We start from the raw sequence: 55,154 nt of genomic DNA on the forward strand, positions 1-55,154 counted from the left end.
GTGCCGGCAGGAGCGCCAGCGACAGGAGGCCCGCCGAGAAGACCGCAAGGCCGACGGCGGCGAGGCGGCCGGGCTCGCGCAGATGGTCCGACACGCGGCCCGACACGAAGGCGGCGAGCGCGGTGGCGATCGGCCAGGGGGTCATGAGAAGGCCCGTCTCCGAGGCGCTGCGTCCCAGCGTGTCGTGCAGGAAGAAGGGCAGCGCCACGAAGGCCAGCATCTGCGCGGAAAAGGACAGGACGGAGGTCAGGGCCGAAAGGGCGAAGATCGGCCGTGCCAGGAGATCCACCGGCAGGATGGGCGCCGACAGGCGCAGCTGCGAGCGCACGAAGACCGTGCCGATCGCAAGCCCCGCCGCGATCTGGCCGAGTGCCAGCACCAGCCCTTCGGAATGGCCGAGCGCGTTGACGCCCGAGATCACGAGGCCGAAGGTCGCCGCGCTCAAGGCCGCGCTCTTGAAGTCGAAGCGCTCGCCCGAGGCGGGCGTGACGGGCAGCGTGCGCGCGCCGACGAGAAGGGCGAGAAGGTCCACCGGCACGTTGACGAGAAACAGCGCCTGCCAGGGCGCGACGGCGAGGATCAGCCCGGCGATGGTCGGCCCCGTGGCGGCGGACACGCCGACGATGACGGCAACGTTGCCGACCGCCCGGCCGAGCTGGGCGCGCGGAAAGATGAAGCGCACGAGCGCGATGTTGACGCTCATGATGCCGGCGGCGCCGAGGCCCTGGACAGCGCGGGCGAAGATCAGCATTCCCAGCGAATCGGCGACCGCGCAAAGGCCGGAGGCGAGCGTGAACAGCGCCAGCCCGCAGAGATAGACGCGCTTGTAGCCGACCACCTCGCCGAGCTTGGCGAGCGGCAGCAGCATCATGGTGACGGCGAGCTGATAGGCGTTCACCACCCAGATCGCGTCCACCGGCCGAATGCCGAGGCTCTGCGTGATGGGCGGCAGGGCGATGTTGGCGATCGCGCCGTCGAGCACGGCGACGAAAAGCGTCAGCGCGACGGTCGCGAAGGCGAGCGTGCGCTGGGGTTGGGCAAGTCCGTCGAGAGGCTGCATGAAAACAATCCGAGGAGGCGTCCGGCCGGTCGCGGGTGTCGCGGCCGGGAGCCTGCTCGAGATAAGCCAGCATTAATGGTTTCGCCAGCTTTTACCGGTCGCGCCAGCCTTTCCCCGACCTTCAGTCGCGGGCGATGGTCTGGATGACGTCGAAGCCTTCGAATTCGGGATGGCCGAGATAAAGCGGCTTGGTGCCGCCGGCGCCCCGATGCGAGGCGCGGAAGGCTTCCGAGCGCGTCCAGGCCTCGAAATCCTCGCGGCTCGCCCAGATCGTGTGCGAGGAATAAAGGTGATGGTCCTCGCGCTCCGGGCCTTTCAGGAGATGGAATTCCTCGAAGCCGGAAACGGTGGTGAGATGCGATTCGCGGCTCTTCCAGAGCGTTTCGAAATCCTCCGCCGCCTCCTTGATGACCTTGAAGCGGTTCATGGCGATGAACATGGAAGGGCCTCCGGCTTTCTGGTTGCGCTGGGAACATAGGGAAGGGCGCGGGGAAGCCCAAGGGCGGGCCTCGCGCGATCGTGAGGCGAATCAAGTCTTCCGTAACCCTACGCAAACCTTTCCATGTCCTCTATGAAGCCAATCCATGGCGCTCCGCTTAGGCCCTGCCGCTCTCCTGCGCGGGGCCGGCGAACGGGCGAACTCTCCCGCTCGCGCGGACGAACACTGACAAAAAAGGGAACAGCCTCTTGCGCGTCCTCCAGACCCTGAAAGCCGCGGCGCTTGGCGCCGCCGTCCTCCTTGCGGCTTCGCCCGCCTTCGCCCAGAGCTGCGGCAACGGCCCGGCCGGCTTCCCCTCCTGGCTCGAGAGCTTCAAGCGGCAGGCCGCCTCGCAGGGCATTTCGCAGAACACGCTTCAGACCGCGCTCGGCGGCGTGACCTACGACAGCAAGGTCATCGGCCTCGACCGCAACCAGAAGAGCTTCAAGCTCTCGCTCGACGCCTTCATGGAGCGCCGCGCGCCGGCCTCCTTCGTTAAGAAGGGCAAGAGCATCATCGCGCAGAACCGCGATCTCCTGAACCGGATCGAGCAGCGCTTCGGCGTCCAGAAGGAAATCCTCGTCGCCATCTGGGGCATGGAAACCGGCTTCGGCGCCAATTCCGGCAACATGAACATCTTCCGTTCGCTGGCGACCCTGTCCTACGACTGCCGCCGCTCGGACTTCTTCACCGAGGAGCTGCTCGCCGCTCTGCAGATCGTCGACCGGGGCGACAAGCAGGCCAGCGACATGAAGGGCGCCTGGGCCGGCGAGATCGGCCAGACGCAGTTCCTGGCCAAGAACTACCTGCGCTATGCCGTGGATTTCGACGGCGACGGCCGCCGCGACCTGATCCGCTCCAAGGCCGACGTGCTCGCCTCCACCGCCAACTTCCTGAAGCAGCACGGCTGGATCGCGGGCGCGGGCTACAATCCGGGTGAGCCGAACTTCGCGCGCCTGGAAGACTGGAACCGCGCCAGCGTCTACCAGCAGGGCCTCGCCCTTTTCGCTTCCAAGCTCGCCAACTGACGGCAGGGCTCGGGCTCGCATGGGCGAGACGGGCTGGACCTTGAGACGGGCGGTGGCGCGGGACGCCGCCGCTCTTTTTCACATCCGCACCAGCGTTCGCGAGAACGCGATGTCGCTGGCGGACCTTGCGGCGATCGGCCTGACGGAAACGACGGTGGCGGCGATGCTGTCCGCCTCCCGCCCCTGCGCCTGGGTCGCCTCCGTGGATGACCGCGTGGTCGGCTTCTCGATGATCGACGAGGAGGAGGGCAGTCTTTTCGCGGCTTTCGTTCTGCCTGCCTTTGAGGGACGGGGCATCGGCCGAGCCCTGATCGCGCGCGCCGAGGCGGCCTTGTTCAGCCAGTTCGATCGGATCTGGCTGGAGACCGACCGGAATAGCCGGGCGGCCGAATTGTATCGGCGTCTCGGCTGGCGCGAGACGAGCGCCTCGGGCCAGGATATCCACATGGAAAAGTCTCGTCCGACCGACTACTCCCCGTCGAGTTCGGGATAGGGGCGGAAGATGCCGCTTTCGTTGAAGGGGATGCGGCGGGGGCTCGCGAGATAGCGGGCGACGGCCGGCATTTCGGCCACGCGATCGTGGATCGCGAGGGCGGCCGGGCTGTTCGCCTCGATCCGCGCCATGCGCCGGGGGAAGGCGTAGCGCAGCCCTTCCACCACCTGAAACAGGCCGAGATCGACATAGGTCATGTGCTCGCCCACCAGCCAGCCCGAAAGGGACGGGTTGGCCTTGGCGACGCGCTCGTACCAACCGAGGAACTTGGTCATGCGCTGATGGCGGAACTCGCCGGCCCGACGCAGCGCCTCGGGTTTCTGATCTTCGTAATAAAGGCTGGTGCCCACGGGATGATGCGTGTCGTGCGCCTCGGCCACGAAATCGGCCGTGGTCTCGGCCACCGCGCGCGCGAAGAGCCGGTCGGTCTCGCCCGCCGGCGCGAGCCCCAAACGTTCGCCGCAATAGGCGCTGATCGCCGCGGCCTGGGACAAGACGAGCGCCCCATGCACAAGAAAGGGCGGGGCGAAGGGCGGTCGGTCGGCCTGGTCCATCAGCCGCATCATCGCCTCCGCGCCGCCGCCCTCGCTCGCCGGCAGGCGCGCCACGTCGCGATAGGGCGCCTCGGCGGCTTCGAGCACGAGCCGCGGAAACTCGCCGCGTCCCTGGATTTCTGGCCAATAGTAGAGGTCGAAACGATCGTTCATCGGGGCTCGGCGGGTTGCGCTGCGGGGCCGCGCCAAGGCGGCGGGAAGGCTTCTGAAACCCGTGACAATGCTCGGAAGTTCCCACACCTTCCGTTAAGGTAAGATCGGGTTTGCGTATAACTTGAAGGTGTTATGCTGCACTGCCCATAATGCCGTCATCGCCGCGTAACGAACAAATGTTCACCATCGCAGTGCTGGACAAACCCGCTCCGGCTGTGATTGAAGACGCGCTTTCCGCTGGTCGGTTCTTAGGCCAAGCTCAAGGAGGTTCAACCTTTGACGATGTCCTTCCGCTCCTTTCTCGGCGCCGCGTCCCTCGCCACGCTCATGGCGGTCTCTGCCGCCGACGCCGCCACGCTGAACCTGCACAATGGCGGCGACGTTACCTCGCTCGACCCGCAGCGCCTGTCGGGCGACTGGGAGAACCGGGTGGCCGGCGACATTTTCGAGGGACTGGTGACGGAGGATGCCAAGGCCCATCCGATCCCCGGCATGGCGGAAAGCTGGACCATCTCGCCGGACGGCCTCGTCTACACGTTCAAGCTGCGCGACGGCGTGAAGTGGTCTGACGGCGAGCCGGTGAAGGCCTCGGACTTCGTCTTCGCCTTCCGTCGCCTGATGGACCCCAAGCAGGCCGCGCAGTACGCCTATCTCCAGTACCCGATGAAGAACGCCGAGGCGATCAACAAGGGCAAGCTGGCCGATATGGACCAGCTCGGCATCAAGGCGATCGACGACAAGACCGTCGAGATCACGCTGGAGAACCCGACGCCCTTCTATCTCGGCGCGCTCACCCACTACACCGCCTATCCGCTGCCCGAGCATGTCGTGAAGGCCAAGGGCGACGCCTGGGTCCAGATCGGCAACATCGCGACCAACGGCCCCTACAAGCCGGTGGAATGGGTGCCGGGCAGCCATGTCCTGACCGAGAAGAATCCCAACTGGTACGACACCGCCTCGCTGAAGATCGACGGCACCAAGTTCTTCACGCTGGAGGACATTCCGGCCGCGCTGCGCCGCTACCGCTCCGGTGAGTTCGACATGCTCACCCAGTTCCCGGCCGACCAGTACAAGTGGCTGCAGGAGAACATGCCGGGCCAGGCGCACGTGACGCCCTTCGCCGGCCTCTATTACTACGTGCTGAACAGCTCCAAGCCGCCGCTCGACAACGCCAATGTGCGCAAGGCCCTGTCCATGGCCGTGGTGCGCGAGGCGATCGGCCCGCAGATTCTGGGCACCGGCGAGCTTCCCGCTTATAGCTGGGTGCCGCCCGGCATCGCCAATTACGAAGGCGGCCCGGCCTATGTCGATTGGAAGGACCTGCCGCAGGGCCAGAAGATCGCCGAAGCCAAGAAGCTTCTGGAGGCCGAGGGCTATTCCGCCTCCAAGCCGCTGAAGCTGCAGCTTCGCTACAACACGGACGAGAACCACAAGCGCGTCGCCGTCGCCATCGCTTCCATGTGGAAGCCGCTCGGCGTCGAGGTCGAGCTCGTCAACAGCGAGGTCAAGGTCCACTACGCCGACCTGCGGGCCGGCGAGTTCCAGGTCGGCCGCGCCGGCTGGCTGGCCGACTACGACGATCCGACGAACTTCCTCGACCTGCTCAAGGGCGGGATCGAGATGAACTACGGCCGCTGGACGAACGCGGAGTACGACAAGCTTCTGACGGAAGCGCAGACGACGCAGGACCTGAAGGCGCGCGCCGGCCTCCTGAAGCAGGCCGAGACGATCGCCCTCAACGATTCGGCGGCGGTGCCGATCTACTATTACGTGACCAAGAACGTCGTCTCGCCGAAGATCACCGGCTTCGAGGACAATGTGAAGGACATTCACCGCACGCGCTGGTTGGCCAAGGCCGAGTAACGCGGAGCGGGTGATGCGGCCGGGGAGGGCGGAGCGCCGCCCACCCTTCGCCGCCCGCCCGTCGGCTCTGGCCTGCGCCGGGCATCCGGCGCCGGCCTTTCTCCCGGGTTCAGGCCGGACCTCGGCCCGCCCCCGCAGGTGGCGGCAGGCCGAAGCCGCCACGACGCCCCGCGGCTCGATGCTCGATCGCCGCCGTCCCTTGGGGCTTTGGTCCGACGTACCGCCGGCCATGGGCCGAAACGCCCCGCGCGCAACTTTCGAAATCCACGCATCCGGCCGCCCGGGGATCGCCCCCGCGCCTTTCGCCGATGCCCCTTTGGACTCCAAGCGATGCTGTCCTTCGCCCTTCGCCGTCTCTTGACGGCGATCCCGGTGGTGCTGTTCGCAGTCACCGCCTGCTTCTTCATTCTCCGGCTGGCGCCGGGTGGCCCGTTCGATCAGGAGCGCGCCCTGCCGCCGGAAATCCTCGCCAATCTGCGGGCCCACTACAATCTCGACCTGCCGCTGGTGCAGCAGTACCTGCTCTATCTCGGCCGGCTTCTGCAGGGCGATCTCGGCCCGTCCTTCGTGACCAAGGATTTCACGGTCGGGCAGCAGATCGCCATCGGCCTGCCCTATACGCTGATTCTCGGCGGTTCGGCCTTCGTGGTCGCGGTCGTGGTGGGGCTGGCGGCCGGCATCTACGGCGCGCTCTACCAAAACCGGGGTGCGGACTATCTGATCGCGGGCGTCATCATGATCGGCGTCGTGGTGCCGAACTTCCTGGTCGCGCCCATTCTGCAGCTCGTCTTCGGCGTCCGGCTCGGCTGGTTGCCGGTGGGCGGCTGGGGCGACGGGTCCTGGCCGCATCTGGTGCTGCCGGTCTTCGTGCTCGCCTTTCCCCATGCCGGGCGCATCTCGCGCCTCATGCGCGGCTCGATGATCGAGGTCTTGAACTCCAACTACATCCGCACGGCCCGCGCCAAGGGCGTAGGCTCGCGGCTCGTGGTGATGCGGCATGCGCTCAAGCCCGCGCTGACGCCGGTCGTCTCCTATCTCGGCCCCGCCGCCGGCTATCTCCTCACCGGCTCGATCGTCGTGGAGCAGATCTTCGGCATTCCCGGCCTTGGCCGCTACTTCATCCAGGCCGCCCTCAACCGCGACTACGGCATGGTTCTGGGGACGGTCGTCTTCTACATGGTGCTGATCGTGATCCTCAATCTTCTCGTCGATCTCGCCTATGCCTGGCTCGACCCGAGGGTGCGCGCGCGATGACCCTTTACGTCGACAAGCGCGAGGCGCTCGAACCCTTCGTCTTCCACGAGGCGGAGGCCTTTCACGGCAAGCCCCGTTCGCTGACGCGCGACGCGCTGCGGCGCTTCGGCTCCAACAAGGCGGCGATGGTGTCGCTGGCGGTCTTCCTCTTCATCGTGCTGGCTGCCGTGGTCGGCCCTTGGCTCGTCCCGTTCGACTACGAGACGCCGGACTGGGCCGCGTTCCGCGCCCCGCCCTCGATCGAGACCGGGCACTATTTCGGCACCGATCAGAACGGGCGCGATCTCCTCGCCCGCACGCTCTACGGCACGCGCGTCTCGCTGCTCGTGGCCCTCATCGCCACCGCCGTCTCGGTGCTGGTCGGCATTCTCTACGGCGCGGTGTCGGGCTTCGTCGGCGGGCGCGTCGACGCGGCCATGATGCGCTTCGTCGATGTCATGTACGCGCTGCCCTACATTCTGTTCGTCATCCTCCTGATGGTGATCTTCGGGCGCAACGTCTACCTCCTCTTCGCCGCGATCGGCCTTCTGGAATGGCTGACCATGGCGCGCATCGTGCGCGGCCAGACCTTGTCGCTGAAGGAGCGCGAGTTCGTGGAGGCGGCGCGCGCCTCGGGCGTCTCGACCTTCACGATCATCCGCCGGCATATCGTGCCCAATCTGGTCGGCCCGGTGGTGATCTTCGCGACGCTGACCATTCCCGAGATCATCGCGACGGAAAGCTTCCTGTCCTACCTCGGCTTTGGCGTGCAGGAGCCGCTGACCTCGCTGGGAACGCTGATCTCGGAAGGCGCGGACACGTTGGAGATCATGCCCTGGCTGCTGCTCTTTCCCGGCGGCGTTCTCGTGTCGCTTCTCCTGTCGCTCGCCTTTATCGGCGACGGCCTGCGCGATGCCTTCGACCCGAAGGACCGGTGATCCCATGACCCCAGACAACAAGACGGCGCCGGTCCTGGCCCTTTCCAACTATTCCATCCGCTTCTCGACGCCCGACGGCGACGTCCAGGCGGTGAGCGATCTCAGCTTCGAGGTCCATCCCGGCGAGACGCTGGCGATCGTCGGTGAATCGGGCTCGGGCAAGTCGCAGACCTTCAACGGCGTCTTCGGCCTCCTGGCCAAGAACGGGCGGACCGAAGGCCAGGCGAAGCTCGACGGAACGGACCTTCTGAAGCTCTCGCTGCGCGATCTCGACCGGGTGCGTGGGCGCGACATGGCCATGGTGTTTCAGGACCCCATGACCGCGCTCAACCCGACGCTGAAGATCAAGCGCCAGCTGGCCGAAACGCTGGAGGTCCACAAGGGCGTCCGGCGGCGCGAGGCGGAGGCCGAGGCGCTGGCCATGCTGAAGCGCGTCGGCATTCCCGACGCCGAGCGGCGCATCGAGCAATATCCGCACGAGCTTTCGGGCGGCATGCGCCAGCGCGTGGTGATCGCCATGGCGCTTCTCTGCCGGCCCAAGGTCATCGTCGCCGACGAGCCGACCACGGCGCTGGACGTGACGATCCAGGCGCAGATCCTGGAGCTCTTCGCCGAACTCACCGGCGACAAGACGGCGCTTGTGCTCATCACCCACGATCTCGGCGTGGTGGCCGGCGTCGCCGATCGCATCGCGGTCATGTATGCCGGACGCATCGTGGAGGAGGGGCGCGTGGACGATGTCTTCGCCGCGCCCGCCCATCCCTACACGGCGGCGCTGCTGGGCTCGATTCCGCGCGTCGACCGGGACGCAGCCGGTGTCGAGCCTATCCCCGGCCGTCCGCCCAATCTCATCCGTCCGCCGTCTGGCTGCGCCTTCCACACGCGCTGCGGCTTCGCGGTGGAGCGCTGCACGGTGGAGCGCCCGCCGCTTGATGCGGTGGCTCGCGAGGGCACGGGCCCGCGCCGGGCCGCCTGCTGGCGCGCCTTCGTGGACGCGGCCAAGGGAACCGCCAAGACGGAGTTCGCCCATGTCTGAGATCGAGGCTGACATCAAGGCCGAGAGCGGCAGCGGCGCGGGCGCCCCGCTTCTCGACGTGCGCCACCTTTCCACCGAGTTCCGGCTGAAGGGCAAGGGCTTCTTTCCCAAGGTCCAGACCCTGAAGGCGGTGCGCGACGTGTCCTTCACGGTGCGCGAGGGTGAAACGCTCGGCATCGTCGGCGAGTCGGGCTGCGGCAAGTCCACGCTCGGCCGCTCCATCCTGCGCCTCATCGAGCCGACCGAGGGACAGGTCGTCTGGCAGGGGCGCAATCTCGCCGAGCTTTCCGCCGCCGACATGCGCGCGGCGCGGCGCGATCTCTCGATCATCTTTCAGGACCCGATCGCCTCGCTCGACCCGCGCATGACGGTGGGCGACATCATCTCCGAGCCCTTGCGCGTCGCCGAGCCGGGCCTGTCCCGGCGCGAGCGCCGGGCGCGGGTGGAAAAGGTCATGGAAGAGGTCGGCCTCGTCGCCGACATGATCAACCGCTATCCGCACGAGTTCTCCGGCGGGCAGGCGCAGCGCATCGGCATCGCGCGGGCCATCATCACCGAGCCCAAGCTCATCGTCTGCGACGAGCCGGTCTCGGCGCTCGACGTGTCGATCCAGGCGCAGATCGTCAATCTCCTGGCCGATCTTCGCCGCCGACGCGGTCTGACCCTGCTCTTCATCAGCCACGACCTTTCCGTCGTGCGCCTCGTGTCGGACCGCATCCTGGTTCTCTATCTCGGCCGTGTGGTGGAGGAGGGGACGCGCGCGGAAGTCTTCGAGAACCCCGCGCACCCCTATGCCCGCGCGCTCCTCTCGGCCGCGCCGATCCCCGACCCCGCCATCGCGCGCACGCGCCGGCGCACGGTGCTGCAGGGCGATCCGCCCTCGCCGGTGAATCCGCCGTCCGGCTGCGCCTTTCGCACCCGCTGCCCGATCGCGGAACCCGTCTGCGCCCAGGTCCCGCCCGAGCTCACCCCCGTCTCCGCCACGCACCGCGCCGCCTGTCATTTCGCCGGCGACGAGGCGGCGCGGCGCATGAAAGATAGGCAAGCCCCGCCGCTGGCGGCCTTGGCGGGGTGAGCCGATCGTTGCCGAAGATTGCGCCCTCCGCTAACATTTTCTGGTAGCGGAGAGCGATCATGGGCAAGAACACCTCGGTAATCATGGGGGACCACTTCTCGGATTTCGTAGCCGAGCAGGTGCGAACCGGGCGTTACGGCTCGACCAGCGAGGTCGTGCGCGCCGGTCTCCGTCTTCTGGAAGAGCACGAGGCGCGTCGAGCAGCGCTACGCGTCGCTATCGCGGAAGGCGAGGCGAGCGGTGCGGCCGAACCGTTCGATCCCGACGCGTTCCTGGACGCGATGACGCGCAAGCATGGGATCTGACATCCGCCTCACGCCCAAGGCACGCGCAGATCTCGAAGATATCTTCCTTTACACGGCCCGCGAATGGTCGCCCGAGCGGGCTCGGACCTATGTGCGCCTCCTCAGCGAGGCCATGGAACGTGTCGCGCTTGAACCCAACCGTGCCAAACGCCTCGATGACATTCGTGAGGGATACGCCCAATATCGTGCCGGTTCGCATCTTCTCGTTTTTCGTCCGACGAAAGCGGGGATCGAGATCGTCCGGATTCTCCATATGCGCATGGACATCACGCGCCATGTCTGACGAAAGCCCGGGTAAGAACCTTCGGTCAGTCGCGGCTGAGGCCGCGAGCCCGTCGTCTCGTCCTCGTCACAGACAAGTGCTACCTCCCAGGCCCTTTGGATCGGGAGGCGGGGCGCATGGATGGGGAGAGAATGGATGCCAAGGCGGTGGCCGCGCATTGGGAGAGCAATGCGGCGGCCTGGACGGCCCTGTCTCGCGCCGGGCATGACCGTTACCGCGACGCGCTGAACACGCCGTCCTTTCTCGCCTTGCTGCCCCCGGTCGAGGGGCTGAAAGGGCTGGACCTCGGCTGCGGGGAGGGCACCAACACGCGAGCCGTCGCGCGGCTGGGCGCTGACATGACCGGGCTCGACATCGCGCCGACCTTTCTGCGGCACGCCCGCGAAACGGAAGCCGCGGACCCGCTCGGCATCCGCTATGTCCTGGGCGACGGGCTGATCCTGCCGTTCGAAGACGGGAGCTTCGACTTCGTCACGGCCTTCATGTCGATGATGGACATGGCCGATCAGGCCGAGGTGCTGAAGGAGGTGGCCCGTGTCCTGAAGCCGGGTGGCTTCCTGCAGTTCTCGATCCTGCATCCCTGCTTCGTGCCGCCAAAGCGCCGCAACATCCGCAACGAACGCGGCGAGGCGGTTGCGGTCGAACTCGCGGATTACTTCAATGAAACGGGCGGGCGCGTCGAGCGCTGGCTCTTCTCGGGCGTCTCCGACGAGGCGCGCGCGGGGCTCGAACCCTTCTCCATTCCCCGCTTTCACCGAACGCTTTCGTCCTGGGTGGCGATGCTGGTGGGGGCGGGGCTCTCCATCCAGGCCTTCGGGGAGCCCATGGCGTCGGAGCAGGTCGCTTGCGCCGAACCGATCGTGGCCGACACCCGCGTGGCGCCGATCTTCCTGCATGTCCGCGCCGGGCACGGCTGAGGGCTCCCGCTTCGATCAATGCGTTTAGATACGAAAAAGGCCGGCGCCCCGAAGGGTGCCGGCCTTTCGCTTGGGATGGGATCGGCCGCGTGTCAGGCCGCCATCATCGCCGGTTCAGGCGTCTTGGCGCCGGTCATCAGCGCCACGGCGTCGGACATGGTGATGGTCTTGGGGTCCACGACGCAGAGGCGCTTGGACAGGCGGTGGATGTGGATGCGGTCGGCGATCTCGAAGACATGCGGCATGTTGTGCGAGATCAGGACGATCGGCAGGCCGCGCGAGCGCACCTCGAGGATGAGGTCGAGAACCTTTCGCGATTCCTTGACGCCGAGCGCGGCGGTGGGCTCGTCGAGGATCAGAACCTTGGAGCCGAAGGCGGCGGCGCGCGCCACCGCCACGCCCTGGCGCTGGCCGCCGGACAGCGTTTCCACCGCCTGGTCGATGTTCTGGATCGTCATCAGGCCAAGCTCGGTGAGCTTTTCGCGAGCGATCTTGCGCATCTTCGGCTTGTCGAGCATCCGGAACCAGTCCCCCATCGGGCCGGTTCGGCGGATCTCGCGGCCGAGGAACATGTTGTCGGCGATCGAAAGGGCCGGCGACAGCGCGAGCTGCTGGTAGACCGTCTCGATGCCGGCGTCGCGCGCCGACTGCGGATTGGCGAAGGAGACAGGCTTGCCGTCGAGCAGGATCTCGCCCGCATCCGGGTTCACCGCGCCCGACAGGGCCTTGATCAGGGTCGACTTGCCAGCGCCGTTGTCGCCGATCACGGCGAGGATTTCGCCGGGATAGAGGTCGAAGTCGGCGTTGTCGATGGCGACGACGCGGCCGTAGCTCTTGCGCAGGTTGCGGGCGCGAAGGACGGGTTGGGTGCCGAGATGGGACATGTCAGGCCGATACCTTCCGGATCCACTGGTCGGCCGCGACGGCCAGGATGATGAGGGCGCCGACGGTGAGGCGCGTCCATTGCGGGTCGGTGCCGTAGATGCGCAGGCCCATGGCGAAGACGCCGACGATCAGGGCGCCGACCAGCGTGCCGATCACCGAGCCGCGTCCGCCGAAGAGCGAGGTGCCGCCGATGACGACCGCCGTGATGGCCTGGATGTTGGCCTCATAGCCCGATGTCGGGGAGACCGAGCCGATGCGCCCGATCAGGGCCCAGCCGGCAAAGGCGCAGATCAGACCCGACACGGCGTAGACCGAGATCAGAACGCGGCTGGAACTGATGCCCGACAGGCGCGCCGCGTCCTCGTCGTCGCCGATGGCGTAGACATGCCGGCCCCAGGCCGTGTTGTTGAGAATGTAGTAGAACAGCGCCACGAGAAGCAGCACCGAGACCACGGCATAGGTGAACACCGCGCCGCCGATCTGGAACGTGTTGCCGAGGAACTGAAGGAGGGGCGCCGCCGCCTCCACGTCCTGCGCGCGGATCGTGGCGTTCTGCGTGTAGATGAAGTTGACCGCCTCGAAGACGAACCACATGCCCAGCGTCACGATGAAGGGCGGCAGCTTGACCTTGGCGACGAGCACGCCGTTCACCGCGCCGCAGAACGTGCCGACGGCAAAGCCGATCAGCAGCGCCAGCGGGGCCGGCACGCCGTTCACCACCGCCAGATTGCCCATGATCACCGAGGAGAGGACCATGATCGCGCCGACAGAAAGGTCGATGCCGGCGGTGAGGATGATGAGGGTCTGCGCCACGCCGACGATGCCGACGATCGCCACCTGCTGAAGGATCAGCGTCATGGTGAAGGCGTTGAAGAAGCGGCCGCCGATCAGCGAGCCGAAAATGCCGATGCCGACCAGAAGGACGATCACCGGAACCATGGTCGGATTGCCATGGAGGAAATGCTGGAGATGCTGGAGCGGGGTGCGACCGTGGCCGGAAAACTCGGCGACGCGCGTGTCGCTCTTGTCGAGCTGCTGCTCGAAGTCGCTGCCCTTGCGGGTGGATGTTTCGCTCATGCGCCGGAGCCTCCTGAGGGGGTGAGGTCGTTCGTGCGGGGCTGCCGCCCCGATCCCCGCCCGGGAACGGCGTTCCCGGACCCTTGCCCGTTTTTTGGGACTTTCCCCGATCCGGCAGGGCCGGGGGCCCTGCCGGATCGGGGACACATCGCAAAATGGCATGGGGTCCAGGGGACATCATGTCCCCTGGTGGGGTGCAGGGGCTAAGCCCCTGCGTTGCGGCCGATCAGCCCCAGCAGGCCTTGGAGGCGGCGGCGGAGTCCATCGACTTCACGCCGTCGACCGGCTTGTCGGTGACGAGGTCGACGCCCGTGTTGGTGATGTCGAGACCGGCCGAGGCTTCCGGCTTCTTGCCCGATTCCACGAAGGTCTTGACCGCTTCCACGCCCATCGCCGCCATTTTCAGCGGGTACTGCATGGAGGTCGCGCCGATCACGCCGGCCTTGACGTTGGCGATGCCGGGGCAGCCGCCGTCGACGGAGACGATCGTCACCTTGTCGGCGACGCCGAGGCTCTTCAGCGCTTCGTAGGCGCCGGCGGCGGCCGGCTCGTTGATCGTGTAGACGAGGTTGATCGAAGGATCCTTCTGGAGAAGGTTCTCCATGGCCTGACGGCCGCCTTCCTCGTTGCCGTTGGTCACGTCATGGCCGACGATGCGCTTGTCGCTTTCGTCGCCGACGATCGCCTTGTCCTTCACGTCGATGCCGAAGCCCTGCATGAAGCCCTGGTCGCGCAGGACGGCGACGGAGGGCTGCTGCGGGGTGAGGTCGAGGAAGGCGATCTTGGCGTTGGCGGCTTCAGTGCCCATCTTGGCCTTGGCCCACTGGCCGATCAGCACGCCGGCTTCGTAATTGTCGGTCGCGAAGGTGGCGTCGGCCGAGGCCAGCGGCTCCAGCGGCGTGTCGAGCGCGATCACGATGAGGCCGGCGTCGCGCGCCTTCTTCACGGTCGGCACGATGCCCTTGGTGTCGGAGGCCGCAATCAGAATGCCCTTGGCGCCGCCGGCGATGCAGCTCTCGATCGCCTGGACCTGGCTGTCGGAATCGCCGTCCACGCGGCCGGCATAGGACTGGAGGTTGATGCCCAGTTCCTTGGCCTTGGCCTCGGCGCCTTCCTTCATCTTCACGAAGAACGGGTTGGTGTCGGTCTTGGTGATGAGGCAGACCGTCGTGGCGCCCTGGGCCGAAGCCGTGCCGGACAGCGCGAGAAGGCCGAAGGCGCCCACGGCGGCGGACGCGAAGAGATGACGCAGATTCACCAGAAATCCTCCCGAAACAGACCGGTCCCGCTCGGGCGACACGGCCCGATCCCAGCCTCCACGCCGGGATCGAATGACCCAAGCTGACACGATCCCAAGTTGCCTGTCAATCAATAACTCACATGGATTTATTTATTGACACCTCGGTAAGGTCTCCGTCATGGTCGCGTCACGAACCGCGTAAGAGACTGTTTGACAACTCGGCGGCGGAGAAGCGCCGAGAGGCCGACCTGGCCGTGTTGTCACACAGTCTCTAGGGGCAGGGCGGACGTCGACGGGGAGGGTCGGCCTTTGGGTGTGGATGCGGCGACGACATCGGTCGCGGACGGCCGCTCGGTCGAGCGGGACGAATCGCTTCGCGGATCGAACCAGGCGGGACTGCGCGCCCACAACGAGCGGGCCGTGCTTTCGCTCATCCGTCGGCACGGGGAACTGGCGAAATCCGAGATCGCGCGCCTGTCGCGCCTGTCGCCGCAGACGGCCTCCGTCATCATGCGCTCGCTGGAGGCGGACGGGCTGGTTCTGGCGGGCGAGCCGCGACGCGGCCGCGTCGGCCAGCCATCGGTTCCCATGCGGCTCAACCCGGACGGCGCCTTCGCGCTCGGCCTCAAGCTCGGCCGGCGCACCAGCGAGATGGTGCTGATGGATTTCGTCGGGCGCGTGCGCGAGAGCCGGGCCATCCTTTATCGCTTCCCCCGCCGAACCGAGGTCATGCGCTTCGTGGAGACGGCGAGCGTCGAGCTGCGCCAGTCGCTCTCGCCCGCGCATCGCCGGCGCATCGTGGGTCTTGGCGTCGGCATGCCCTTCGAGATCTGGTCCTGGGGCGAGGCCAACGGCGCGCCGCCGGGCGAGATGGAGGATTGGCGCAGCGTCGATTTCGGCGCCGAGCTGGAGCAGGCGACGGGCGAATCCGTCTTCATCGCCAACGACGTGACCGCCGCCTGCGGCGCCGAACAGGCCTTCGGCACGGATGTCTCGGCCAATTTCGTCTACTTCTTCGTGGGCGCCTTTGTCGGCGGGGGCATCGTGATGGACGGCGCGCTGGTGCCGGGGCGGCTCGGCAATGCCGGCGCGCTCGGCTCCATGCCGGTGCCGACGCGCATCGGCGAGCGGCGCCAGCTTGTCCATGTCGCCTCGATCCATGTGCTGGAGCGCATGGTCGAGGCCTCGGGCCGTTCGGCCGTCGAGCTCTGGCGACGCGACGCGGACTGGACCGATCTCGGGCCTCTCCTGGACGAATGGATCGGCATTGCCGCCGAGGGGCTCGCCCATGCCATCGCTGCCTCGATCGCGGTCTATGATTTCGAGCGCGCGGTGATCGACGGCAGCTTTCCCGCCGCCGTGCGCGCCCGGCTGGTGGACGCCACGCGCCAGGCGCTAAGCGATTTCGACTTCCAGGGCCTGCAGCCGATCGCTGTCACGGAAGGCTCGATCGGCCGCTCGGCGCGCGAGGTCGGCTCGGCCAGCCTGCCCTTCTTCGCCAAGTTTCTGCTCGACCACCGGGTGCTTCTGGCCGAGCGATAGGCATCGCTCTCAATCGGCCGCCGGCCGCACCTTGAGAAGCGAGCCCTGCACCGATTCGATCACGACCGGAGCTCCGACGGGCAGGTCCGGCCCTTCGGCGCTCCACCAGCCGTCGTCCACCGCAACGCGCCCGCGCCCGCCCTCGATCGCCTCGCTCACCTTCGCCCGGCGTCCGACGAGGCGGAGCCCCGGCTCGTTGAGCGGCGCTGCGTCCGCCCGGCGGGCGCGCTGGCCGTAGAACCTATGGCCGATCAGGGCCGCGACGCCGGACACCACGGCGAAGCCGACGAGCTGGCTCTGCCAGCTGAGATCGGGAAGCCAGAGCGCGTTGGCGCCGACCACGATCGCGCCGATCCCGAGAAACAGGAGATAGACGCCCGGCAGCAGAAGCTCGCCTAGGAGCAGCAGCACGCCAAGCAGCCACCAGCCATAGCCTGATACGAGGCCTGCCATGGCGCTCAGGCCTCGGGCCGGGGAAACACGACGCCGCGCCCGGCGGTGGACGAGGGGGACGATGATTGCCCCGCCGGGGAGGCGGCCGGCCGGGATTGGCCCGCCAGGGAGGCGGGGGAGGGCTTGGCGGAGGCGGCTCTCGCCGCGCCGCCGGGCTCCGGGCGGTTCTCGGGAAAGCTCGCGCGCGCCAGTTCCACGATGCCGCCGAGCGAGCCGATGAGCGAGGAGGCTTCGAGCGGCATGAGGATGACGCGCTGGTTGGGAGCGGACGCCAGCTTCGACAGGGCTTCGGTGTAGCGCTGGGCGATGAAGTAGTTGATCGCCTGCACGTCCCCGGCCGCGATCGCCTCGGACACCATCTGCGTCGCCTTGGCCTCGGCCTCGGCCAGACGCTCGCGCGCCTCCGCCTCGCGATAGGCCGCCTCGCGCTTGCCCTCCGCCTCCAGGATCTGCGCCTGCTTCTCGCCCTCGGCGCGCAGGATCTTGGCCGCCCGCGCGCCCTCGGCCTCCAGGATTTCGGCACGCTTCTCGCGCTCGGCCATCATCTGCCGGCCCATGGATTCCACCAGCTTGGCCGGCGGGTTGATATCCTTGATCTCGATGCGGGTGATCTTGATGCCCCAGGCGTGGGCCGCCTGATCCACCACGCGCAGGATGCGCTCGGAAATGGCGTCGCGGTTCGACAAGAGATCGTCGAGATCCATCGAGCCCATGACCGAGCGCAGGTTGGTCATCACCAGATTAAGGACGGCGTTCTGCAGGTTCGCCACCTCGTAGGCCGCCGAGGCGGCGTCGAGGATCTGATAGAAGGCGACGCCGTCGGCGGCGACGGAGGCGTTGTCGCGGGTGATGACCTCCTGCGTGGGGACGTCGAGCACCTGCTCCATCATGTTGATCCGCCGGCCGATGCGCTCGACGAAGGGCACGATGAGGTTGAGCCCGGGCGTCAGCGTGCGCACGTAGCGGCCGAAATTCTCGACCGTGTAGTTGTAGCCCTGCGGCACGATCTTGACCGTGGAGGCCAAGACCACGAGCACCGCGAAGACGGCCACAACCACGAGCACGCTGCCCAGCCCGAACTCCGCTCCCATCGAAAACCCGTTCATCCCTGCCTCGCTTTACTCGACTTCGCGGATGCGCCCGTCCGTATAGGGCTTGTAGGGCGCGTTCTTGGCCTGGAGATAGCTGACCACCGCTTCCTCCATGTTCGGACCGTAATCATAGGCGTTCACGGCCTTTTCCGCGAAGGTCTTGTAGCCGTCGCCGCCCTGGCGCAGGAAGTTGTTGGAAACGACGGTATAGGTGGCGGCGGGGTCGATCGGCACCCATTGGCCGCCCGCCTCCTTGACCCGCACCGCCTTCACGCGGTCGACACCCGGCTGGCCCTTGCGCGACCAGTCGAACTGGAGGCCGGCGACCTGCGGGAAGCGGCCGGCGCCGTCCTCGACCTGGCTGACGCCGTTTTCCAGCGCGGCCTTGATGTCGGCGCCGGTGAGCTGGAAGGTCGCGATCGTGTTCTGGAACGGCAGGACGGTGAGGATTTCGCCCATCGTCACGTCGCCCGCGTCGATCGAGGCGCGCACATTGCCGCCATTGCCGATGGCGATGGTGACGCCCTGGTCCTTGGTGCGGTCGAGCAGCGCGTCGGCCACGAGATCGCCCATGGCGCACTCGGCCTTGCGGCAGATCTCGCGCGCGCCGTCGATCGGCTCGGCGGTCTGGGCCACGACCTTGTTGCGGATTTCCTCCAAGGGCTTGGCCAGCTCGGCGACGCGCGCCACAAAGCTTTCATCTTCCGGCACCGAGGCGTCGAGCAGGATCGGCGCCCCTTCCGCCTTCGTCACATGGCCTTCGTCGTCGAAGGTCACGTCCAGCTTGCCGAGATATTTCGAATAGGCATAGGCCTGGACGATCGGCACCTCGCGCCCGTCCGGTCCCTTGACGCGGGTCGGATAGGGGCCGGCGGCCTTGGGGTCGGTGCTGGACAGAAGCGTGTGCGAATGGCCGCCGACGATCAAGTCGAGGCCCGGCACCTCGGTCGCGAGGCGCTTGTCCACCTCGTAGCCGGAATGGCTGAGGAGAATGATCTTGTTGACGCCCTCAGTGGTCAGCTTCTGCGCCTCGCGCTTGGCCGCTTCCACCGGGTCGGTGAAGGTGATGGACTTGCCGGCGGCGGTCAGTTCCTGGTTGTCGCGCGGGGTGAGGCCGATGATCCCGATGCGCTCGCCGTCCTTCTCGATCACGGTCGAGGGTTTGACGAGCTTGGCGAGCTCCGGCTCGCGGGCGAGATCGGCGTTGGCCATGAGCATGGGAAACTTCACCGCGCCGGCGAAGCTCTGGATCACCGGCACGCCGTCGTCGAACTCGTGATTACCGACCGCCATGGCCTCGAAGCCGATGCGGTTCATGAACTCGGCCGAGTCCTTGTCCTTGTAGTAGGTGTAGAAGAGCGAGCCCTGGCTCTGGTCTCCCGCGTCGAGAAGCAGGACGGGGCGGCTGCCGGCTGCCTTGCGCTCGGCCGCGACGGCGGAGGCGATGCGCGCGATGCCGCCGAAGCAGCTCTTTTCCGCCGCCTCCTTGGCCGAGCAGGGGCCGTCATACTTGTTGATCGGCTCGACCCGGCTGTGAAAATCGTTGATGTGCAGGATCGTCAGATCGAAGGCCTGGGCGGGCAGGGCGGTGCCGGCGGCGAGAAGGGCGGCGAGACCGAAGAGGCAGGATTTCATGAGGCAGGGGTCCTTCGGATGCGGTCGGGCGGGGCCTTTGCATGATTCCCAGCCCGCGCGCCGTTTGGGAAGCCCGTTCCTCGCAGCTTTCGGTAAAGTCCGTTTGACAGGCGCCCGGCCATGCCCGACACAGCTTTCCCGACCCGTCTTACTCAAGACCGTATGCGAGGGGAGCGTCCCATGTCCGATTACGTCGAGCTTCATGGCCTGAAGGTCTCGCCCATCCTCAAGGATTTCGCCGAGACCGAGGCGCTGCCGGGAACCGGCATCGAGCCCGACCGCTTCTGGCACGCGCTCGCCGATCTCCTGACCGACCTCGCCCCGCGCAACCGCGAGCTTCTCCAGCGCCGCGACGAGCTGCAGGCTCAGATCGACGCCTGGTGCCGCGAGCACAAGGGCGCGGCGGTGGACGGCGCGGAGGCCGAGAGCTTCCTGCGCGAGATCGGCTATCTCGTGCCCGAAGGCCCGGCCTTCAGCGTCGAGACCGCCAATGTCGATCCCGAGATCGCTTCGATCGCCGGGCCGCAGCTCGTTGTGCCGGTGCTGAACGCCCGCTTCGCGTTAAACGCGGCGAACGCGCGCTGGGGTTCGCTCTACGACGCGCTCTACGGCACGGACGCCATTTCCGACGAGGGCGGCGCCGAGCGCGGCAAGGGCTACAACGCGCAGCGCGGCGCCAAGGTCGTCGCCTGGGCGCGCGACTTCCTCGACCGCGCCGTGCCGCTGAACGGCGCCTCCTGGCGCGACGCCAAGAGCTTCGAGATCGAGAACGGCCGGCTCTGCGCGCGCCTGGGCGACGCGCGCCTCGTGCCGCTGGCCGACCCCGCCGCCTTCGCTGGCTACAAGGGCGAGGTGTCGAGCCCGACCGGGCTGCTCCTGCGCAACAACGGCCTGCACCTCGAAATCGTCATCGACCGCACGTCGGCGATCGGACGCACCGACCATGCCGGCATTTCCGACGTGCTGCTCGAAAGCGCGGTGACGACGATCCAGGATTGCGAGGATTCCGTCGCGGCGGTGGACGCCGAGGACAAGGCGGCCGTCTATCGCAACTGGCTCGGTCTGATGCGGGGCGACCTCGTCGAAACCTTCCAGAAGGGCGGCGAGACCGTGACCCGCCGCCTGGAGGCGGACCGAACCTACACCGCGCCGGATGGCTCGACGCTCACCCTGCCGGGCCGCTCTCTCATGCTGGTGCGCAATGTCGGCCACCTCATGACCAACCCCGCCGTGCGCCTGGCCGACGGCTCGGAGGCGCCCGAAGGTCTGCTCGACGCGCTGTTCACCGTCACGATCGCGCTGCACGACCTGCAGAAGACCGATGGCCCGCGCAACAGCCGAGCCGGCTCGGTCTATATCGTGAAGCCCAAAATGCATGGGCCGGACGAGGTGGAGTTCGCCGACGAGATCTTCGCCCGCGTCGAGGCCGCGCTGGGCCTGGAGCCCAACACGGTGAAGATGGGCATCATGGACGAGGAGCGCCGCACCACGGCCAACCTCAAGGAGTGCATCCGCCGGGCGCGCCGCCGTGTCGTCTTCATCAACACCGGCTTCCTCGACCGGACCGGCGACGAGATGCACACGTCGATGGAACTCGGCCCCATGATCCGCAAGGGCGACATGAAGGCCTCGACCTGGATCAAGGCCTACGAGGACCGCAATGTCGACACCGGCCTTGCCTGCGGCCTGAAGGGGCATGCGCAGATCGGCAAGGGCATGTGGGCCATGCCCGACAAGATGGCCGCGATGCTGGAGCAGAAGATCGGCCATCCCAAGGCTGGCGCCAACACGGCCTGGGTGCCGTCCCCCACCGCCGCGACGCTGCACGCCACGCATTATCACGAGGTGGATGTCGCCGAAGTGCAGGCCAAGCTCGAGGGCCATCCGCGCACCCAGCTCACCGACATCCTGACGATTCCCGTTGCCGTGCGCCCGAACTGGACGCCCGAGGACGTGCAGGCCGAGCTCGACAACAACGCGCAAGGCATTCTCGGCTATGTCGTGCGCTGGGTGGATGCCGGCGTCGGCTGTTCCAAGGTGCCGGACATCAACAATGTCGGCCTGATGGAAGACCGCGCCACTTGCCGCATCTCCTCGCAACACATCGCCAACTGGCTGCTGCACGGCGTCGTCACGCAGGCGCAGGTGGTGGAGACGATGAAGCGCATGGCCGCCGTGGTGGATGGGCAGAACGCGGGCGACCCGCTCTATCAGCCGATGGCGCCCGAGTTCGACCGCTCCATCGCCTTCCAGGCCGCGCTCGACCTCGTGCTCAAGGGCCGCGAGCAGCCGAACGGCTATACCGAGCCGGTTCTGCACCGCCGCCGCCTGGAGAAGAAGGCCGAAGCGCGCCGCCCCTGAGCTATCGACGCCGAGCGCTCCCTCGGGGCGCTCGGCTCTCCCCGCTCTTAGCGCCGAGCGCCGAGTCGCTCACGATCCCAGCCGTTGCCGGGTCGATACCGGCGGCGATCTTCTCTTATGATGCGATAAGCCTCCCGCGATGATGCTCGAGCTTTGGCCCTATCTCGCGGTGTTCTCCAGCGGCTTCGTCGCGGCGACGCTTTTCCCCGCCTCGTCGGAGGCGGTGCTGGCGGGCTTGCTCGTGAGCGGCGAGGGCGATGCGGCCGGGCTGGTGGCGGCCGCAACGCTGGGCAACACGCTGGGCGCGGTGTTCAACTGGGGCTGCGGCCGGGCTCTGGCGCATTACCGCGATCGCAGCTGGTTTCCCGCCAAGGGCGCACAACTCGCGCGCGCCGAGCGTCAGTTCAAGCGCTTCGGCCTGCCCTCGCTCCTCTTCGCCTGGCTTCCCGTCGTGGGCGACGCGCTGACGGTCATCGCCGGCCTGCTGCATGTCCGGCTGGTCTGGTTCGTGCCGCTCGTGGGCGCCGGCAAAGGCGCGCGCTATATCGCGGTTGCGGCCGCAACGCTCGGCCTTTGGGGCGGCTGACGCGCCCCTCGCGCGTGGAGGCTCGGGCATGGACTGGACGGCGCCGATCGATGCCTATTGCGAGCGGCTTGGGCCCGGCTTCTGGGCGGAGCCGGTCAACGCGGTCAGCAACGCCGCCTTTCTTCTCGCCGCCTTATGGGCTTTCATGCGCTGGCGGCGGCAGGGGCGGGGCGACGGCGCGGTGCTCCTGTTGATCGCCCTCGTCGCCGTGATCGCGCTCGGCTCCTTCCTGTTCCACACCTTCGCCAATCGCTGGTCGGCCCTGGCAGACGTGCTGCCGATCGCGCTGTTCATCTACGGTTTCTTCGCTTTGGCGCTGCATCGTCTGGTCGGCCTGGGGCTAGCCGCCGGCCTTTTCGGCACGCTCGCCTTCGCGCTGGCGGGCCAGTTCGGCGCGCCGCTGGCCGAGCCGCTTCTCGGCTCCTCGTCCGCCTACCTGCCGGCCCTGCTGGCGCTTCTCGGCATCGGCGCCTGGCTGGTGTGGAATGGGCGGCCGGGCGGACGAGGGCTGCTTTGGGCCGTCGGAATCTTCACTCTCTCGCTCGCCTTCCGCATGATGGACGAGCCGCTTTGCCCTCACTGGCCGCTCGGCACGCATTTCCTTTGGCATGGGCTGAACGCGCTGGTGCTGGCGCTCTGCCTGCGCGTAGCGCTGCGGCGGCCCGAGTCTCGCTGAGTCGAAGGCCATAAACGAAAAAAGGCCGGGCGCTTCCCCCGAAGCGCCCGGCCAGAGCGGTCCCCCGCCCTTGAAACTGTGTCTTAGCTCTGCGGCGCCGAGCGGCGGTGATCCTCGAGCGTTTCCTTGCCCTGGAGCACGATGACGCGGGCGTTCATCGGAACCCGGTCATAGAGATCGACGATGTCCTGGTTCATCAGACGGATGCAGCCCGAGGAAACCGACTTGCCGATTGACCACCATTCCGGCGTGCCGTGCAGGCGGAACAGCGTGTCCTTGTTGCCCTGGTAGAGATACAGGGCGCGGGCCCCGAGCGGATTCTGCAGGCCGGGGTTCATGCCGACTTCGTTGCCGTAGGGCTTGAGCTCGGGCCGACGCGCGATCATCTCGACCGGCGGAAACCACTTCGGCCAGTGCTGCTTGTCCTTGATCTGAGCCTCGCCGGACCAGGCGAAGCCTGCCTTGCCGACGCCGATGCCGTAGCGCATCGCCGTTCCGCGCGGCTCGACCACGTAGAGGAAGTGGTTGTTGGTGTCGACCACGACGGTGCCGGGCTCCAGGCCCTCGCCGTTGTAGACCACGCGCTGGCGCAGGAACTGCGCGTCGATCTTGTTGGCCGGGATCTTGGGGAGCTTGAATCCGCCATCCTCGAACGCGTCGTAGGCGGTCAGCTCGACCGGACCCAACGGCCCGCCCGACTTGATCTCCTCCGCCGGCGCGACATAGGCCTGAGCCAACGGCGCGGTCTGGGAGATCGAGGCGCGCTGCTGTGTCGTGGTGCAGGCGCCCAAGGCAGCCATGGCAACGAGGCAAACGCCGAGGAGAAGCGGATTCGAGCGGGTCTTCATGAAACGTCCGGTGCAGGCTGCGGGGGTCGAGCGGCCAAGCAACGGCCCAAGTCCCCGGACAAGCGATCCCGATGGGGTTGCTTGTTCGTACGCCTCTGACCCATCGCTGGCAACGAGGGTAGTAGAGACCTTGTGTGGTTAAGATTTTGTTGTTGCGGTGCGAACACAGTTGACGATCCACAAGGCCGCGACATCTCTTGCCCTGTCCTGTGGAAACGGGGTGACACTCCGGGGGTTGGGATGAATATCGGAGAGGCTTCGCGGCGGTCCGGCCTGCCGCCGAAGACCATTCGCTATTACGAGGACGTGGGTCTCGTGCGGCCCGCGCGGGCAGCCAACGGCTATCGCGACTATGTCGAGCGCGACGTGCATGTCCTGCGCTTTCTTCAGCGCTCGCGCTCGCTCGGCTTCTCGATCGAGGAAGCGCGCAAGCTCCTGTCGCTCTATGCGGGGGAGGGGAGCCAGCGCGACGAGGTGCGCCGCCTCGCCAGCCGCCGCCTGGTCGAGATCGACCGCAAGATCGAGGAACTCCAGACGCTCAAGCGCTCGCTCGCCTCGCTGACGCAGGATTGCGAAAAGGGCCAGGGGCCGGACTGCCCGATTCTGGACGAGATCAGCGGCGAGCGCGCCCGCGTGACCCAGCGCGCCACCGGCGCCTGAGCGCTCCGCTCCCGCTTCGGGGCCTTGTCCTTACCCTTCGTGGCGAGGCCGTCGGTCCGGGCGTTTCCTTCGATATGCTCCCTGGTTGCGTGTCTTCGAGCTGTCATGGCCGAGGCGATCTATTGTCGCACTATTGGCTGAGCGCCGATGATATCGTGCCGACGAGGCGAATCCTTACCCCATACGGGTGAAAATTCTTTGGGAGACTGACCAAATACGATTGACCAAGTCGCGAAGACGGAACAGGTTTTAGTTAAAATTTACACGTCTTAGGCGAATGGAAATGCCGCTTACAGCGATTCGGACATCCGTCGGTTGGGTTCCCACGGTCGCTCTTTCCTGGCTCTGGGGGCTGGGCTTCTTCTACTCGCTGCACATGGCGCGCAGCTATGGCTGGACGGGCTTCCTCGCCTTCGCTCTGCCGAACGCGCTGGGCCTCTTCCTGTTCGGTTGGGTGCTGGGACGGCGGGGATGCGACCCCGCCGCGCTCTTCTCCCGCCTTCAAGGGCCCTTCGCCGGCCTCTTCTTGCTGGCGCAGGTGGCGGCGGTGGGCATTAGCCTCCACGCCTTCGTTTTCTATCTCGCGCCGATCGGCGGCACCGCGGGCATGGCGCTTCTGGCGGGGCTGACGCTGCTGGTTGCTTGCGCCACGGGGCAGGCCTTCTCGCTGCGGGTCCTTCGTTGGGCGCATGCCGTCTATCTCCCGCTCGGGGTCGGCGCGGCGCTCTATGCACTCTTCGCCCTGCGCGGCGCGCTCCTGCCTCTGCCGGAGGCGGTGCTGGGCTGGGACGGGCGCTTCTTCGGCCTGGTCGTGCCCTCGCTGGTGGGCTTCCTGCTCGGCCCCTGGACGGATGTCCAGCAGTGGCAGCGCGCCGTCGAGATCCATCGCTCCGGCGGCTCGCCGACGCTGAGCTACGGTCTCGGCTCGATCCTGTTTCTCGGGCTGATCGGCCTCAATGCCGCTCTCGCCATGGCGGCAGGCATCGTGCCGCCACTCGCCTTCTTCGACGGAAGCTTCGGCGAGCAGGCGGCGGTGGCGACGGCCCTGGCCGGGGCGCCGAACACGCTGGCCGCAGTGGCTTTCGTGGTCTGGGCGACGATCGCGCTCCTGTCCACGGCCGATAGCAGCTACTGCGCCCTGCGCTGGCTTCTCACCTCGGTGACGGCGCGCAGCAAGAGCCCGCTTCTGGCCATCGTCCCGGCGGCGCTCGTCGCCTCGCCGCTTTGGGTGCTGGGTGCGGCCGTGGGGCTGGCCGTCCTCGGCGTCCAGTCGGACCTGCCGATGATCTATCTCATGGCGCCTTTCGCCACGCTCTTCGCCGGGCCGGCGGCCTCGCTGGTGGCGCGCGTCCTCGGCCGCACGGGGCGCTACGATTCCACCCTCTGCTATCTCATCGGCCTCGCCGCTCTGCTTCTCTTCGCGCTCGGATATGCCGGGCCGGTGCCGAGCCTCATGGCCCTTTCGGGTCTCGTCGGTCTGGTCGGCGCGCTGCCCGTTCTTCTCGGCGAGCCGAAGGCGGCGGAGGCTCCGCTATCCACCGAGAGCACCGGCGCGGCGGCGCGTTTCACGCCGCTCGTGCCCGCGCAGCCCGTGGGCCATGTCGCGCAATTGTCGGCCGCGCATGGGTTCGACGGCGACTGGTTCGTCATGCGCATGACGCCGACCTATGACGACACGAATTCGGTCGGCAACGTCTACTTCGCCAATTACATGCGCTGGGTCGGCAAGGCGCGCGAGCTGTTCTTCAATCTCTGCATGCCGGAATTCAGTCTGGCCGACACGTCCTTCTATGTGCTGACGCGCTCGTTCCAGCACGACTTCCGCCGCGAGGCGCAGGAGTTCGAGCCGATCGTGGTGCGCATCCGCATCGCCTCGCACAATCGCAAATTCGTGACGCTGGAGCACGAGATCCACAGCGAGAACCATGGCTTGCTCGGGCGCGGCTCGCAGTCCCTGATGTTCGTGGACATCAAGGATTACCGCCCGCTCGACATTCCCGGCAGCATCATTCGCGGCTTCCTGCCCTATTGGCCGAAGGGCTCCTCGATTACCGACCGCGTGCGCGAGGCCGGGCCGAGCCTGTCCGACGCGGTGATGTGACCCGGCGGCGCATCTGAGGCATGTCCGGTTCATCGGACAGGCGTCGTCAGCCCGCCATCCTCAAGGAATTGGGCCGCTCGCCGACCGGGCGGACCAGGGCGTTGGCAGCCTCGGCCGGCATGGCCGGACCGAACAGGTAGCCCTGGCATTCGTCGCAGCCGAGATCCACCAGACAGGCGTGCTGGGCTTCGTTCTCCACGCCCTCGGCAATCACGGTCATGCCCAGCGCCTTGGCGAGCGAGACGATGGCCTGGACGATCGGCAGGCTGGCGCCTTCGCCGGGCAGGTCGGTGATGAAGCTGCGGTCGATCTTCAGCTTGTCGAAGGCGATGCGGCTGAGATAGGCCAAGCTGGAATAGCCCGTTCCGAAATCGTCCAACGCCAGCCGCACGTTGAGCGCGCGCAGCCGCGCGATCGAAGCGTTGACATTGGACCCGGCGTCGAGAAGCACGGATTCGGTGATCTCCAGTTCCAGCCGCTCGGGCGCGAGCCCGGAGCCGACGAGCGCCTCCTCCACCAGGGCCGGCACGTCGGAATGGCGCAGCTGGATCGGCGAGAGATTGACCGCGATGCCGATCGTCTCCGGCCAGAGCGTGGCGACCCGGCAGGCTTCGCGCAGCGCCCAGCGACTGAGCGGCATGATGACGCCGGTCTCCTCCGCGATCGGGATGAAGTCGGACGGCGGGACGTTGCCGCGCAAGGGGTGGTTCCAGCGGAGCAGCGCCTCGAAACCGCAGACGAGGCCGGTGCGCGCGTCGACCTGCGGCTGGTAGTGGAGTTGGAACTCGCCGCGATCCAGCGCGCCGCGCAGGTCCGAGGCCAACGCCCGCTGCTTCTCCTGCCGCTCGTCCATCTCGGCCTCGTAGAAGCGGAAGCCGTTCCGGCCTTCGCGCTTGGTGCGGTAGAGCGCAAGGTCCGCCCGGCGCACGAGATCGGTTGCGCCGTCAGCCGGGGCCAGCGCGATGCCGATGCTGACACCGACGCCCAGATGAATGTCGCCGATCCGGCAGGGACGGCCGACCGCCGATACAATGCGCTCGGCCAGGCACCTGACGGCGGCCCGGTCGGCGGTCTCGTGCAGCACCATGAACTCGTCGCCCGCCAGCCGGGCGACGAAGGTGCCCGGCTTGACGAAACTCTGCAGCCGGCGCGCCACCTCCTTGAGCAGAGCGTCGCCCACCGCGTGGCCGAAGGCGTCGTTGGCGTTCTTGAACTCGTCGAGGTCGAGGCACATCACGGCGAAGCTCGCGGCCGGCTCGCGCGCCAGCAGCGCGTCGAGCCGCTGCTGGAACAGGGCGCGGTTGGGCAGGTCGGTCAGCGGATCGTGGGTGGCCAGATGCGACAGGCGCTCCTGCGAGCGTTTTTGGACCGTGATGTCTGAGCCGACGCCGCGATAGCCGGTGAAGACCCCGTCGCAATCCTGGATCGGCTTGCCGCTGAGGCTCCACCAACGCTGCTCGCCGACCACCGACAGGCGGATCTGCAGCCCGTGGAACTCCTTATGCGCCCGCATGGTCTCGAACAGGCGGGCCAGATCCCCGCCTTCCTCCAAGGCACTGGCCGAGGCGCCGATGCCGCCCACCAGCCGGTCGAAGGTGAGGCCGTGAAGGACGCTCTCGGGCAGTTCCACCACCTCCGCCAGACGCGGCGAAATGTGCTGGAGCTTCAGGTCGGCGTCGGTTTCCCAAAGCCAGTCGCTGGCATGGGCCTCGAAATCGTTGAGGAGGAGATTGGTCAGCTCCTGCTGGCGGCCGAGCTCGATCTGCGTCAGCACCCGCTTGGTCACGAGGCGGCGCAGGTGGAACATCGCGGTGAAGATGAACAGCGCGTAGAAGGCCAGCAGCAGCGCGACATAGACGTTCACCGCCTCGCCCGTCATCGCCAGCGCCAGAAAGGAGCCGAAGACGATCGGCCCGACATAGGCGAAGGAGGCACGCGGCACCGTGGCGAGGCACATGCCCGTCGCGATCAGGCCGGCACAGGTCGAGGCGATCACGAGCCGCCCGTTCATGTCGCTATCGGCAAAAAGCACGATCGGGATCGACGCCAGAAACAGGCCCGCCAGGAGCGAGACCCAGGTCATCAACGCCCTGAAGCGCGGGCCGATCGGCAGGTTGGGCGCGCGCGAGCGCCAGCGCCAGCAGCTTTCCAGCGTGCACAGGGCTAGCGCGACGCTGCCGACCTGAAGTCCCACGAGATAAGGCACGTAGCTTCTATGCCAGAAGAGGACGATGATGACCTGCACCACCATGAAGGCGGTGATCGCGGTCAGCGGCGCCAGGCGCAGCGCGACGTCCACCCGCTCCACATGGACCTGATCGGGCAGGGGGCCGACGGCGCGCGCTTCCCGCGGATCGTAGTCGATCAGGAAGGCCGTCAGACGTGTGAACGGCGCCACCAAACTCGCTCGCGTCATTCGCTTCCACCCTGCGACCTTGCCGAACCGGCCTTTTCGGGCGGTCCGTCGGCTCAGGTCAGACGCGGCTTCGATCCTAGCGAACCCATGTCTGCCCCGACGCCCAGGACCTGCCTCTCTCGCTCTGCACGAATGCCTAACGCGCGCTTCACCAATTGGCCCACAGCGACTCCCATAGACCTCCCTGTTTGCTGAAGAGGAGGTTAAAAATGGCGCCGAAACACTGGAGATAAGACCATCAGCATTACTTCGAGCTTACGATCGGGCCCTCGATTTGCGCCCATCGCGCTGCCGAGGCCGGCGGTGCGGTCGGCAGGGAGACGGCGTCGGATTTCAGACTAGGGGGTGCAGTGGAAGTTGGCGGCCGAGCCTTCGGCCTTCGACGAAGTAAGCGGGCAGAGGTTTTGCCGTGCAAACCTCCCGCAAGTCTCGTCCCGGGTTTCTAGTGCAGTCGGGCGGGGCGCGAGCCGATAATGTCGAGCGCGACCATACAGGCGTCCAGAAACGCCTGATGCGGCAGCTCGGGATGGGTTTCCCGGAACCGCTGCGTCAGTTCGGTCGGGTCGTCGGTTTCTTCCGAAAGCCGCAACACCGTGATGATCGGATCCTCGTCCGATGGCATGACATTCTCCGGCCTCGATGCGCCATGACCTATGGCTCGCGCGCCTTGCGAAAAGATGCGCGATCGCCCAAGTCTCGGATCGGGCCGATGTTTTTTGCCCTGCGTGACAAAAAAAGCCCGCCGCAGCTTAGCACCGGGCGGGGTTCTTTTGGGCCGCGTGGGGAACGCGCGACCCGCATCGGATCAGTTCGAAGTCGTATCAGTTGAATCGGTAGGAGAGCTTCGCCGTCACGGTGTGGAAGTCGAAGTCGCCGCGCGTGCGGAAGTCGGTGTACTGGCCGGCGATCACCGCCGCGCCCGAACCGTCGAACGGGCCGCCGTTCAAGCGGGTGAAGGAGCCGCCGTCGCCCAGGTTGGTGTAGAGATATTCGGCGCCGAAGGAGATGTTCTGCGTCACCTTCACTTCCATGCCGCCGCCGACCGAGTAGCCCCACTCGTCTTCGTTCTCGCGCGAGATCGCCGGGAAGGCGGCGGTCACGGCCGGGCTGTTGGTGCCGAAGCGGTAGTCGACCTGACCATAGGCGAAACCGCCCGTGGCGTAGAGCAGCGCGCTGTCGGTGACGAGGTAGCCAGCGCGCAGGCGGCCGGTCACGAGATAGTCGAGGCTGCGCTCGGCGGTGTAAACGGCCGGCGTGTTGGAGAAGGCGCTGGCGCGCTGCGCGATGTCGAGCGCGTTGATGTCGGCCAGCGCGCCGATCACGAAGGCGCCGGCCTGATAGTCGTAGCCGACATGCGCGCCGCCGACGAAGCTCGACTCGAATTCCGAGGTGAAGCTGGAGCCGAAGGCGTTGGTCAGGAAGGCCGCGCCCGCGCCGCCGAAGTTCGGCACGATGGCGAGATTGTCGCCATTGTCCGGGTTGAAGGCACCGCCAGCCTGCACGCCGAGATAAAGGCCGGTCCAGGTCATGACCGGGGCCATGGCGACCGGGGGAGCCGGCTCGGAATAGACGACGTCGGCGGCGAGCGCCTGCGAGGCGAGGCCCAGCGTCGCGGCCGAAGCGAGAAGGAGAGCGAGGGTCTTCATGGCACAAACTCCGGTTGCGAAAGGCACTGGCGGCCCCCGTCGAGGATCGGGGCGCCGTGCCGCGACGAGGACTTGCCTCTTCGCCAGCGTTGCGCCGTTGCTCAGAAGATGCCTGAAATTTTTCGCCGCTCAAGCCGCCTTCCGCATGAATCCCATCCGTGTTGCTGAGATGTGACGCAGTTCACCGGCGCGTGATGAATGAGTTGTTCTTCGAAATAGCGGAAAGGACGAGAGGTGAGGCAGGGAAAAACCCGACAGGCTGGGGTTTTTGAAGTCTCTCAGCAGTCTCGACTTGGCCCATGTGAGAATAGAATCACGCTGACGTGAGCTTGGGACGTTTAAGTAGCCGCATGCGGGTTAGACGCCAGCGTTGCAATTTTGACGCGTCCGGACGTCGGCCCCACGCGAAAATGGCCCGGCGCCGCAGGACGGGGCCGAGCCATGGGGAATGGAAATGGGACCGGAATGGTTCGGTCAGCGCGCGCCACGCGGCTTGGGACGGTGGTCGCCGGAAAGCTGGAGGGCGACGGAGACCAGAACCGCAAAGCCGCCCATCGTCAGGATGAATGAGAACAAGGTCGTCACGAGATCCATGGTTCAAACCTTCGAACGCTTGGGAAGGGTTCAGAAACCATGGTCGGGGTTAACGAAGTCTTGCCGGGGAGCGAGGCGCCCTCCGGCCTTCGACCTACCAGAGAACGTGGTTAACCGGGTGAACGGGGGCAGGCGCGTCCATCTTGCCGCGAAGATGTTCGAGATCGATCTGGATCGTACGGCAGATCGAGGTGAGGGGCACGTCGTGGTCCCGGTTCTCGAACGGGTCCTGCAGGTCGCTGCCGATCTGGTCCATGGCCAGCATCATGAACCCGACGATCGTGGAGGCGAGCGGCGTATAGATGCCGAGGCTGTCGACCAGCCCGATGGGCAGGAGCACGCAGAAGACATGGACGAAGAGGGTAGGAAAGTAGTCGTACTCGCGCGGCAGCGGCGTGTTCTTGATCCGCTCCATGCCGCCCTGGGCATTGCTCATGTCCACCAGAAGCTGCTCGACCTGCGTGCGGCGGATCGAGTCCATCCAGCCTTGCCGGGTGGCGTCCGAGAGAAGCGCGGCGGTCTCGTTGAGAACCGCGTTGGGCACGTTGGAGACGTCGGTCAGACCCTCCGTCTCGGCCTCGCCGAGAAAGGGGCGGATCTCGTCCAGGCAGGGCTGGCGGCGCAGATGGCAGCGCAGCGCGTTGACATAGGCGATCTGCCGCATCACCAGCGCCTGGCGGAGGTCGTGGCTTTCCGGCCGTGTATCGATGAGATGGAACACGGCGCGGCCGTAGGAGCGCGAGGCGTTGACCATGGCGCCCCAGAGCGTTCGCGCTTCCCACCAGCGATTATAGGCGTTGTTGTTGCGGAAGCCCAGAAACAGCGCCAGCGCCGAGCCGAGCAGCGTCATCGGCAGGATCGGCAGGTCGAAGCCGGGATGCGGAAGGTAGACATAGGCCAGCGTGACGATGACGTCCCAGATCAGGAGCAGCACCAGCGGCCAGCCGACATAGCGAAGCATGCGCGGCAGACGGGCAGACTCGGGCAAGACCATGCGCAACTCCTTATGTGGACGGCCAAACGAACCGAAAAGCGCTTGGTTGCATTGCGGCATGAGAAAGCGGCCGCGGTTCGGCCCCGCGAAGGCGAGAGGATGACGCGCCGCTCGCTCGGGAGCGCGGTCCTCATCGCGCCGGTCTTATCCGTCTGGTAGGGTTGATGATTTCGGCGCAACAGTGCGCCTTCTTTTGAGAGGGGCTGGAACCTCGAAGGCCGCTCGCGAATTCTTGAGGCGACATCTTCCAACGGATCAACGCCCATGCGCAGCCGCAGTCGCAGCCCTTTCCACCTTCGTGCCCTTCGCTACAGCCTTCTTATTCTCAGCCTTCTCTTTGCCGGGGGCGTCGTGTTCCTCGGGATCACCAACATGACCAAGGTCGAAGCCGACCCGCTGGTGGACTATCGCGGCGTGACGCAGAACTGAGCGACCGGGCCGGTTGAGGCCGACCCATGAAAAAGCCCTCCCGGCCTGACGGCGGAGAGGGCTTTTCGCTGCCTGCGAAAGGGAGCGAGCTGGGCTCAGGCGGCCTTGGCGGTTTCGGCCGGGGCCTCGTCCATGGCGCGCAGATAGAGGTCGAGCAGCGTCTCGTGCTCGTCGCGCTCGTCCTTGTCCTGCTTGCGCAGCTTGATGATCTCTTTCAGGATCTTGACGTCGAAGCCTTCGCCCTTGGCCTCGGCGAAGACCTCCTTCTTGCCTTCCATCAGATCCTGGATCTCCTGATCCAGCTGTTCCACGCGCTCCACGAACGAGCGGATGCGACTGCCGCCGATGCCAACCGTGTCCGACATGGTGACTCCTTCCTGAATGAACCGGGGGCACTATCGCCGGGAGGGGTAAGCGAGTCCTTAACCCAACCGGCGCGCCGCCCCTTCATCCCCGAGAGCGGTTGCGGAAGGCGCAATTGCCGAGACCGGTGCCGATCGTCACCGCGGCCCAGCGGTCCACGTCGCGCATGAAGGGCCATTCGCTGAGCCCTTGGATCACCGCGTCATTGTGCAGGCGGATCATGGTGGGATGGCCGCGCAGGCGCGGAACGGCGCGGCGCACGAGCTCGGGCAGGCGAAAGCCCGGCTCGGTCCAGTCGCCCGGCAGGTTCTGCACGCCGCCCGCGAAGCTGCCGTCCGGCCGGACGAGGCCGGGGCAGGACAGGCCGACGAAGGGCGCCAGCCGAAGCCCCTCTCGCCCGGCCTCGTCGGCGGCCTGGCACAGAAGCATCCCTATGCGCTCCAGCACCTCCTCACGGCTCGGCTCGTCGTCGGCATGGCACCATTTCTCGCGATGAACGACCCTGGGTTCCCGGCCCTCCTGCTCCAGCGCCACCACGCCGCAGCGAAGATTGGTGCCCCCGATATCGACCGCCAGAAAGGCGTTGCCCGCGCCCAGCACCTCGGCCGGCGCGGCATAGGCCCAGCCCACCATGCCGCCATCGTCCGGCGCGTGATGCAGCGAGGAAAGCGGGATCGGCCGGCCGTGCTCTTCCCGCAGGATCGCCTCGGCCCGGCGCACGGCCTCCTGGCCGACGCGGCTCGACTGGAGGCCGCCGCCGCAGACGATGCGCTCCACCCCCGCCCAGGAGGCGCTTGCCAGAAAACGGCCCAGCACATCGGCGAGATCGACGGCGAAATCCTGCAGCGCGCCGTCCAGCGCCTCGGCTTCGCCGGCATTGTCCGGCCGATGCAGCGTCTCGTCCAGCTCGTCGCGCTCCAGCTCCTCCGTCGGCGCGTTGCCGAAGGGCGTGTCGCCCTGGCCCGACAGGCGTTCGCGCCAAAGGTCCAGAAGCGTGCGGAAGGCGGTCTCGCTGGCCTTATCCCCCAGGAACCCGCCATCCTCGCGAATGTCGAGACTGTGGCTCTCGACCCGCGCCACCGGCAGGTCGGCGGCCCCATGCGGGGCGGCGAGGTCGGGCGCGTCGGGCATGGGAGCGGTCCATTGTCTGGCGGGGCGAATGTCTAACGGGGTTGATCGATGGACATACGGCTGGGATTACGGCCCGCATAGGCGCAGCGCCGTTTCGGACCGGACGGCGCGTCGATGAGGTCCTCGCTGCGTCAATGCCGCCATGGGCGAAGGGTTCGGCCGACCCTTGCGCCTTCGCGCCGAAGTGAACCCCGCGTGACCGTGGTCAGCACGCCGACGACGGGAGTCTCGCCAAAGTCGCTCCGTCCGCTTCGCCGCCAAAGAAAAGGGCGAGCGCGTCGTCGAACAGACGCCTGTCGTCGCCCTCCGCCGCCTCGCGGAACAGGGTCAGCGAGGAGTGGAACTTCATGTCGTCGGGCGAGCCGAACAGCGTATGGACGGAGCGTTCGCCGCTTTCGCAGGCAGCCGTCACGGCCTTGCGAAGCCGGGGCCCGAGCAGAGGATGGGCGAGATAGGCTTTGGCCTCGTCCAGCGAGCGAAGCGCGAAGCGGCGCGCCGTTTCGCTGCGCCCCAGCCCCTCGATCTGCGGAAACACGAACCACATCCAATGGCTCGCCTTGCGCCCCCGGTTCAGCTCGGCCAACGCGTCGGCATAGACGCCCTCCTGCGCGACGACGAAGCGCCGGAGATCGAACGGGTCGGACGTCATGAACTGTCTCCCTGCCGGGTTGAAGGGCCGATCCGGCAAACCCGATGCGCCGGATCGGCATGGCTGCTGGCCTGCCGGCCTCAGGCCGAGCCGGGCTCGGCGAGCTTGCGGTTCTGCTCGGCCAGGATCGGGGCGGGCGTGACATTGGCCAGCGCCGAGGCGAGTTTGTTCTTCCAGCCGCTCACCACGTCGCCCTTGCCCTGCATCACGGCCTCGAAGCCGACGCGCGCCACCTCAGCCGCATCGTCCTTCGGCGCCTGGCCGATCGCGGTGTCCAGCATGTCGGCGCGTGCGAAAACCTCCGTGTCGGTCGCGCCGGGCATGAGGCAGGAGACGGTGACGCCTGAATCTTTCAGCTCGTTGCGCAGGGCAAAGGCGAAGCTGTTCAGGAACGCCTTGGTGCCGTTGTAGACCGCCATGAAGGGGCCGGGCACGAAGCCGGCGATCGAGCCGGTGATGAGGATGCGCCCCGCGCCGCGCCGACGCATGTCCCGGCCCACCTGATGGATGAGGTAGAGCGTGCCGGTCAGGTTGGTGTCGAGGACGTGGCGTGCCTCGGTGAAGTCCTGGTCGAGAAAGGCGTGGCCGAGCGCCCGGCCGGCATTGGCGAAGAGGCTGTCGACCGGGCGCCCTGCAAGCGCGGCGAGAAGCGTATCGACGCCTTCCACGCTCGAGAGATCGGTTTCCAGTGCATCCACGCTCACGCCCGAGCGGCGAAGCTCGGCGGCGGCGGCTTCGATCTCGGGCTCGTCGGCTGCGATCACCAGATCGAAACCCTCCGCCGCGCAGAGCCGGGCGAGTTCCCGACCGATGCCGCTGGAGGCCCCAGTCACCAGGGCTAGAGGGCGGCCTGCCGCCTCGTTTGCCGCGCTCATGGCCTCAGCACCACTTTGACACAGGAATCCTTTTTGTCGCGGAAGGTCTTGTAGAGCTCCGGCCCATCTTCCAGCGATCCCGTGTGGGTGATGATGAAGGACGGGTCGATCTCGCCCTTGACGATGCGCTCCATCAGGAGCGGCAAGTAGCGCTGCACCGGGGTCTGTGCCATGCGGAAGGTGAGGCCCCGGTTGATGGCCGAGCCCATCGGGATCTTATCGAGAAAGCCGCCATAAACGCCGACGATCGACACAGTGCCGAAATTGCGGGTGCAATGGATGGCTTGGCGTAGGACATGCGGCCGGTCGGTGCCCATGAAGGTCGCGACCTTCACCCGGTCGATGATGGCGTCGAGCGAGCCCGTGGCATGGGCCTCCGATCCGACCGCGTCGATCGAAGCGTCGACCCCGCGCCCGTTGGTCAGCTCTTGGATGCGCTCGTAGATGTCCTCGTCCATGAAATCGAGCGTGATCGCGCCGCTCTTCGCGGCGAGGGCGAGGCGCTCCGGCACGGTGTCGATGGCCAGCACACGCTCGGCGCCGAGGAGGAAGGCGCTCTTGATCGCCATCTGGCCGACCGGCCCGCAACCCCAGACCGCGATCGTATCGCCCGGCTTGATGTCGCAGAAATCGGCGGCCATGTAGCCGGTGGGAAAGATGTCGGACAGGAACAGAACCTGATCGTCAGTCAGCCCCTCCGGCACCTTGATCGGCCCGACATCGGCATAGGGCACGCGCAGATATTCGGCCTGGCCGCCGCTATAGCCGCCGAGCAGATGGGAATAGCCGAACAGGCCGGCGGGCGAATGGCCCCAGAGCTTTTCGGCGCGTGCCTTGTTCGGGTTGGAGCGTTCGCAACCGGAGAAGAAGCCGCGCTTGCAGAAGAAGCACTCGCCGCAGGAAATGGTGAAGGGCACCACCACCCGGTCGCCGACCTTCAGGTCGCCCGCGCCCGAACCCGCTTCCACCACTTCGCCCATGGTCTCATGGCCGAGAATGTCGCCCGAATGCATGTCGGGAATGACGCCGTCGTAGATATGCAGGTCGGAGCCGCAGATGGCGCAGGACGTCACCTTGATGATCACGTCCCGCGCATCCTCGATCTTCGGGTCGGGGACGCTTTCGCAACGGATGTCGCCCTTGCCGTGCCAGGTCAGCGCTTTCATGAAACCTCCATTGGGGCCGGGCGGGCGCTCGGCCCCGCCGGTGTCCAAGGGTTAACAGGAGGTTTCGAAGGGCGGTTCCGCCCGGAGAGTTTGGCTGACGAAGGACCCTCGCCAGCCGCTGCCTCAGACCTTGGGCTTGCCCAGCGTGTCCGCCATGGACGCGCCGCGCTGACCCATGGGTTGGGCAGGGCTGGTGGTGGAGTCGATCGCCGTCTGGTGCTCCAGTTCGGCATTCAGCTCCGCGCCCAGCAGCACCACGATCGTGGAGATCCAGATCCAGGTCATGAAGCCGATCGCCGCGCCCAGCGAGCCGTAGGTCTCGTCATAGGAGCCGAAATTCTGGGCGTACCAGGAGAAGAGCAGCGAGAAGACCACCCAGAGCGCGGCGGCGAACAGGCTGCCCGGCGCGATCCAGCGCCATTTGGCCGCCGAACGGCTGGGGCCGATGCGGTAGACCATGGAGAGACCGAGCGCGACCAACACGAGAAGGATCGGCCAGCGCAGCACGAGGAGCCAGGTTTCCAGGCCCCCGAGATGCAGGAACTCCAGCACGATGGGCAGGACCACGACGCCGGCCAGCGCCACGATCAGGGCGAAGATCGTGCCGAGCGTGAAGGCGAGCGTCACCAGCGTCAGCTTGACGAAGCCGCGCTTCTCCTTCTCGTCGTAGACGATGTTCATGGCGTCGAAGAGCGTCTTCATGCCTGCATTGGCGCTCCACAGCGCGACGCCGAGGCCGAATACCATGCCGAAGCCGAGCTTGGCGCCTTCCTTGGAGGTGACGCGCTGCATCTGCTCGCCGATGATCTGCAGCGCGCCGCTGGGCAGGACGCCCGCCATGTTCTGCAACTGGTCGTTGACGCTGGCGGGGTCGTTGAACAGGCCGTAGATCGAGATGAAGGCGGTGATCGCGGGAAACAGCGCGAGGAGCACGTAGAAGGTGACGCCGGCGCCGACCAGCATCAGCCGGTCGCCCGAGAATTCCTCATAGGTGCGCCAGAGCACGTCCTTCCAGCCTTGGGCGGGAATGGCCGTGGGCTTGGCCGCCGTGCGCCCGCGCGCCGCCTCGTCGGCCGGCACCTTGGCCGTTTCGCCCTCGGGGGCGGCGCTGTCGGCCCAACCGGGCTTGTTGCTCTCAGTCTCCCCGGGCCAGGGGCCTTCGCTGTCCCGATCTCTCCAGGTCTCGCTCTTGCCGGCGACGAAGCCGATGGCGGTCAGCGCGCCCGCCGACACGAGACCGAGTAGCACGTCGCCCGTCGCCGATCCCTTAGCCAGACCCTTGGCAGATCCCTTGGCCGATCTCGCCGCCGGTGCCTTGGCCGACACCCCGGCCCATCGCCTGGATTGCGTCCGTTCGCCCATCGCCTCTTGCCCCCTTGGCCGTTCCTGCCGCGAGGCCGAACCGAGCCTCGCTGCGGAAACGCTGCAATGCGGCAAACCGATCCCTCCAAGGCGAAGTCGTGGCCAAAGGATGGCGGCGGCGTGGCTTGTCGGGCGAGCGGGCGGTCAGTAGCCGATCGCGGCGCCCGAGCCCGCCCGAGCGTCGATCGCGCCGAAGAAGCGTTCGGGGTTGGCGGGGTCGCGTGCCTTCAGGCTGGGGCCGCCGACGAGAATGCCCGCCGCCTGGCCCCAGACCGGCCAGTTCGGGTCCTCGCTCACCTTGTGGCCCTTGGCGGCGAGAAGCCGGATCGTATCGGGCGAGAGGGCGCGCGGCTCGATCGTGATCCGGTCGGGCTGCCATTGATGGTGGATGCGGGGCGCGTCCACCGCCTCCTGAATGGTCATGCCGTGGTCCACCACGTTCATGATCGCCTCGGCGACGATGGTGATGATGCGCGAGCCGCCGGGCGAGCCGATCACCATCACCGGCTCGCCGTTCTGCGTGAGGATCGTCGGGCTCATGGAGGAGAGCGGCGTCTTGCCCGGCGCGATGGCATTGGCCTCGCCTTGGATCAGGCCGTAGAGATTGGGCACGCCGACCTTCTGCGTGAAGTCGTCCATCTCGTTGTTGAGAAGGACGCCCGTGCCCGGCGCTACGACCCGCGCGCCGAACGAGCCGTTCAACGTGTAGGTCACGGCGACGGCGTTTCCGTCCTTGTCGATGATGGAATAATGCGTGGTCTCATGGCTTTCGCTGCCGACCGGCTTCATGGCGCTCGAAACGCCCGCCCGGTTCAGGTCGATGCGCGCGCGCACCTTGTCGGCATAGGCCTGCGAGAGCAGCGTCTCGGTCGGGTTCTTCACGAAGTCGGGGTCGCCCAGCGCCGAGTTGCGATCGACGAAGCCCTGCCGCATGGCCTCGGCCATCAGATGCACCGTCTCGGCCGAGCCGTAGCCGGTATAGCTCAAGGGATAGGCTTCGAGAATGTTGAGGATCTCGCAGATCACCACGCCGCCCGAACTCGGCGGCGGGGAGGAGATGATCTCGTAGCCGCGATAGTCGCAGCGAACGGGATCGAGCTCGCGCACCTTGTAGGCCTCGAAATCGGCGGTCTCCAGAATGCCGCCATGGGCGGCGCTGGCCTTGGCGATCGCTTCGGCCGCCGCGCCCCGGTAGAACCCGTCCGGCCCGCGCTGGGCGATGGCGTCCAGAACGCCGGCCAGATCGCTCTGCACCAGCCGCTCCCCGGCGCGGTAGGGCTCGGTGCCGTTCTTCAGGAAGATGGCGCTGGCGCCCGCATCCTTGGCGAGATCGGCATTGGCGTCGGCAAAGCTTTCCACATCGCCCGGAGAGAGCACGAAGCCCTCGCGCGCCAGACGGATCGCCGGGGCGATCAGCGCGGCGCGGTCCTTGGTGCCGTATTTTTCCCGCGCCAGCTCGAAGCCGGCGACCGAGCCGGGCACGCCGACCGCGAGATAGCCGTCGGTGGAAAGGCCCGGCACGGGCTCGCCCTTGGCGTCGAGATACATGTCCTTCGAGGCCCGGCCGGGCGCGCGCTCGCGAAAGTCGAGAAAGCGCGTGCGCCCGTCCTTCATGCGCAGCGTCATGAAGCCGCCGCCGCCGAGATTGCCGGCGGTGGGATAGGTGACGGCCAGCGCGTAGCCCACCGCCACGGCGGCATCCACCGCGTTGCCCCCATCCCGCAGCACGGCCACGCCGACCTCGGAGGCGAGCCGCTGCGCGGTGACGACCATGCCGTGCTCGGCCCCGACCGGCGCGGGCGAGGCGGCCTTGGTGCTGCCGGCGAAACTGACGATGAGGCAGGTGGCAAGGACAAGGCGGAATGGGCGAGGCATGGCGCGGCTCCTCTGGCGTTGCGCCGCCCATGGCGAGGCGACTGAGGGGAGACTGCCCCCTTCCGGCGGCCTTGTCACGCTCCGGCCCTGCCGTGCTTCGGTCTTGCGGCGGCCGGTCTCGGCGGGCTTGGCCCGTCAGCGGAGGTCGATCTGCCGTGTTTCGTGCAGAACCGGGCTTCCCTCGCGCAGGATCTCCACGGCAACGGTCCACGGGCCGGGCGCGGGCGGGCGCCGCAGGCCGGCCAAGCCGGAATAGACCGCCTTGTTGTTGTCCAGCGGCTCGGCCGTTGTGTCGAGAACCTGTGCGCCGCCGGGATCGGTGAGCTGAAAGCGGACGCGGTCGCCTTTGCGCAGATTGGCGAGCCACGCCCAGCCCACCGTGATGGGGGAGCGGGGCGTCGCGGCCGGCGGCGGCCCGTCCTGAACGAGGCTGCCGTAGTCCACCATCTCTCCGGCAAGGCCCATGGCCAGGACCTGCGTCGTCGGACGCAGGAGGCGCGCGGCGGCATCACGCGTGAACAGGGTGTCGCGCTCGGTGTCCTCGGCCACGCAGCCGCCGCCGACGGAATGGCCGGATATGGGGTCGATCCGCTCGCCGTTCCGCCGCACGGACAGATGCACATGGGGAAACTCGGCCAGACCCGAGGCGCCGATCTCGCCGAGCGTCTGGCCCGCCTCCACCCGCTCGCCCGGCCGCACGCGCACGGAGCCTTTGCGGAGATGGCAATATTGGGTTTCCAGCCCTTCGCCATGGTCGAGAACGACGCCGTTGCCGCATTCGACGGACTGCACCGCCTCGCGAAGGGCCGGCGTCGAGGCCAGCCGGTCTTCCATGCCGTCGCGCCCTCCCTTCACCGTACCGGCGAGCGCGGCGACCACCGGCTCTCCGCGCGCGATGTCGCGCAGCGAAAGGAGGCGGATGTCGATGCCGTCGTGCCCGTCATAGGCGGCGATGCCGCAGAACGGATCGCGGACGCCGGGGCCGGCCTCCATGTCGGGCAGTTGCTGGACGAAGCAGTCCCGGCCGATCTCGCAGGTGACGGGAAGTCCCAGGCGGCTTGTATCCTCGGCCTCGGCGGGCGCGGACAGCGCGAGGCCCCCGGCGAGAAGGGCGGCGAGGCGGGCCGGGCGAAGCGACATGGCAAGGACCCTCGGTTTCGGCATCCGGCGGGTTTGTGGCACAGGGCGACAGACGCGTCGAGGCAGCGCCCGCCGCTCAGGTTCCGGACGTGCTCGGTGGCAGCGGGATGGAAGGCGGGGGAGAGTGCGCACGTGACGGCTTTGAGTTGGCCGTCTCTGACCGGTCCGATCAGACCAGGAATGACTTCACGAAAGCCGCCGGGGATGCGTCATGGCTTCTCAAGCGTTGCTCGCAAGCAGGCAGTGCCACCCCAGACGTGATGTTGACCGGCACGCACTACAATCGCCCCCGACGATAGGATAAGGATCAGGACCGAATCGCCAGGCGCATCGGAAGGACCGCTCATGGTCGCCACGGATATCGCGACGCGCGTGTGGAACCACACGTTCAAGCTCGACCCGATCGTGCGCTCGCTGCTCGACACGGATTTCTACAAGCTCCTGATGCTGCAGATGGTCTGGGGCCTGCACCCGACCACGCAGGTCACATTCCGGCTCATCAACCGGACCCGCACCGTGCGGATCGCCGACGAGATCGACGAGGGCGAGCTTCGCGCCCAGCTCGACCATGCCCGCTCGGTGCGCTTCTCCAAGCGCGAGATGATCTGGCTGGCGGGCAACTCCTTCTATGGCGAGCGGCAGATCTTCCTGCCCGCCTTTCTGGAATGGCTGCGCGACTTCCAGCTGCCGCCCTACGAGCTGGCCAAGCGCGACGGGCAGTACGAGCTGATGTTCCACGGGCCCTGGACCCACACGATGATGTGGGAAATCCCGGCGCTCGCCATCATCAACGAGCTGCGCTCGCGCGCCGCGATGAAGGATTACGGCCGCTTCGAGCTGGACGTGCTCTACGCCCGGGCCAAGGCCAAGATGTGGGAGAAGGTGGAGCGGCTGGACAAGCTGCCCGCCATCCGCATGTCCGACTTCGGCACGCGGCGGCGCCATTCCTTCCTGTGGCAGCGCTGGTGCGTCGAAGCGCTGAAGGAAAAGCTGGGCGACCGCTTCATCGGCTCCTCCAACGTGCTTCTGGCCATGGAGACCGATCTCGAAGCCATCGGCACCAATGCGCACGAACTGCCCATGGTCTACGCCGCCTTGGCGCGCTCGGACGCGGAACTGCGCGACGCGCCCTACGAGGTGCTGAAGGCCTGGCAGAGCTGGTATGGCGGCAATCTTCTGGTGGTGTTGCCCGACACGTTCGGCACGGCGTCCTTCCTGGAGCGCGCGCCGGGCTGGGTGGCGAACTGGACGGGCTTTCGCCCCGACTCCGCGCCCCCGATCGAGGGCGGCGAGGCGATCATGGCATGGTGGCGCTCCAAGGGCGTCGACCCGCGCGACAAGCTGCTCGTCTTCTCTGACGGGATGGACGTCGATTCCATCGAGGAGACCTATCGCCATTTCGACGGGCGGGTGCGCATGAGCTTCGGCTGGGGCACCAATCTCACCAACGACTTCCGCGGCGTCGCGCCCGAGGACACGCCGGGCCTCCATCCGATCTCGCTGGTCTGCAAGGTGATGGACGCCGACGGGCGCCCGGCGGTGAAGCTCTCGGACAATCCGGCCAAGGCGACGGGCACCGCCACCGACATCGAGCGGTATCGCCGCATCTTCGGCACCAAGGCGGAAATTCCGCGCGACGTGCTGGTTTGAGAATAATCGACCTTTTTTTTAGGGGCTCGATGGGTCAGGAGAGGGGAAATCCGTTTGCGGTGCGGTCTCGCGCCGCGATGCCGGCTTGCCCCTCGGCCTGCCGCGCCGTGTCCCCCATGCTGCCGAAGGGCCCCCGATGAACGCCCCCGTCCAGACCCCGCTCGCCTCCGACGCGCCCACCTTTCCGATCCCGGCCAATGTCTTCGCCGAGACGGTGACGGAGGTGAAGCACTACACCGACCACCTGTTCAAGTTCCGCATGACACGGCCGGCGAGCTTCCGCTTCCGCACCGGCGAGTTCGCCATGATCGGCCTGCCCAATGCCGAGAAGCCGGTGTTCCGCGCCTATTCCATCGCCAGCCCCTCCTGGGACGAAGAGCTCGAATTCTTCTCCATCAAGGTGCCGGGCGGCCCGCTGACCGAGCATCTGCAGCGCATCCAGCCGGGCGACACGGTTCTGATGCGCAAGAAGCCGACGGGCACGCTGGTGCTCGACGCGCTTCTGCCGGGCAAGCGACTTTATCTCTTCTCCACCGGCACGGGCATCGCGCCCTTCGCGGGCGTGATCCGCGACCCCGAGACCTATGAGAAGTTCGAGCAGGTCGTGCTCACCCATACGACGCGCACGCTGGCCGAGCTGCACTATGGGCAGGAGCTGGTGGAGGCGATCAAGACCGACGACATCCTGTCGGAGATCGTCGGCGACAAGCTGCTCTACCACGGCTCCGCCACTCGTGAGGGCGACCACAAGGGCGAGCGCGTCACCACGCTTCTGGAAACCGGCAAGCTCTTCACCGATCTCGGTCTTCCCCGGATCGACCCGGCGGTGGACCGCGCGATGATCTGCGGCTCCATGGAAATGCTGAAGGAAACGGCCGCGCTCTGCGAAAAGTTCGGCCTGGACGAAGGCGCCAATTCCAAGCCCGGCACCTATGTCGTGGAGCGCGCTTTCGTCGACTGACGACCGGGCGTCGCGCCAGAAGGCGTGACGCGGCGGGCAGGGCGCCCTATTCCTGTTGCCGTAGGGAGGATGCGTCATGACCCAATGGAACCCGGTCGCCGATTTCGATGCGGCCTATGACAATTCCGGCGCCGTCAGCGGCGCCGAGACCTTCGTGCCGCGCTGGGAGCGCGAGGCGGCGGGCTTCCGCGAGGCGCTGACTGCCCGCCGGCGCGCCGAGATCGACCTGCCCTATGGCGACAATCCCCGCCATCGCCTCGACCTGTTCCACCCGGAAGGAGAGGCGCGGGGCCTCGTAGTCTTCATCCATGGCGGCTACTGGAAAGCGCTTTCCAAGGATATCTGGTCTCATCTGGCGCGCGGCGCCGTGGAGTCCGGCTTCGCCTTCGCCATCCCGAGCTACCGCCTAGCGCCCGAGGCGCGGCTGACCGACATCGCCGCCGACGTGGCGCGCGCCGTCGCGCTGGCGGCCGAGCGCATCGCCGGCCCGGTGCGCCTCGTCGGCCATTCCGCCGGTGGTCATCTCGTCGCACGCATGGTCTCGTCTGGCACGCCGCTGTCCGGCCCGGTGCTGGGGCGCATCGACCGTGTCGTTCCCGTCAGCGGTCTCCACGACCTTCGTCCGATCCGCCGCACGCGCATGAACGACACGCTGCGCATCGACGCGGCCGAGGCGCTGAGCGAGAGCCCGATGCTGCTGGAGCCCGTGCATCCCTGCCCGATCCATGCCGTGGTCGGCGCGGCGGAACTGCCCGAACTGCGGCGCCAGACCTTTGCGCTCGCCTCCGCCTGGGCCGGGCTCGGCGCGCCGATCGAGGCGGCGGAAATCCCCGGCCGGCACCATTTCGACGTGGTGGAGGAATTGGCCGTCCCAGGATCGCAGGTCACAAGGATTTTGACGGCGGGCGCCTCGCTCTGATAGCTCTCCGCCGGTGGAGGCGCTCTCTCGATGCAAGCGATTTTCGTTCAGTTCAAATGTCGCCCCGGCGCGGCCTATGCCGTGGCCGACGCCCTGGTGGAAAGCGTGGAGGAGATTTCGGAAGTCTACTCCACCTCCGGCCAATACGATCTTCTCGCCAAGTTCTATCTCGAGGCCGGCCGCGACATCGGCCACTTCGTGACCGAGCGGCTGCAGACCGTGGACGGCGTCATGGACACGTTCACCACCGTCGCCTTCAAGGCCTTCGGACGTGGCTGACGCCCCGCTGGCGCCGCTTCAGGATTTAAGTGATCGCGCGCGGGAGGCCGACCGGGCCGATCCGCTGCGCTCGCGCCGCGCCTTGTTCCACCTGCCGGATGGCGTGACCTATCTCGACGGCAATTCGCTGGGCTGCCTCACCTATGCCGCGCGCGAGCGGCTGCGCCATGCGGTCGACCAGGAATGGGGCGAGGGGCTGATCTCCTCGTGGAACGCCGCCTCCTGGGTGGACCTGCCGGCTCGCGTCGGCGCGCGCATCGCCCGTCTCGTCGGGGCGGAGGAGGGGGCGCTCGTTGCCTGCGACTCCACCTCGGTCAACCTGTTCAAGGTCCTCTCCGCCGCTTTGGCGCTGCGCCCCGGCCGGCGCGTGATCGTGTCGGAGCGGTCCAACTTCCCGACCGATCTCTACATGGCCGAAGGGCTCGCCGCCCTGCTCGGGCAGGGGCACGAGTTGCGTCTGGCGGAGAGCGCGGAGGAAATCCCCGCCCTGGTGGATGGCGACACCGCCGTCCTGATGCTGACGCAGGTGAACTATCGCACCGGCGCGCTGCACGACATGGCGGCGCTGTCGGCCCTCGCGCACGACCACGGCGCCCTGGCGCTCTGGGATCTCGCGCATTCCGCCGGCGCTCTGCCGGTGGACCTGTCGCGCGACGGGGCGGATTTCGCCGTCGGCTGCGGCTACAAATATCTGAACGGTGGCCCCGGCGCGCCGGCCTTCCTTTATGTCGCCCCGCGCCACGGCGAAGCGGCCCGCCAGCCTCTGTCCGGCTGGTTCGGCCATGCCGCGCCCTTCGGCTTCGAGCCGGGCTACCGGCCGGCGCCGGGCATCGCCCGCTTCCTCACCGGCACGCCCTCGGTTCTGGCGCTGTCCGCGCTCGACGCGGCGCTCGATGCGTTCGAGGGGGTGGAGATGTCCCGGCTGCGCGAGAAGTCGATGGCGCTGACCGCCTTCTTCGTCGAGGCGGTGGAGACCCTGTGCGAGGGCCGGGGCCTCACGCTCGCCGGACCGCGCGAGCCGGCCCTGCGCGGCAGTCAGATCTCCTTCCACCACCCCGCCGCCTATGCCCTGTGTCAGGCGCTGATCGCCGCCGGGGTCGTGGGCGATTTCCGGGCGCCGGACATTCTGCGCTTCGGCTTCGCGCCGCTCTACAATTCCTTTGCCGATGCCCTCCATGCGGCGGATACGATGGCGGCGCTTCTCGCCTCCGGCCGCCACGAGGACGAATGCTTCCAGCGCCGGAACACCGTGACATGACGCTTTCCAAACCCCCCTGTCGCTTCGCCATCGCCGTGCGCTCCCCCGAGGAGGCGCGCCGCGCGCTGGAGGCGGGGGCGGACTACGTCCTGGCGCCGGCGCGGCGGGATCGGCCGGGCGCCGCTGGGACGGTGGAGCGGCGCGGCGACGGCCAGCCCGAACTCTACTTCGCCATGGCCGGCGACGTCACGTTGCCGGCGGACCCGCTGCGCGTGGCGCGGCTGGAAGCGCCAGACGAGTTCGTCGGCGTGCTGCGCGGCGGCTATTCCGTCGTGCTGCTCGATCCCGACCGGGCGCTGCTGCGCGCCTTTTCGCTGGAAACCCTGGCCGAGTTCCAGCGCGCCTGCCGCGAGGCCGGGCTGGAATGCTGGTTCGGCGGCCGGCTCGAGCTGCCCGACATTCCGCGCCTCCTGGTGCTGGCGCCCGACGCGCTGGTGTTCGAGGAGCTCGATGCCGAAACGCTGGCGACCGGCCGGCGCATGTTGAGCACGCCCGCCGCGCCGCTGGCGCCCGAGCGCGAGGCGCTGGAAACGGACCGCATCTTCGTGCGCGGCTTCACGCTGCCCTTCCGCGTCGGGGCCTATCGGTTTGAGCGCGATCGCTCGCAGCGCTTGCGCTTCACCGTGGAGGCCGAGGTGCGCCGCCCCAGCCGCACCCCGCGCGAGGTCAGCGAGGTCTATTCCTACGACATCGTGACGGACGCGATCCGCCGTCTAGCCGACCAGGGCCACACCGATCTGGTGGAAGCGCTGGCGGAGGATCTGGCGGCCGATCTCCTCGGCGACGGCCGGCTTCTCTCGGTCGAGATTCAGGTGGAAAAGCTCGATCTCGGGCCCGAGGCGGTGGGCGTCGTGATTCGCCGTCGGCGCGAGGATCGCGGCTTCTGAGAGGCGTCTGCGGGAAAGACGCCGGAGCTTTTTGCTCCAAAGGCAGCCTCGAACGGGGCCTTTGGTGGGCTGGAAACAGAAATCTCCTTCCGAACCGTTTGCCGCGATAACGGGCAATGCATGGCACCTTTGCGTGCAACGAATGGTCACGCAACTTTGCAACCATGTTAAAACGTGTTCACATGACGCACATAATCGTGCCCCCGGCACGCCCATGGACCGGAAGGAGAGGATGATGACGAAATCCATGCTGATCGTGAAGTTCGGCGGAAGTTCGATCGCCTCGCCCGATCTCCACAAATGGGTCCAGGCCATCGAGAAGACGACGCGCCCGCTCGTCGTCGTGCCCGGCGGCGGCCCCTTCGCCAACACGGTTCGCCAGTTCCAGACCCGCATCGGCTACGATGGCGAGGCCGCCTATCGCATGGCGCTTCTGGCCATGGAGCAGTTCGGCCACGCGCTGGTCGCGCTCGGCCAGAAGCTGGTTCCGGCGCGCACCCTGGAAGCCATCGAATCGGCGCAGGCGCGCGGCTTCGTGCCGGTCTGGATGCCATATGAGATGATTTCGTCGAGCGAGGGCGTCGAGCACAATTGGAACGTTACGTCCGACAGCGTCGCCGCCTGGCTCGCCGCGCGGCTCCCCGGCTCTCCGCTCTGCCTCATCAAGCAGATCGACGTCCCGGCCGGCTCCAGCCTTCAGGCGATTTCCGCCGCCGGCGTGGTGGACCCGTCCTTCGTGGCCTTTCTCCACCCGTCCACCCGGGTCTATGTCGCAGGTCCCTCCGATCTCGCCGTCTCCGGCCGCCGCTTCGGCGAGGGCGTCGTCCCGGGCCGGGAAGTCTCCTCCGAACAGCCGCACACCGCCTTCGCGGAAGCCGCGCAGTAGGCCGTTTCCCATTCCCCGTTTTCCCGCTCCATGCTGATCGACGGCGCTCGGCCGCTAGACGCTCGCCCGCTTGAAGGCGAGCCCGCGCTCGGCCGCGCCCAGCGCGCGCGGGGCGAGGCGCGCGCCGTGTTCGGCCCGACCGGGCCGGGCGGCGCGACGCGGCTTCGCCGCCTGCATCAGGCCGGCGCGCTCAAGCTGCGCTTTCCCCGCCAGCCCTCGGCCGAGGCCGTTCTCGTCAACACGGCCGGCGGCCTCGCGGGTGGGGACGCCCTGTCGCAAGGCTTCGAGGTCGAGCCGGGCGGCGCGCTCAGCGTTACCACGCAGGCCTGCGAGCGGGTCTATCGCTCCACCGGAGTGAACGCGCGGCTCGATACGCGGCTCCAGGTGGGCGAGGGCGCCGCGCTCCGCTTCCTGCCGCAGGAAACAATTCTGTTCGACGGCGGGCGGTTGGCCCGCACGCTTGAGGTCGAAGCCCACGCCACGAGCCGGGTGCTCCTGTGCGAAAGCGTGGTGCTCGGCCGCGAGGCCATGGGCGAGAGCGTACGCAGCGGCGCCTTGCGCGATCGCTGGCGCATCCGGCGGGAGGGGCAACTCGTCTTCGCCGACGATCTGCGGCTGGACGGCGCGATCGACGCGCTAACCGGCTCTGCCGCTTCGCTGAACGGCGCGCGCGCCTTCGCGACTGTCTTTTGGCAGGACGAGCGGGCGGACAGGCTGCTGCCCGAGCTTCGCGCGCTTCTGGGAGAGGGTGGGGGCGCCAGCCTCCTCGACGGGTTCGGCATCGCCCGGATCGTCGCACCCAGCTATTATGCGCTGCGAAAGCGGCTCGTGCCGGCGCTCGGCCTGCTTTCGCAGGGCGGCCTTCCCCGCGTATGGTCGCTCTGACACCTTCGGTGCCCGCGCCGGTCGATTCGTCGTCTCGGGCGCGGACCTGTTTCAGTGGAGATCGTGCCGATGAACCTCACCCCCCGCGAAAAGGACAAGCTTCTGATCGCCATGGCGGCCGTCGTGGCGCGCAAGCGGCTGGAGCGGGGCGTCAAGCTGAACCACCCGGAGGCGATCGCGCTGATCACCGATTTCGTGGTGGAAGGCGCGCGCGACGGGCGCTCGGTGGCCGATCTCATGGAAGCGGGCGCCCATGTCGTCGGCCGGGATCAGGTGATGGAAGGCATTGCCGAGATGATCCACGACGTGCAGGTCGAGGCGACCTTTCCCGACGGCACGAAGCTGGTGACGGTACACGAGCCGATTCGCTGAATGTCGGGGGCGGGGTAGGGCCTTTGAGCGTTCCCCGCCCGATTCGCCGCGAAGTCTCAGCGCGCCTGCGTATCGAGCGCCGCCATCTGGCCGCTCGGCTGCGCGGCGAGAAAGCGGAACGTGCCCGCCGACCGCGAGTAGTAGGCCGGCCCGCTGACGCCGTTCATGATGACGGTGCGCACCTGGAAGGGCTCAGGCGTTCCGGCCGCCGAGATGAGGCCGAAACTGGCGCCCAGAACCGCCAGGGCGATCGAAAAGGTCACGAGCTTCGCTTTCATCACTTCTCGCGCGTCCCATCACGAGACACGGCCGGCTTGGCGCCGCCTTTGCGTCTCTTCGCATCTGTCCGTCATCCTAGACCGGCTGAATTTCGGTTCGGTGACGGGCTCGGCGTCAATTTTATCGATCCAGTCCCGAGCCCACGTGCAGCCCCGGCCGCAGCGCCCTTTGACAAGCCGCTTCGGCGCTTCCATCCTGCCTGTTCGAAACCCGTCGGGATTGCCGGGGCGGGGCCGCCCGTGCCAAGGGCGGAGCGGCGCGACCGACACACGGGCGCTTGTCGACCAAACGAGGGACATTCATCATGCTGAGACGATCCATCCTGACCGCCGCCACGCTCGCCGCCGCCACGGCGCCGGCCTTCGCGCACATGAACCCGGCCGAGCACGGCTCGTTCATGGCGGGTGTCAGCCATCCGCTGTTCGGCGCCGATCATATCCTCGCCATGGTCGCGGTCGGCCTCTGGGCCGCGCTGATCGGCGGGCGCGCTCTCTGGCTCGTGCCCTCCGCCTTTGTCGGCACCATGCTGGTCGGCTTCGCGCTGGCTTTGTCGGGCGTCTCGCTTCCCTTCGTGGAGCCCGCCATTCTCGCCTCCGTCGTGGCGCTCGGCCTTCTCGTGGCGCTGGCGGTTCGCCTGCCGACCGCGCTTTCGGCGGTTGTCGTCGGTCTCTTCGCGCTGTTCCACGGCTATGCCCATGGCGGCGAGCTGGGCGGTGCGGGTGCCGGCAGCTTCGCGATCGGCTTCGCCCTATCCACCGCCGCCCTGCACGGGCTCGGCCTCGTTCTCGGCCGTTCGCTCGGCGGGTCCGGCCTTTTGCCGCGTCTGCTCGGCGGCGCCACGGCCCTGGGCGGCCTCGCGCTGATGGTGGGCTGAGATGATTCCCGGCGAAGTCTTCGTCGCCGAGGGCGACATCGTCCTGAACGAGGGGCGGGAGGCGATCGAACTTCACGTCGCCAATGCGGGCGACCGGCCGGTCCAGGTCGGCTCGCATTATCATTTCGCCGAGACCAATGGGGCCCTGCGTTTCGACCGCGAGGCGGCGCGGGGCTATCGCCTCGACATCGCCGCTGGAACGGCGGTGCGCTTCGAGCCCGGCCAGTCCCGCGACGTGCGGCTGATCCCGCTGTCGGGAAACCGGCGCGTCTTCGGATTCAACGGCCGGGTTCAGGGCCAACTCTGACCAAAAAGCCAACTCTGACCAAAAAGAAAGGCGCCGCGAGGCGCCTTTCTTGCAAGCGGTAAAGAACGGCTCAGTTGCCGGTGCGGTCCGGCGTCGCGTTGGGCCCCTGGCGCAGGGCGCTGCGGATCGAGCCGAGGTCGACCTGAACGCGCGGGCTCGGAATGTTGTAGAGCGCCGCCGGCCCGGTGCCGGCCGTGCTTTGGAACGTGCTGCCCGTGGCCGAGCCGGTGGAGCCGCCGATCGTCGTGGCGGCTCCGATATTGCCGCTGCGCGCGGCCGCGTCGGCGTTCACCGAGTTCAGCGTGGAGGAGCCCGCCGTCGCGCGCTCCTGTGTCGAGGTGCTGCTGGAGCCGACGCCGCCCGACGAGCCGACCGCGTTGGTCGCTCCGCCGAGGCTGGGCGTGGTCGCGCCGCTAGCGCCCGCGCTGCCGCTGCCGATGCTGCTGCCGCCGACACCGCCGCCGGCGCTGCTGCCGCTGATGCCGCCGCCGACGCTTTGGGCCGCGGCAGGTGCGGCGAAGGCGAGCCCTGCGGCGAGGGCGATCAAGGAGGGTGAAAGGACGCGCATCGCTTTGCCTCGTTCTGGGGCGGGGCTTGAAGCCCGCCATATGGCTCGAATCGGGCCCGATGGACCCCTTTGTTCCAAAACAGGAAAACGCGCTTCCCGTTCCCCTTCCAAGCCTGCCGGCCGCTTTCCTTCGCGCTTTGGTTAGCGCGAAGCTCCCTTCAGCGCGCCTTCGCGTTCGGCACGATGCGCGCCCGGCGCGGCGGCGTGAGGGGCCGCGTCACGCCGCTTTCGTTGATGACCGATCCGTCCGATCGGGCGAAGTCGCCCGCGCGGTCCGGCCCGATCGCGGGGTCGCCCTCGCGGGCGCGCAGCCGCGTCGAGGTGCCGTCCGCGTCCGGCCGGGGAATGCGCGGCTTCAGATAGCTGTTGTCGTAGTCGCGCCCGTATTGCCGCTCCTCCACTGTGTCCCCGAACACCGGCGCGTTGGGAATGGCGAGAGGCGCGCGCACCTTCGGCGCGCCGGCGATCGACGCGCCCGACATGGAGGAGCCGACCGGCGTGCCCGGCGGGCCGGGGTCGAAGGGCTGGGCCTGCGCCATTCCGCCCATAAGGGCCAGACCAAGGGCAAGCAGCAAGGTCGGACGAAGAAGGTTGAACGAGGGCATCATGCTTCCTAAACGCGCAAGCCGGCGAAAAGCTCAACTTTCCCGCATTGCGAGAGAAGACAAGCTTCCGCGATCGAACTAATCTGCCCCCGCCGAATGCGCCGAGGAGACCCGATTCATGCCCGCATCCATCAGCCGCGCCAGCTACGCCGCCATGTACGGACCAACCGTGGGCGACCGGGTGCGGCTGGCCGATACGGACCTCATCATCGAGGTCGAGCGCGATCTCACCACCTATGGCGAGGAGGTCAAGTTCGGCGGCGGCAAGGTGATCCGCGACGGCATGGGCCAATCCCAGGCGAGCCGGGCCGAGGGCGCGGTGGACACGGTCATCACCAACGCGCTGATCCTCGACCATAGCGGCATCTACAAGGCCGATGTGGGGCTTCGCGGCGGCCGCATCCACGCCATCGGCAAAGCCGGCAACCCCGACACGCAGCCGGGCGTCACCATCGTCGTCGGCCCCGGCACGGAAGTGATTGCCGGCGAGGGCAAGATCCTCACCGCCGGCGCGGTGGACAGCCACATCCATTTCATCTGCCCGCAGCAGATCGAGGAGGCGCTGTTTTCCGGCGTCACCTGCATGGTCGGCGGGGGCACCGGCCCGGCGCACGGCACGCTGGCCACCACCTGCACGCCCGGCCCCTGGCACATGGCGCGCATGCTCCAGTCGCTCGACGGCTTTCCAATGAACTTCGCCCTGTCGGGCAAGGGCAACGCCTCGCAGCCGCAGGCGCTGGTCGAAATGGTGCGCGCAGGTGCGGCGGCGCTGAAGCTGCACGAGGATTGGGGCACGACCCCGGCCGCCATCGACTGCTGCCTGACGGTGGCCGACGAATACGACGTGCAGGTGATGATCCACACCGACACGCTGAACGAATCGGGTTTCGTGGAGGATACGGTCGGCGCTTTCCGGGGCCGCACCATCCACGCCTTCCACACGGAAGGGGCGGGCGGGGGCCACGCGCCCGACATCATCAAGGTCTGCGGCCTGCCCAACGTCCTGCCGGGCTCCACCAACCCGACCCGGCCCTACACGATCAACACGCTGGAAGAGCATCTCGACATGCTCATGGTGTGCCACCATCTCGATCCGTCCATCCCCGAGGACATCGCCTTTGCCGAGTCGCGCATCCGCAAGGAAACGATCGCGGCCGAGGACATCCTGCACGATATTGGCGCCTTCTCGATCATCTCCTCCGACAGTCAGGCCATGGGCCGCGTCGGCGAGGTCATCATCCGCACCTTCCAGACCGCCGACAAGATGAAGAAGCAGCGCGGCCGCTTGGCCGGCGAGACGGGCGACAACGACAATCTGCGGGTGCGCCGCTACATCGCCAAGGTGACGATCAACCCGGCGCTGGCGCAGGGCATGGGCCGCGAGATCGGCTCGGTCGAGGTCGGCAAGCGCGCCGATCTCGTGCTCTGGGACACCGCCTTCTTCGGCGTGAAGCCGGCCATGGTGCTGCTCGGCGGCACGATCGTCGCCGCGCCCATGGGCGATCCCAACGCCTCCATCCCGACGCCGCAGCCCGTGCATTATCGCCCGATGTTCGGGGCCTATGGCAAGGCGATCGGCGCCTCCGGCGTCACCTTCGTCTCGGGCGCCGCCATGGCCGACGGACTGCGCGAGAAGCTCGGCTGCGAGAAGACCTTCCTGGCGGTGGAGAACACGCGCGGCGGCCTCACCAAGGCTTCGATGATCCTCAACGACCTGACGCCCCATATCGAGGTCGATCCCGAAACCTACGAGGTGCGCGCCGACGGCGAACTGCTCACCTGCGAACCCGCCAAGGTGCTGCCCATGGCGCAGCGCTATTTCCTGTTCTAGATTCTGGAGACCGCGCATCGGCACAGCCGCAGGAGACGCAGATGACGCCGCTCGGGCTTGCGACAGACGGGGCATGGTCTCCCATGGCGCCTCGCGGCCGCGACGTCTTTGCTCCGCCGTTTTCACCCTGGCGGACGAACCCCTTTGACGACAATTTCGAGCGAGTGAAACGGCGTGATCGAGGCCAATAGCATCATCGAGCGCGGCGCCTTCCTAGGCGAGGCGGCGGACACCATCACGCTGGACGAGGCGCAGCGCCATCGCCGGCGCATGGCCATGGTCAGCGACAAGGGCATCGCCTTTCTGCTCGATCTCGAGGAGGCGCGGCTCCTGCGCGAGGGCGACATGATCGTCCTGTCGGACGGGCGCTATGTCCAGGTCCTGGCCAAGCCCGAGGAACTCTACGCCGTGGAAGGGCGCGACAGCGTGCATCTTCTGACGCTGGCCTGGCAGATCGGCAACCGGCACCTGCCCTGCCAGATCGAGGCCAAGCGCATTCTCCTGCGCCGCGACCATGTGATCCGCGAAATGCTGCGCGAGCTCGGCGCCCATGTCGAGGAGGTCGAGGCCGCCTTCGATCCCGTCGGCGGCGCCTATGCCAGCCCCGGTGCGGCCGCGCATTCGCATAGTCACGGCCATCACGGGCATGGCTGAGCCGGGTCCGGCCGGAGCTTCGGGGGAAAGCGCCGGGATCGCGGCGCTGGTCCGGCTCCTGACCTGGACCTCGCCGGCCTTTCCCGTCGGCGCCTTCGCCTTTTCGCATGGGCTGGAGGCGGCGATCGCCGAGGGGCGGGTGCGGGACGGCGAGACGCTGTTCGGCTGGATCGAAACCCTGCTTCTCCACGGCTCGGGCTGGAACGACCTCGTGTTTCTCACCGAAGCCTATCGGCTGGCGAGCCAGGGCGACACGGGGCTGGACTGGGACGATCTCGTGGCACTCGCCCGCGCCTCCGCCGGCTCGGCGGAGCGGCGGCGCGAGGTGATGGATCTCGGACGCGCCTTCGCGGAGGCCGCCGCGCCCTGGGCCGAGCCGCTTCAGCCCGGAGCGGCGCCCGCGCCCTATACGCTGGCCTTCGGCGCGCTGGCCGCGCGGGAGGGCGTGCCGCTTCTGCCCTGCCTTGCCGCCTTCGCTCACGCCTTCGCCGCCAATCTCGCCAGCGTCGCCGTGCGCCTCGTGCCGCTCGGGCAGCGCGAAGCGGTGCGCGTCATCCGCCGTCTGGAGCCGGTCGTCGGCAGTGCTGCCCGGCGCGCCGCGGGCTCGACGCTGGACGATCTCGGCTCGGCCGCGATCCTGTCCGACATCGCGGCGCTGCGCCACGAAACCCTGCAACCGAGGCTGTTCCTGACATGAGCCATTCGTCCGCGACCGAGAGCCCGTCCCG

Annotated in this window: 57 protein-coding genes (1 of these 57 running past the window's edge); 32 read left to right on the forward strand and 25 right to left on the reverse strand. The window is 67.6% G+C overall.

What is annotated here, in order from left to right:
* Both AUL32_RS00740 and AUL32_RS00745 read right to left on the reverse strand, forming a co-directional pair.
* Positions 1-1,060 (reverse strand): MFS transporter (locus AUL32_RS00740; protein ID WP_062110997.1); only part of this gene is annotated, 1,060 nt, incomplete at its 3' end.
* Between the two features lie 121 nt (positions 1,061-1,181).
* Complete coding sequence (locus AUL32_RS00745; protein WP_062110998.1) at positions 1,182-1,499, reverse strand: antibiotic biosynthesis monooxygenase family protein; 318 nt, start codon at positions 1,497-1,499, stop codon at positions 1,182-1,184.
* 248 nt (positions 1,500-1,747) lie between these two features.
* Here AUL32_RS00745 and AUL32_RS00750 point away from each other — a divergent pair, with 248 nt between their 5' ends.
* Together AUL32_RS00750 and AUL32_RS00755 are read left to right on the forward strand one after the other, a co-directional pair.
* Complete coding sequence (locus AUL32_RS00750) at positions 1,748-2,566, forward strand: lytic murein transglycosylase (RefSeq protein ID WP_061974102.1); 819 nt, start codon at positions 1,748-1,750, stop codon at positions 2,564-2,566.
* Between the two features lie 19 nt (positions 2,567-2,585).
* The gene (locus AUL32_RS00755) at positions 2,586-3,059 is read left to right on the forward strand and encodes a GNAT family N-acetyltransferase (protein ID WP_062110999.1); all 474 of its coding nucleotides are present in this window, start codon (positions 2,586-2,588) and stop codon (positions 3,057-3,059) included.
* Here AUL32_RS00755 and AUL32_RS00760 read toward each other — a convergent pair.
* Positions 3,035-3,766, reverse strand: a complete 732-nt coding sequence (locus AUL32_RS00760) for a glutathione S-transferase (RefSeq protein ID WP_061974106.1) — start codon at positions 3,764-3,766, stop codon at positions 3,035-3,037. The two genes, AUL32_RS00755 and AUL32_RS00760, sit on opposite strands and share 25 nt — an antisense overlap.
* A 282-nt stretch (positions 3,767-4,048) precedes the next feature.
* Between AUL32_RS00760 and AUL32_RS00765 the strand changes: the two genes are divergently transcribed.
* The 8 genes from AUL32_RS00765 (at position 4,049) to AUL32_RS00800 (ending at position 11,416) form a co-directional block, all read left to right on the forward strand.
* Positions 4,049-5,629: a peptide ABC transporter substrate-binding protein gene (locus AUL32_RS00765; RefSeq protein ID WP_061977669.1), complete on the forward strand. Its 1,581-nt coding sequence runs from the start codon at positions 4,049-4,051 to the stop codon at positions 5,627-5,629.
* A 330-nt stretch (positions 5,630-5,959) separates the two neighbouring features.
* Positions 5,960-6,883, forward strand: a complete 924-nt coding sequence (locus AUL32_RS00770; protein WP_061974108.1) for an ABC transporter permease — start codon at positions 5,960-5,962, stop codon at positions 6,881-6,883.
* Positions 6,880-7,800: an ABC transporter permease gene (locus AUL32_RS00775; protein WP_062111000.1), complete on the forward strand. Its 921-nt coding sequence runs from the start codon at positions 6,880-6,882 to the stop codon at positions 7,798-7,800. Before AUL32_RS00770 ends, AUL32_RS00775 begins: the two co-directional genes overlap by 4 nt.
* A 4-nt stretch (positions 7,801-7,804) precedes the next feature.
* Entirely contained in the window at positions 7,805-8,836 is a 1,032-nt protein-coding gene (locus AUL32_RS00780; RefSeq protein ID WP_061974112.1) for an ABC transporter ATP-binding protein, read from the forward strand.
* A complete protein-coding gene (locus AUL32_RS00785) occupies positions 8,829-9,911 on the forward strand; it encodes an ABC transporter ATP-binding protein (RefSeq protein WP_062111001.1) in 1,083 nt (360 codons plus the stop codon). Before AUL32_RS00780 ends, AUL32_RS00785 begins: the two co-directional genes overlap by 8 nt.
* Positions 9,912-9,970: 59 nt before the next feature.
* Positions 9,971-10,216, forward strand: a complete 246-nt coding sequence (locus AUL32_RS00790) for a type II toxin-antitoxin system ParD family antitoxin (RefSeq protein WP_062111002.1) — start codon at positions 9,971-9,973, stop codon at positions 10,214-10,216.
* The gene (locus AUL32_RS00795) at positions 10,206-10,499 is read left to right on the forward strand and encodes a type II toxin-antitoxin system RelE/ParE family toxin (protein WP_062111003.1); all 294 of its coding nucleotides are present in this window, start codon (positions 10,206-10,208) and stop codon (positions 10,497-10,499) included. The genes AUL32_RS00790 and AUL32_RS00795 overlap by 11 nt, the downstream gene beginning before the upstream one ends.
* A gap of 131 nt (positions 10,500-10,630) precedes the next feature.
* Positions 10,631-11,416, forward strand: coding sequence for a class I SAM-dependent methyltransferase (locus AUL32_RS00800; protein ID WP_062111004.1), 786 nt, complete (start codon positions 10,631-10,633; stop codon positions 11,414-11,416).
* 92 nt (positions 11,417-11,508) lie between these two features.
* Here AUL32_RS00800 and AUL32_RS00805 read toward each other — a convergent pair whose 3' ends face one another.
* The 3 genes from AUL32_RS00805 to AUL32_RS00815 all read right to left on the reverse strand — a co-directional run bounded on the left by AUL32_RS00805 (position 11,509) and on the right by AUL32_RS00815 (position 14,630).
* Entirely contained in the window at positions 11,509-12,300 is a 792-nt protein-coding gene (locus AUL32_RS00805) for an ATP-binding cassette domain-containing protein (protein WP_061974118.1), read from the reverse strand.
* 1 nt (position 12,301) lies between these two features.
* Positions 12,302-13,378, reverse strand: coding sequence for an ABC transporter permease (locus tag AUL32_RS00810; RefSeq protein WP_061974120.1), 1,077 nt, complete (start codon positions 13,376-13,378; stop codon positions 12,302-12,304).
* Between the two features lie 226 nt (positions 13,379-13,604).
* Positions 13,605-14,630, reverse strand: coding sequence for a sugar ABC transporter substrate-binding protein (locus AUL32_RS00815; protein ID WP_374700907.1), 1,026 nt, complete (start codon positions 14,628-14,630; stop codon positions 13,605-13,607).
* Positions 14,631-14,933: 303 nt separating this feature from the next.
* On the opposite strand from AUL32_RS00815, the gene AUL32_RS00820 reads away from it, so the two are divergent.
* Entirely contained in the window at positions 14,934-16,160 is a 1,227-nt protein-coding gene (locus AUL32_RS00820) for an ROK family transcriptional regulator (protein ID WP_062111070.1), read from the forward strand.
* 9 nt (positions 16,161-16,169) lie between these two features.
* Here AUL32_RS00820 and AUL32_RS00825 read toward each other — a convergent pair whose 3' ends face one another.
* From AUL32_RS00825 to AUL32_RS00835, 3 genes are read right to left on the reverse strand one after another with little or no spacing between them, the layout of a single operon-like run.
* On the reverse strand, positions 16,170-16,613 hold the full coding sequence (locus tag AUL32_RS00825) for an NfeD family protein (RefSeq protein WP_062111005.1): 444 nt from the start codon (positions 16,611-16,613) through the stop codon (positions 16,170-16,172).
* Between the two features lie 5 nt (positions 16,614-16,618).
* Positions 16,619-17,719, reverse strand: a complete 1,101-nt coding sequence (locus tag AUL32_RS00830; protein ID WP_082659052.1) for an SPFH domain-containing protein — start codon at positions 17,717-17,719, stop codon at positions 16,619-16,621.
* Positions 17,720-17,731: 12 nt separating this feature from the next.
* Positions 17,732-19,339: a bifunctional metallophosphatase/5'-nucleotidase gene (locus AUL32_RS00835; RefSeq protein WP_062111006.1), complete on the reverse strand. Its 1,608-nt coding sequence runs from the start codon at positions 19,337-19,339 to the stop codon at positions 17,732-17,734.
* A 180-nt stretch (positions 19,340-19,519) separates the two neighbouring features.
* Between AUL32_RS00835 and AUL32_RS00840 the strand changes: the two genes are divergently transcribed.
* From AUL32_RS00840 to AUL32_RS00850, 3 genes are all read left to right on the forward strand, one after another.
* Positions 19,520-21,700, forward strand: a complete 2,181-nt coding sequence (locus tag AUL32_RS00840; RefSeq protein WP_062111007.1) for a malate synthase G — start codon at positions 19,520-19,522, stop codon at positions 21,698-21,700.
* 139 nt (positions 21,701-21,839) lie between these two features.
* Positions 21,840-22,286 (forward strand): YqaA family protein, encoded by a 447-nt coding sequence (locus AUL32_RS00845; RefSeq protein ID WP_062111008.1) that lies wholly within the window; start codon positions 21,840-21,842, stop codon positions 22,284-22,286.
* 28 nt (positions 22,287-22,314) lie between these two features.
* Complete coding sequence (locus tag AUL32_RS00850; RefSeq protein ID WP_062111009.1) at positions 22,315-22,962, forward strand: ceramidase domain-containing protein; 648 nt, start codon at positions 22,315-22,317, stop codon at positions 22,960-22,962.
* 83 nt (positions 22,963-23,045) lie between these two features.
* Here AUL32_RS00850 and AUL32_RS00855 read toward each other — a convergent pair whose 3' ends face one another.
* Positions 23,046-23,810, reverse strand: coding sequence for a L,D-transpeptidase (locus AUL32_RS00855; protein ID WP_061974131.1), 765 nt, complete (start codon positions 23,808-23,810; stop codon positions 23,046-23,048).
* 240 nt (positions 23,811-24,050) lie between these two features.
* Between AUL32_RS00855 and AUL32_RS00860 the strand changes: the two genes are divergently transcribed.
* Both AUL32_RS00860 and AUL32_RS00865 read left to right on the forward strand, forming a co-directional pair.
* The gene (locus AUL32_RS00860; RefSeq protein WP_062111010.1) at positions 24,051-24,470 is read left to right on the forward strand and encodes a MerR family transcriptional regulator; all 420 of its coding nucleotides are present in this window, start codon (positions 24,051-24,053) and stop codon (positions 24,468-24,470) included.
* A gap of 283 nt (positions 24,471-24,753) precedes the next feature.
* A complete protein-coding gene (locus AUL32_RS00865; protein ID WP_062111071.1) occupies positions 24,754-26,571 on the forward strand; it encodes an acyl-CoA thioesterase in 1,818 nt (605 codons plus the stop codon).
* A gap of 46 nt (positions 26,572-26,617) precedes the next feature.
* Here AUL32_RS00865 and AUL32_RS00870 read toward each other — a convergent pair whose 3' ends face one another.
* The 4 genes from AUL32_RS00870 to AUL32_RS00885 form a co-directional block, all read right to left on the reverse strand.
* Positions 26,618-28,987 carry a putative bifunctional diguanylate cyclase/phosphodiesterase gene (locus AUL32_RS00870; RefSeq protein WP_062111011.1) on the reverse strand — a complete coding sequence of 790 codons (2,370 nt, stop codon included), beginning with the start codon at positions 28,985-28,987 and terminating at the stop codon, positions 26,618-26,620.
* A 442-nt stretch (positions 28,988-29,429) separates the two neighbouring features.
* Positions 29,430-29,609 (reverse strand): hypothetical protein, encoded by a 180-nt coding sequence (locus tag AUL32_RS00875; protein WP_061974137.1) that lies wholly within the window; start codon positions 29,607-29,609, stop codon positions 29,430-29,432.
* Between the two features lie 199 nt (positions 29,610-29,808).
* Positions 29,809-30,633 carry an outer membrane protein gene (locus AUL32_RS00880; protein ID WP_062111012.1) on the reverse strand — a complete coding sequence of 275 codons (825 nt, stop codon included), beginning with the start codon at positions 30,631-30,633 and terminating at the stop codon, positions 29,809-29,811.
* A gap of 688 nt (positions 30,634-31,321) precedes the next feature.
* Positions 31,322-32,221 carry a bestrophin family protein gene (locus tag AUL32_RS00885; RefSeq protein ID WP_062111013.1) on the reverse strand — a complete coding sequence of 300 codons (900 nt, stop codon included), beginning with the start codon at positions 32,219-32,221 and terminating at the stop codon, positions 31,322-31,324.
* A 264-nt stretch (positions 32,222-32,485) separates the two neighbouring features.
* Here AUL32_RS00885 and AUL32_RS24910 point away from each other — a divergent pair, with 264 nt between their 5' ends.
* Positions 32,486-32,650 (forward strand): hypothetical protein, encoded by a 165-nt coding sequence (locus AUL32_RS24910; RefSeq protein WP_156421270.1) that lies wholly within the window; start codon positions 32,486-32,488, stop codon positions 32,648-32,650.
* Positions 32,651-32,745: 95 nt separating this feature from the next.
* On the opposite strand, the gene AUL32_RS00890 is transcribed toward AUL32_RS24910, so the two are convergent.
* The 8 genes from AUL32_RS00890 to AUL32_RS00925 all read right to left on the reverse strand — a co-directional run bounded on the left by AUL32_RS00890 (position 32,746) and on the right by AUL32_RS00925 (position 41,211).
* A complete protein-coding gene (locus AUL32_RS00890) occupies positions 32,746-33,015 on the reverse strand; it encodes a DUF2312 domain-containing protein (RefSeq protein ID WP_061974143.1) in 270 nt (89 codons plus the stop codon).
* Between the two features lie 82 nt (positions 33,016-33,097).
* Positions 33,098-34,144, reverse strand: coding sequence for an ROK family protein (locus AUL32_RS00895; protein WP_082659053.1), 1,047 nt, complete (start codon positions 34,142-34,144; stop codon positions 33,098-33,100).
* Between the two features lie 205 nt (positions 34,145-34,349).
* Positions 34,350-34,793 (reverse strand): DUF1810 domain-containing protein, encoded by a 444-nt coding sequence (locus AUL32_RS00900; protein WP_062111014.1) that lies wholly within the window; start codon positions 34,791-34,793, stop codon positions 34,350-34,352.
* A gap of 80 nt (positions 34,794-34,873) precedes the next feature.
* Entirely contained in the window at positions 34,874-35,668 is a 795-nt protein-coding gene (locus AUL32_RS00905; RefSeq protein WP_062111015.1) for an SDR family NAD(P)-dependent oxidoreductase, read from the reverse strand.
* Complete coding sequence (locus tag AUL32_RS00910; RefSeq protein WP_062111072.1) at positions 35,665-36,834, reverse strand: zinc-dependent alcohol dehydrogenase; 1,170 nt, start codon at positions 36,832-36,834, stop codon at positions 35,665-35,667. Before AUL32_RS00910 ends, AUL32_RS00905 begins: the two co-directional genes overlap by 4 nt.
* 123 nt (positions 36,835-36,957) lie before the next feature.
* Positions 36,958-38,196, reverse strand: coding sequence for a YihY/virulence factor BrkB family protein (locus tag AUL32_RS00915; protein ID WP_082659054.1), 1,239 nt, complete (start codon positions 38,194-38,196; stop codon positions 36,958-36,960).
* Positions 38,197-38,340: 144 nt separating this feature from the next.
* On the reverse strand, positions 38,341-40,071 hold the full coding sequence (ggt, locus tag AUL32_RS00920; RefSeq protein WP_062111016.1) for a gamma-glutamyltransferase: 1,731 nt from the start codon (positions 40,069-40,071) through the stop codon (positions 38,341-38,343).
* 135 nt (positions 40,072-40,206) lie between these two features.
* On the reverse strand, positions 40,207-41,211 hold the full coding sequence (locus AUL32_RS00925; RefSeq protein WP_062111017.1) for a M23 family metallopeptidase: 1,005 nt from the start codon (positions 41,209-41,211) through the stop codon (positions 40,207-40,209).
* Positions 41,212-41,556: 345 nt separating this feature from the next.
* Between AUL32_RS00925 and pncB the strand changes: the two genes are divergently transcribed.
* The 9 genes from pncB (at position 41,557) to AUL32_RS00970 (ending at position 49,308) form a co-directional block, all read left to right on the forward strand.
* A complete protein-coding gene (pncB, locus tag AUL32_RS00930) occupies positions 41,557-42,861 on the forward strand; it encodes a nicotinate phosphoribosyltransferase (protein ID WP_062111018.1) in 1,305 nt (434 codons plus the stop codon).
* 136 nt (positions 42,862-42,997) lie between these two features.
* Positions 42,998-43,822, forward strand: coding sequence for a ferredoxin--NADP reductase (locus AUL32_RS00935; protein WP_062111019.1), 825 nt, complete (start codon positions 42,998-43,000; stop codon positions 43,820-43,822).
* Between the two features lie 76 nt (positions 43,823-43,898).
* Positions 43,899-44,741 carry an alpha/beta hydrolase gene (locus tag AUL32_RS00940; protein ID WP_062111020.1) on the forward strand — a complete coding sequence of 281 codons (843 nt, stop codon included), beginning with the start codon at positions 43,899-43,901 and terminating at the stop codon, positions 44,739-44,741.
* A gap of 30 nt (positions 44,742-44,771) precedes the next feature.
* Positions 44,772-45,020, forward strand: a complete 249-nt coding sequence (locus AUL32_RS00945) for an Lrp/AsnC ligand binding domain-containing protein (protein ID WP_061974165.1) — start codon at positions 44,772-44,774, stop codon at positions 45,018-45,020.
* Positions 45,013-46,278, forward strand: a complete 1,266-nt coding sequence (gene kynU / locus AUL32_RS00950; RefSeq protein WP_244497583.1) for a kynureninase — start codon at positions 45,013-45,015, stop codon at positions 46,276-46,278. Before AUL32_RS00945 ends, kynU begins: the two co-directional genes overlap by 8 nt.
* Complete coding sequence (locus AUL32_RS00955) at positions 46,275-47,165, forward strand: dihydroneopterin aldolase (RefSeq protein ID WP_062111021.1); 891 nt, start codon at positions 46,275-46,277, stop codon at positions 47,163-47,165. Before kynU ends, AUL32_RS00955 begins: the two co-directional genes overlap by 4 nt.
* A gap of 235 nt (positions 47,166-47,400) precedes the next feature.
* Complete coding sequence (locus AUL32_RS00960) at positions 47,401-48,051, forward strand: amino acid kinase family protein (protein ID WP_061977675.1); 651 nt, start codon at positions 47,401-47,403, stop codon at positions 48,049-48,051.
* A 30-nt stretch (positions 48,052-48,081) separates the two neighbouring features.
* Complete coding sequence (locus AUL32_RS00965; protein WP_062111022.1) at positions 48,082-48,936, forward strand: urease accessory protein UreD; 855 nt, start codon at positions 48,082-48,084, stop codon at positions 48,934-48,936.
* 69 nt (positions 48,937-49,005) lie between these two features.
* Positions 49,006-49,308 (forward strand): urease subunit gamma, encoded by a 303-nt coding sequence (locus tag AUL32_RS00970; protein ID WP_061974168.1) that lies wholly within the window; start codon positions 49,006-49,008, stop codon positions 49,306-49,308.
* 56 nt (positions 49,309-49,364) lie between these two features.
* Here AUL32_RS00970 and AUL32_RS00975 read toward each other — a convergent pair whose 3' ends face one another.
* Entirely contained in the window at positions 49,365-49,586 is a 222-nt protein-coding gene (locus AUL32_RS00975) for a hypothetical protein (protein WP_062111023.1), read from the reverse strand.
* Positions 49,587-49,891: 305 nt separating this feature from the next.
* Between AUL32_RS00975 and AUL32_RS00980 the strand changes: the two genes are divergently transcribed.
* On the forward strand, positions 49,892-50,461 hold the full coding sequence (locus tag AUL32_RS00980) for a HupE/UreJ family protein (protein WP_062111024.1): 570 nt from the start codon (positions 49,892-49,894) through the stop codon (positions 50,459-50,461).
* Position 50,462: 1 nt separating this feature from the next.
* Positions 50,463-50,768, forward strand: coding sequence for an urease subunit beta (locus AUL32_RS00985; RefSeq protein WP_061974171.1), 306 nt, complete (start codon positions 50,463-50,465; stop codon positions 50,766-50,768).
* Between the two features lie 70 nt (positions 50,769-50,838).
* On the opposite strand, the gene AUL32_RS00990 is transcribed toward AUL32_RS00985, so the two are convergent.
* Complete coding sequence (locus AUL32_RS00990) at positions 50,839-51,336, reverse strand: hypothetical protein (protein WP_062111025.1); 498 nt, start codon at positions 51,334-51,336, stop codon at positions 50,839-50,841.
* A 158-nt stretch (positions 51,337-51,494) separates the two neighbouring features.
* Positions 51,495-51,941, reverse strand: a complete 447-nt coding sequence (locus AUL32_RS00995) for a hypothetical protein (protein ID WP_156421271.1) — start codon at positions 51,939-51,941, stop codon at positions 51,495-51,497.
* A gap of 118 nt (positions 51,942-52,059) precedes the next feature.
* On the opposite strand from AUL32_RS00995, the gene ureC reads away from it, so the two are divergent.
* The 4 genes from ureC to ureG form a co-directional block, all read left to right on the forward strand.
* Complete coding sequence (gene ureC, locus AUL32_RS01000) at positions 52,060-53,772, forward strand: urease subunit alpha (protein ID WP_061974177.1); 1,713 nt, start codon at positions 52,060-52,062, stop codon at positions 53,770-53,772.
* Positions 53,773-53,946: 174 nt separating this feature from the next.
* Positions 53,947-54,426 carry an urease accessory protein UreE gene (locus tag AUL32_RS01005; RefSeq protein ID WP_062111027.1) on the forward strand — a complete coding sequence of 160 codons (480 nt, stop codon included), beginning with the start codon at positions 53,947-53,949 and terminating at the stop codon, positions 54,424-54,426.
* Positions 54,419-55,123 carry an urease accessory protein UreF gene (locus AUL32_RS01010; RefSeq protein WP_062111028.1) on the forward strand — a complete coding sequence of 235 codons (705 nt, stop codon included), beginning with the start codon at positions 54,419-54,421 and terminating at the stop codon, positions 55,121-55,123. Before AUL32_RS01005 ends, AUL32_RS01010 begins: the two co-directional genes overlap by 8 nt.
* On the forward strand, positions 55,120-55,154 hold the beginning of the coding sequence (ureG, locus tag AUL32_RS01015) for an urease accessory protein UreG (protein ID WP_062111029.1). 628 nt of this gene lie beyond the right edge of the window; the window shows 35 of its 663 coding nt (coding positions 1-35); the start codon lies at positions 55,120-55,122; the stop codon falls past the right edge of the window. The genes AUL32_RS01010 and ureG overlap by 4 nt, the downstream gene beginning before the upstream one ends.

Origin of the sequence: Aureimonas sp. AU40 (assembly GCF_001463785.1) — a bacterium.
GTDB lineage: Bacteria > Pseudomonadota > Alphaproteobacteria > Rhizobiales > Rhizobiaceae > Aureimonas.

Coding starts and splice junctions, on each gene's coding strand:
- AUL32_RS00895 (WP_082659053.1), bottom strand. CDS start 34,144: ATGCCCGACGCGCCCGACCTCGCCGCCCCGCATGGGGCCGCCGACCTG.
- AUL32_RS01010 (WP_062111028.1), top strand. CDS start 54,419: ATGGCTGAGCCGGGTCCGGCCGGAGCTTCGGGGGAAAGCGCCGGGATC.
- AUL32_RS00890 (WP_061974143.1), bottom strand. CDS start 33,015: ATGTCGGACACGGTTGGCATCGGCGGCAGTCGCATCCGCTCGTTCGTG.
- AUL32_RS00945 (WP_061974165.1), top strand. CDS start 44,772: ATGCAAGCGATTTTCGTTCAGTTCAAATGTCGCCCCGGCGCGGCCTAT.
- AUL32_RS00900 (WP_062111014.1), bottom strand. CDS start 34,793: ATGACGTCCGACCCGTTCGATCTCCGGCGCTTCGTCGTCGCGCAGGAG.
- AUL32_RS00745 (WP_062110998.1), bottom strand. CDS start 1,499: ATGTTCATCGCCATGAACCGCTTCAAGGTCATCAAGGAGGCGGCGGAG.
- AUL32_RS00970 (WP_061974168.1), top strand. CDS start 49,006: ATGAACCTCACCCCCCGCGAAAAGGACAAGCTTCTGATCGCCATGGCG.
- AUL32_RS00925 (WP_062111017.1), bottom strand. CDS start 41,211: ATGTCGCTTCGCCCGGCCCGCCTCGCCGCCCTTCTCGCCGGGGGCCTC.
- AUL32_RS00995 (WP_156421271.1), bottom strand. CDS start 51,941: ATGCCCTCGTTCAACCTTCTTCGTCCGACCTTGCTGCTTGCCCTTGGT.
- ggt (WP_062111016.1), bottom strand. CDS start 40,071: ATGCCTCGCCCATTCCGCCTTGTCCTTGCCACCTGCCTCATCGTCAGT.
- AUL32_RS00840 (WP_062111007.1), top strand. CDS start 19,520: ATGTCCGATTACGTCGAGCTTCATGGCCTGAAGGTCTCGCCCATCCTC.
- AUL32_RS00885 (WP_062111013.1), bottom strand. CDS start 32,221: ATGGTCTTGCCCGAGTCTGCCCGTCTGCCGCGCATGCTTCGCTATGTC.
- AUL32_RS00850 (WP_062111009.1), top strand. CDS start 22,315: ATGGACTGGACGGCGCCGATCGATGCCTATTGCGAGCGGCTTGGGCCC.
- AUL32_RS00960 (WP_061977675.1), top strand. CDS start 47,401: ATGACGAAATCCATGCTGATCGTGAAGTTCGGCGGAAGTTCGATCGCC.
- AUL32_RS00845 (WP_062111008.1), top strand. CDS start 21,840: ATGATGCTCGAGCTTTGGCCCTATCTCGCGGTGTTCTCCAGCGGCTTC.
- AUL32_RS00975 (WP_062111023.1), bottom strand. CDS start 49,586: ATGAAAGCGAAGCTCGTGACCTTTTCGATCGCCCTGGCGGTTCTGGGC.
- AUL32_RS00775 (WP_062111000.1), top strand. CDS start 6,880: ATGACCCTTTACGTCGACAAGCGCGAGGCGCTCGAACCCTTCGTCTTC.
- AUL32_RS00770 (WP_061974108.1), top strand. CDS start 5,960: ATGCTGTCCTTCGCCCTTCGCCGTCTCTTGACGGCGATCCCGGTGGTG.
- AUL32_RS00980 (WP_062111024.1), top strand. CDS start 49,892: ATGCTGAGACGATCCATCCTGACCGCCGCCACGCTCGCCGCCGCCACG.
- AUL32_RS00855 (WP_061974131.1), bottom strand. CDS start 23,810: ATGAAGACCCGCTCGAATCCGCTTCTCCTCGGCGTTTGCCTCGTTGCC.
- AUL32_RS00905 (WP_062111015.1), bottom strand. CDS start 35,668: ATGAGCGCGGCAAACGAGGCGGCAGGCCGCCCTCTAGCCCTGGTGACT.
- AUL32_RS00875 (WP_061974137.1), bottom strand. CDS start 29,609: ATGCCATCGGACGAGGATCCGATCATCACGGTGTTGCGGCTTTCGGAA.
- AUL32_RS00790 (WP_062111002.1), top strand. CDS start 9,971: ATGGGCAAGAACACCTCGGTAATCATGGGGGACCACTTCTCGGATTTC.
- AUL32_RS00805 (WP_061974118.1), bottom strand. CDS start 12,300: ATGTCCCATCTCGGCACCCAACCCGTCCTTCGCGCCCGCAACCTGCGC.
- AUL32_RS00870 (WP_062111011.1), bottom strand. CDS start 28,987: ATGACGCGAGCGAGTTTGGTGGCGCCGTTCACACGTCTGACGGCCTTC.
- AUL32_RS00865 (WP_062111071.1), top strand. CDS start 24,754: ATGCCGCTTACAGCGATTCGGACATCCGTCGGTTGGGTTCCCACGGTC.
- AUL32_RS00985 (WP_061974171.1), top strand. CDS start 50,463: ATGATTCCCGGCGAAGTCTTCGTCGCCGAGGGCGACATCGTCCTGAAC.
- AUL32_RS24910 (WP_156421270.1), top strand. CDS start 32,486: ATGCGCAGCCGCAGTCGCAGCCCTTTCCACCTTCGTGCCCTTCGCTAC.
- AUL32_RS00860 (WP_062111010.1), top strand. CDS start 24,051: ATGAATATCGGAGAGGCTTCGCGGCGGTCCGGCCTGCCGCCGAAGACC.
- AUL32_RS00800 (WP_062111004.1), top strand. CDS start 10,631: ATGGATGCCAAGGCGGTGGCCGCGCATTGGGAGAGCAATGCGGCGGCC.
- AUL32_RS00940 (WP_062111020.1), top strand. CDS start 43,899: ATGACCCAATGGAACCCGGTCGCCGATTTCGATGCGGCCTATGACAAT.
- AUL32_RS00795 (WP_062111003.1), top strand. CDS start 10,206: ATGGGATCTGACATCCGCCTCACGCCCAAGGCACGCGCAGATCTCGAA.
- AUL32_RS00955 (WP_062111021.1), top strand. CDS start 46,275: ATGACGCTTTCCAAACCCCCCTGTCGCTTCGCCATCGCCGTGCGCTCC.
- AUL32_RS00785 (WP_062111001.1), top strand. CDS start 8,829: ATGTCTGAGATCGAGGCTGACATCAAGGCCGAGAGCGGCAGCGGCGCG.
- ureC (WP_061974177.1), top strand. CDS start 52,060: ATGCCCGCATCCATCAGCCGCGCCAGCTACGCCGCCATGTACGGACCA.
- AUL32_RS00780 (WP_061974112.1), top strand. CDS start 7,805: ATGACCCCAGACAACAAGACGGCGCCGGTCCTGGCCCTTTCCAACTAT.
- AUL32_RS00935 (WP_062111019.1), top strand. CDS start 42,998: ATGAACGCCCCCGTCCAGACCCCGCTCGCCTCCGACGCGCCCACCTTT.
- AUL32_RS00825 (WP_062111005.1), bottom strand. CDS start 16,613: ATGGCAGGCCTCGTATCAGGCTATGGCTGGTGGCTGCTTGGCGTGCTG.
- pncB (WP_062111018.1), top strand. CDS start 41,557: ATGGTCGCCACGGATATCGCGACGCGCGTGTGGAACCACACGTTCAAG.
- AUL32_RS00755 (WP_062110999.1), top strand. CDS start 2,586: ATGGGCGAGACGGGCTGGACCTTGAGACGGGCGGTGGCGCGGGACGCC.
- AUL32_RS00830 (WP_082659052.1), bottom strand. CDS start 17,719: ATGAACGGGTTTTCGATGGGAGCGGAGTTCGGGCTGGGCAGCGTGCTC.
- AUL32_RS00990 (WP_062111025.1), bottom strand. CDS start 51,336: ATGCGCGTCCTTTCACCCTCCTTGATCGCCCTCGCCGCAGGGCTCGCC.
- AUL32_RS00765 (WP_061977669.1), top strand. CDS start 4,049: ATGTCCTTCCGCTCCTTTCTCGGCGCCGCGTCCCTCGCCACGCTCATG.
- AUL32_RS00880 (WP_062111012.1), bottom strand. CDS start 30,633: ATGAAGACCCTCGCTCTCCTTCTCGCTTCGGCCGCGACGCTGGGCCTC.
- AUL32_RS00910 (WP_062111072.1), bottom strand. CDS start 36,834: ATGAAAGCGCTGACCTGGCACGGCAAGGGCGACATCCGTTGCGAAAGC.
- AUL32_RS00965 (WP_062111022.1), top strand. CDS start 48,082: ATGCTGATCGACGGCGCTCGGCCGCTAGACGCTCGCCCGCTTGAAGGC.
- AUL32_RS00810 (WP_061974120.1), bottom strand. CDS start 13,378: ATGAGCGAAACATCCACCCGCAAGGGCAGCGACTTCGAGCAGCAGCTC.
- AUL32_RS00835 (WP_062111006.1), bottom strand. CDS start 19,339: ATGAAATCCTGCCTCTTCGGTCTCGCCGCCCTTCTCGCCGCCGGCACC.
- AUL32_RS00760 (WP_061974106.1), bottom strand. CDS start 3,766: ATGAACGATCGTTTCGACCTCTACTATTGGCCAGAAATCCAGGGACGC.
- AUL32_RS00915 (WP_082659054.1), bottom strand. CDS start 38,196: ATGGGCGAACGGACGCAATCCAGGCGATGGGCCGGGGTGTCGGCCAAG.